The 56,362-nt window shown below is 68.3% G+C and carries 60 protein-coding genes (1 of these 60 cut by a window edge); 19 read left to right on the top strand and 41 right to left on the bottom strand.

Annotated features, from left to right (window positions below; all coding sequences use genetic code 11):
- Positions 1–250: the end of an aa3-type cytochrome oxidase subunit I gene (ctaD, locus tag ON37_RS06135; protein ID WP_083892757.1), read on the top strand. 1,493 nt of this gene lie to the left of the window's left edge; only the last 250 of its 1,743 coding nucleotides appear in the window; its start codon lies beyond the left edge, outside the window; it ends in the stop codon at positions 248–250.
- Positions 251–255: 5 nt separating this feature from the next.
- Here the strand turns inward: ctaD and yidC are convergent, their stop codons facing one another.
- Both yidC and ON37_RS06125 read right to left on the bottom strand, forming a co-directional pair.
- Complete coding sequence (gene yidC, locus ON37_RS06130) at positions 256–1,089, bottom strand: membrane protein insertase YidC (RefSeq protein ID WP_040717710.1); 834 nt, start codon at positions 1,087–1,089, stop codon at positions 256–258.
- 81 nt (positions 1,090–1,170) lie between these two features.
- Complete coding sequence (locus ON37_RS06125; RefSeq protein ID WP_245553076.1) at positions 1,171–1,494, bottom strand: DUF6412 domain-containing protein; 324 nt, start codon at positions 1,492–1,494, stop codon at positions 1,171–1,173.
- 98 nt (positions 1,495–1,592) lie between these two features.
- Here ON37_RS06125 and ON37_RS06120 point away from each other — a divergent pair, with 98 nt between their 5' ends.
- Together ON37_RS06120 and ON37_RS06115 are read left to right on the top strand one after the other, a co-directional pair.
- On the top strand, positions 1,593–2,687 hold the full coding sequence (locus ON37_RS06120) for an NAD(P)H-dependent amine dehydrogenase family protein (RefSeq protein ID WP_040717708.1): 1,095 nt from the start codon (positions 1,593–1,595) through the stop codon (positions 2,685–2,687).
- The gene (locus ON37_RS06115) at positions 2,684–3,163 is read left to right on the top strand and encodes a carboxymuconolactone decarboxylase family protein (protein WP_040717706.1); all 480 of its coding nucleotides are present in this window, start codon (positions 2,684–2,686) and stop codon (positions 3,161–3,163) included. The genes ON37_RS06120 and ON37_RS06115 overlap by 4 nt, the downstream gene beginning before the upstream one ends.
- 7 nt (positions 3,164–3,170) lie before the next feature.
- Here ON37_RS06115 and ON37_RS06110 read toward each other — a convergent pair whose 3' ends face one another.
- The 11 genes from ON37_RS06110 to ON37_RS06060 all read right to left on the bottom strand — a co-directional run bounded on the left by ON37_RS06110 (position 3,171) and on the right by ON37_RS06060 (position 14,101).
- Positions 3,171–3,812 (bottom strand): hypothetical protein, encoded by a 642-nt coding sequence (locus ON37_RS06110; RefSeq protein ID WP_040717761.1) that lies wholly within the window; start codon positions 3,810–3,812, stop codon positions 3,171–3,173.
- Positions 3,813–3,834: 22 nt separating this feature from the next.
- The gene (locus ON37_RS06105; protein ID WP_040717703.1) at positions 3,835–4,791 is read right to left on the bottom strand and encodes an MlaD family protein; all 957 of its coding nucleotides are present in this window, start codon (positions 4,789–4,791) and stop codon (positions 3,835–3,837) included.
- Positions 4,788–5,849, bottom strand: coding sequence for an MlaD family protein (locus ON37_RS06100; protein ID WP_040717700.1), 1,062 nt, complete (start codon positions 5,847–5,849; stop codon positions 4,788–4,790). Before ON37_RS06100 ends, ON37_RS06105 begins: the two co-directional genes overlap by 4 nt.
- Positions 5,846–6,931, bottom strand: a complete 1,086-nt coding sequence (locus ON37_RS06095) for an MlaD family protein (RefSeq protein ID WP_040717697.1) — start codon at positions 6,929–6,931, stop codon at positions 5,846–5,848. Before ON37_RS06095 ends, ON37_RS06100 begins: the two co-directional genes overlap by 4 nt.
- A complete protein-coding gene (locus tag ON37_RS06090; RefSeq protein WP_040717695.1) occupies positions 6,931–7,962 on the bottom strand; it encodes an MlaD family protein in 1,032 nt (343 codons plus the stop codon). Before ON37_RS06090 ends, ON37_RS06095 begins: the two co-directional genes overlap by 1 nt.
- Positions 7,950–8,945, bottom strand: a complete 996-nt coding sequence (locus tag ON37_RS06085; RefSeq protein WP_040717694.1) for an MlaD family protein — start codon at positions 8,943–8,945, stop codon at positions 7,950–7,952. The genes ON37_RS06090 and ON37_RS06085 overlap by 13 nt, the downstream gene beginning before the upstream one ends.
- Positions 8,942–9,967 (bottom strand): MlaD family protein, encoded by a 1,026-nt coding sequence (locus tag ON37_RS06080; protein WP_083892756.1) that lies wholly within the window; start codon positions 9,965–9,967, stop codon positions 8,942–8,944. Before ON37_RS06080 ends, ON37_RS06085 begins: the two co-directional genes overlap by 4 nt.
- 2 nt (positions 9,968–9,969) lie before the next feature.
- On the bottom strand, positions 9,970–10,836 hold the full coding sequence (locus ON37_RS06075) for an ABC transporter permease (RefSeq protein ID WP_040717693.1): 867 nt from the start codon (positions 10,834–10,836) through the stop codon (positions 9,970–9,972).
- 1 nt (position 10,837) lies between these two features.
- Entirely contained in the window at positions 10,838–11,683 is an 846-nt protein-coding gene (locus ON37_RS06070; RefSeq protein ID WP_040717690.1) for an ABC transporter permease, read from the bottom strand.
- Between the two features lie 277 nt (positions 11,684–11,960).
- Complete coding sequence (locus ON37_RS06065) at positions 11,961–13,040, bottom strand: calcium:cation antiporter (protein ID WP_210742453.1); 1,080 nt, start codon at positions 13,038–13,040, stop codon at positions 11,961–11,963.
- A gap of 119 nt (positions 13,041–13,159) precedes the next feature.
- Positions 13,160–14,101, bottom strand: a complete 942-nt coding sequence (locus ON37_RS06060) for a phosphotransferase (RefSeq protein ID WP_040717685.1) — start codon at positions 14,099–14,101, stop codon at positions 13,160–13,162.
- 100 nt (positions 14,102–14,201) lie between these two features.
- Here ON37_RS06060 and ON37_RS06055 point away from each other — a divergent pair, with 100 nt between their 5' ends.
- Together ON37_RS06055 and ON37_RS06050 are read left to right on the top strand one after the other, a co-directional pair.
- The gene (locus tag ON37_RS06055) at positions 14,202–14,672 is read left to right on the top strand and encodes a MarR family winged helix-turn-helix transcriptional regulator (RefSeq protein WP_210742455.1); all 471 of its coding nucleotides are present in this window, start codon (positions 14,202–14,204) and stop codon (positions 14,670–14,672) included.
- Between the two features lie 4 nt (positions 14,673–14,676).
- Positions 14,677–15,621, top strand: a complete 945-nt coding sequence (locus ON37_RS06050) for an MBL fold metallo-hydrolase (RefSeq protein ID WP_083892760.1) — start codon at positions 14,677–14,679, stop codon at positions 15,619–15,621.
- Here ON37_RS06050 and ON37_RS06045 read toward each other — a convergent pair whose 3' ends face one another.
- Complete coding sequence (locus tag ON37_RS06045; RefSeq protein ID WP_040717753.1) at positions 15,622–16,272, bottom strand: class I SAM-dependent methyltransferase; 651 nt, start codon at positions 16,270–16,272, stop codon at positions 15,622–15,624. It abuts the gene before it with no gap.
- A 101-nt stretch (positions 16,273–16,373) separates the two neighbouring features.
- Here ON37_RS06045 and ON37_RS06040 point away from each other — a divergent pair, with 101 nt between their 5' ends.
- Positions 16,374–17,114, top strand: a complete 741-nt coding sequence (locus ON37_RS06040) for a VIT1/CCC1 transporter family protein (RefSeq protein WP_040717683.1) — start codon at positions 16,374–16,376, stop codon at positions 17,112–17,114.
- A gap of 9 nt (positions 17,115–17,123) precedes the next feature.
- Here the strand turns inward: ON37_RS06040 and ON37_RS06035 are convergent, their stop codons facing one another.
- Together ON37_RS06035 and ON37_RS06030 are read right to left on the bottom strand one after the other, a co-directional pair.
- A complete protein-coding gene (locus ON37_RS06035; RefSeq protein WP_040717680.1) occupies positions 17,124–17,771 on the bottom strand; it encodes a pentapeptide repeat-containing protein in 648 nt (215 codons plus the stop codon).
- A gap of 46 nt (positions 17,772–17,817) precedes the next feature.
- On the bottom strand, positions 17,818–18,255 hold the full coding sequence (locus ON37_RS06030) for a hypothetical protein (protein WP_040717677.1): 438 nt from the start codon (positions 18,253–18,255) through the stop codon (positions 17,818–17,820).
- Positions 18,256–18,340: 85 nt separating this feature from the next.
- Between ON37_RS06030 and ON37_RS06025 the strand changes: the two genes are divergently transcribed.
- Positions 18,341–19,189, top strand: coding sequence for an MmyB family transcriptional regulator (locus tag ON37_RS06025; RefSeq protein ID WP_051031257.1), 849 nt, complete (start codon positions 18,341–18,343; stop codon positions 19,187–19,189).
- On the opposite strand, the gene ON37_RS06020 is transcribed toward ON37_RS06025, so the two are convergent.
- Positions 19,149–19,763 carry an NAD-dependent epimerase/dehydratase family protein gene (locus ON37_RS06020; protein ID WP_040717674.1) on the bottom strand — a complete coding sequence of 205 codons (615 nt, stop codon included), beginning with the start codon at positions 19,761–19,763 and terminating at the stop codon, positions 19,149–19,151. The two genes, ON37_RS06025 and ON37_RS06020, sit on opposite strands and share 41 nt — an antisense overlap.
- 366 nt (positions 19,764–20,129) lie before the next feature.
- Here ON37_RS06020 and ON37_RS06015 point away from each other — a divergent pair, with 366 nt between their 5' ends.
- Positions 20,130–20,792 carry a PadR family transcriptional regulator gene (locus ON37_RS06015; RefSeq protein ID WP_040717672.1) on the top strand — a complete coding sequence of 221 codons (663 nt, stop codon included), beginning with the start codon at positions 20,130–20,132 and terminating at the stop codon, positions 20,790–20,792.
- A 175-nt stretch (positions 20,793–20,967) separates the two neighbouring features.
- Complete coding sequence (locus tag ON37_RS06010; RefSeq protein ID WP_040717670.1) at positions 20,968–22,176, top strand: FAD-dependent monooxygenase; 1,209 nt, start codon at positions 20,968–20,970, stop codon at positions 22,174–22,176.
- Positions 22,177–22,216: 40 nt separating this feature from the next.
- Here ON37_RS06010 and ON37_RS06005 read toward each other — a convergent pair whose 3' ends face one another.
- A complete protein-coding gene (locus ON37_RS06005) occupies positions 22,217–24,250 on the bottom strand; it encodes an MDR family MFS transporter (RefSeq protein ID WP_040717668.1) in 2,034 nt (677 codons plus the stop codon).
- A 228-nt stretch (positions 24,251–24,478) separates the two neighbouring features.
- On the opposite strand from ON37_RS06005, the gene ON37_RS06000 reads away from it, so the two are divergent.
- The 3 genes from ON37_RS06000 (at position 24,479) to ON37_RS05990 (ending at position 26,346) form a co-directional block, all read left to right on the top strand.
- Complete coding sequence (locus ON37_RS06000; RefSeq protein WP_040717666.1) at positions 24,479–25,354, top strand: oxidoreductase; 876 nt, start codon at positions 24,479–24,481, stop codon at positions 25,352–25,354.
- 111 nt (positions 25,355–25,465) lie between these two features.
- The gene (locus tag ON37_RS05995) at positions 25,466–25,933 is read left to right on the top strand and encodes a transcriptional regulator (protein WP_083892754.1); all 468 of its coding nucleotides are present in this window, start codon (positions 25,466–25,468) and stop codon (positions 25,931–25,933) included.
- Positions 25,930–26,346: a DUF3817 domain-containing protein gene (locus ON37_RS05990; protein WP_040717664.1), complete on the top strand. Its 417-nt coding sequence runs from the start codon at positions 25,930–25,932 to the stop codon at positions 26,344–26,346. The genes ON37_RS05995 and ON37_RS05990 overlap by 4 nt, the downstream gene beginning before the upstream one ends.
- 10 nt (positions 26,347–26,356) lie before the next feature.
- Here ON37_RS05990 and ON37_RS05985 read toward each other — a convergent pair whose 3' ends face one another.
- The 10 genes from ON37_RS05985 to clpS form a co-directional block, all read right to left on the bottom strand.
- Positions 26,357–26,965: a non-canonical purine NTP pyrophosphatase gene (locus ON37_RS05985; protein WP_040717663.1), complete on the bottom strand. Its 609-nt coding sequence runs from the start codon at positions 26,963–26,965 to the stop codon at positions 26,357–26,359.
- On the bottom strand, positions 26,965–27,729 hold the full coding sequence (gene rph / locus ON37_RS05980; protein ID WP_040717747.1) for a ribonuclease PH: 765 nt from the start codon (positions 27,727–27,729) through the stop codon (positions 26,965–26,967). Before rph ends, ON37_RS05985 begins: the two co-directional genes overlap by 1 nt.
- A gap of 124 nt (positions 27,730–27,853) precedes the next feature.
- Positions 27,854–28,618 carry a cyclic nucleotide-degrading phosphodiesterase gene (locus tag ON37_RS05975; protein WP_083892753.1) on the bottom strand — a complete coding sequence of 255 codons (765 nt, stop codon included), beginning with the start codon at positions 28,616–28,618 and terminating at the stop codon, positions 27,854–27,856.
- 69 nt (positions 28,619–28,687) lie between these two features.
- Positions 28,688–29,470 (bottom strand): rhomboid family intramembrane serine protease, encoded by a 783-nt coding sequence (locus ON37_RS05970; protein ID WP_373281986.1) that lies wholly within the window; start codon positions 29,468–29,470, stop codon positions 28,688–28,690.
- Positions 29,471–29,575: 105 nt separating this feature from the next.
- Positions 29,576–30,538 carry a cysteine synthase gene (locus ON37_RS05965; protein WP_040717660.1) on the bottom strand — a complete coding sequence of 321 codons (963 nt, stop codon included), beginning with the start codon at positions 30,536–30,538 and terminating at the stop codon, positions 29,576–29,578.
- Positions 30,539–30,542: 4 nt separating this feature from the next.
- Complete coding sequence (locus ON37_RS05960) at positions 30,543–30,839, bottom strand: MoaD/ThiS family protein (RefSeq protein ID WP_040717657.1); 297 nt, start codon at positions 30,837–30,839, stop codon at positions 30,543–30,545.
- Positions 30,840–30,891: 52 nt separating this feature from the next.
- Positions 30,892–31,314: a M67 family metallopeptidase gene (locus ON37_RS05955; RefSeq protein ID WP_040717743.1), complete on the bottom strand. Its 423-nt coding sequence runs from the start codon at positions 31,312–31,314 to the stop codon at positions 30,892–30,894.
- Between the two features lie 177 nt (positions 31,315–31,491).
- Positions 31,492–32,571 carry a P1 family peptidase gene (locus tag ON37_RS05950; RefSeq protein WP_040717653.1) on the bottom strand — a complete coding sequence of 360 codons (1,080 nt, stop codon included), beginning with the start codon at positions 32,569–32,571 and terminating at the stop codon, positions 31,492–31,494.
- Positions 32,572–32,629: 58 nt separating this feature from the next.
- Positions 32,630–33,199 (bottom strand): oxidative stress transcriptional regulator AosR, encoded by a 570-nt coding sequence (aosR, locus tag ON37_RS05945; RefSeq protein WP_040717651.1) that lies wholly within the window; start codon positions 33,197–33,199, stop codon positions 32,630–32,632.
- A gap of 22 nt (positions 33,200–33,221) precedes the next feature.
- Entirely contained in the window at positions 33,222–33,641 is a 420-nt protein-coding gene (clpS, locus tag ON37_RS05940) for an ATP-dependent Clp protease adapter ClpS (RefSeq protein ID WP_373281985.1), read from the bottom strand.
- Between the two features lie 126 nt (positions 33,642–33,767).
- On the opposite strand from clpS, the gene ON37_RS05935 reads away from it, so the two are divergent.
- Together ON37_RS05935 and ON37_RS05930 are read left to right on the top strand one after the other, a co-directional pair.
- Complete coding sequence (locus ON37_RS05935) at positions 33,768–35,081, top strand: nicotinate phosphoribosyltransferase (RefSeq protein WP_040717649.1); 1,314 nt, start codon at positions 33,768–33,770, stop codon at positions 35,079–35,081.
- A 27-nt stretch (positions 35,082–35,108) separates the two neighbouring features.
- Positions 35,109–35,687, top strand: coding sequence for an isochorismatase family protein (locus ON37_RS05930; protein WP_040717740.1), 579 nt, complete (start codon positions 35,109–35,111; stop codon positions 35,685–35,687).
- Here ON37_RS05930 and ON37_RS05925 read toward each other — a convergent pair whose 3' ends face one another.
- The gene (locus tag ON37_RS05925; protein ID WP_040717647.1) at positions 35,688–36,554 is read right to left on the bottom strand and encodes an alpha/beta fold hydrolase; all 867 of its coding nucleotides are present in this window, start codon (positions 36,552–36,554) and stop codon (positions 35,688–35,690) included.
- 210 nt (positions 36,555–36,764) lie between these two features.
- Between ON37_RS05925 and ON37_RS05920 the strand changes: the two genes are divergently transcribed.
- Positions 36,765–38,864, top strand: a complete 2,100-nt coding sequence (locus ON37_RS05920) for an ATP-dependent DNA helicase (RefSeq protein ID WP_040717645.1) — start codon at positions 36,765–36,767, stop codon at positions 38,862–38,864.
- 173 nt (positions 38,865–39,037) lie between these two features.
- Here ON37_RS05920 and ON37_RS05915 read toward each other — a convergent pair whose 3' ends face one another.
- The 5 genes from ON37_RS05915 to ON37_RS05895 form a co-directional block, all read right to left on the bottom strand.
- Positions 39,038–39,568: a DoxX family protein gene (locus ON37_RS05915; RefSeq protein WP_083892751.1), complete on the bottom strand. Its 531-nt coding sequence runs from the start codon at positions 39,566–39,568 to the stop codon at positions 39,038–39,040.
- Between the two features lie 123 nt (positions 39,569–39,691).
- Positions 39,692–41,053 carry an NCS2 family permease gene (locus tag ON37_RS05910; RefSeq protein ID WP_040717737.1) on the bottom strand — a complete coding sequence of 454 codons (1,362 nt, stop codon included), beginning with the start codon at positions 41,051–41,053 and terminating at the stop codon, positions 39,692–39,694.
- Between the two features lie 130 nt (positions 41,054–41,183).
- Positions 41,184–41,627, bottom strand: a complete 444-nt coding sequence (locus ON37_RS30815; protein WP_051031249.1) for a hypothetical protein — start codon at positions 41,625–41,627, stop codon at positions 41,184–41,186.
- 74 nt (positions 41,628–41,701) lie between these two features.
- Positions 41,702–44,368: an alpha-glucan family phosphorylase gene (gene glgP, locus ON37_RS05900; protein ID WP_040717643.1), complete on the bottom strand. Its 2,667-nt coding sequence runs from the start codon at positions 44,366–44,368 to the stop codon at positions 41,702–41,704.
- An 85-nt stretch (positions 44,369–44,453) separates the two neighbouring features.
- Complete coding sequence (locus tag ON37_RS05895; protein ID WP_245553073.1) at positions 44,454–45,242, bottom strand: dienelactone hydrolase family protein; 789 nt, start codon at positions 45,240–45,242, stop codon at positions 44,454–44,456.
- A 131-nt stretch (positions 45,243–45,373) separates the two neighbouring features.
- On the opposite strand from ON37_RS05895, the gene ON37_RS05890 reads away from it, so the two are divergent.
- Entirely contained in the window at positions 45,374–47,377 is a 2,004-nt protein-coding gene (locus ON37_RS05890) for an alpha-1,4-glucan--maltose-1-phosphate maltosyltransferase (protein WP_040717639.1), read from the top strand.
- 28 nt (positions 47,378–47,405) lie between these two features.
- Entirely contained in the window at positions 47,406–49,616 is a 2,211-nt protein-coding gene (gene glgB / locus ON37_RS05885; RefSeq protein ID WP_051031248.1) for a 1,4-alpha-glucan branching protein GlgB, read from the top strand.
- On the opposite strand, the gene ON37_RS30810 is transcribed toward glgB, so the two are convergent.
- The 4 genes from ON37_RS30810 to ON37_RS05860 form a co-directional block, all read right to left on the bottom strand.
- Entirely contained in the window at positions 49,571–49,939 is a 369-nt protein-coding gene (locus tag ON37_RS30810; protein ID WP_051031247.1) for an SSI family serine proteinase inhibitor, read from the bottom strand. The genes glgB and ON37_RS30810 overlap by 46 nt on opposite strands.
- Positions 49,940–50,009: 70 nt before the next feature.
- The gene (locus tag ON37_RS05870; RefSeq protein ID WP_040717636.1) at positions 50,010–50,858 is read right to left on the bottom strand and encodes a tetratricopeptide repeat protein; all 849 of its coding nucleotides are present in this window, start codon (positions 50,856–50,858) and stop codon (positions 50,010–50,012) included.
- A 61-nt stretch (positions 50,859–50,919) separates the two neighbouring features.
- Positions 50,920–51,273 (bottom strand): DUF3817 domain-containing protein, encoded by a 354-nt coding sequence (locus ON37_RS05865; protein ID WP_040717633.1) that lies wholly within the window; start codon positions 51,271–51,273, stop codon positions 50,920–50,922.
- 95 nt (positions 51,274–51,368) lie between these two features.
- Positions 51,369–52,550 carry an acetyl-CoA C-acetyltransferase gene (locus tag ON37_RS05860; protein ID WP_040717631.1) on the bottom strand — a complete coding sequence of 394 codons (1,182 nt, stop codon included), beginning with the start codon at positions 52,548–52,550 and terminating at the stop codon, positions 51,369–51,371.
- A 134-nt stretch (positions 52,551–52,684) separates the two neighbouring features.
- On the opposite strand from ON37_RS05860, the gene mce reads away from it, so the two are divergent.
- Both mce and ON37_RS05850 read left to right on the top strand, forming a co-directional pair.
- A complete protein-coding gene (gene mce, locus ON37_RS05855; protein ID WP_040717629.1) occupies positions 52,685–53,155 on the top strand; it encodes a methylmalonyl-CoA epimerase in 471 nt (156 codons plus the stop codon).
- An 86-nt stretch (positions 53,156–53,241) separates the two neighbouring features.
- On the top strand, positions 53,242–54,234 hold the full coding sequence (locus ON37_RS05850) for a coiled-coil domain-containing protein (RefSeq protein ID WP_040717627.1): 993 nt from the start codon (positions 53,242–53,244) through the stop codon (positions 54,232–54,234).
- Between the two features lie 147 nt (positions 54,235–54,381).
- On the opposite strand, the gene ON37_RS34005 is transcribed toward ON37_RS05850, so the two are convergent.
- From ON37_RS34005 to ON37_RS05835, 3 genes are read right to left on the bottom strand one after another with little or no spacing between them, the layout of a single operon-like run.
- On the bottom strand, positions 54,382–54,687 hold the full coding sequence (locus ON37_RS34005; protein WP_040717624.1) for an Rv1322 family protein: 306 nt from the start codon (positions 54,685–54,687) through the stop codon (positions 54,382–54,384).
- A 7-nt stretch (positions 54,688–54,694) separates the two neighbouring features.
- Positions 54,695–55,384, bottom strand: a complete 690-nt coding sequence (nucS, locus tag ON37_RS05840; protein ID WP_040717621.1) for an endonuclease NucS — start codon at positions 55,382–55,384, stop codon at positions 54,695–54,697.
- A gap of 46 nt (positions 55,385–55,430) precedes the next feature.
- Positions 55,431–56,174 carry a rhomboid-like protein gene (locus ON37_RS05835; RefSeq protein ID WP_051031254.1) on the bottom strand — a complete coding sequence of 248 codons (744 nt, stop codon included), beginning with the start codon at positions 56,172–56,174 and terminating at the stop codon, positions 55,431–55,433.
- Positions 56,175–56,362: the final 188 nt, after the last annotated feature.

The following is a 56,362-nucleotide window of genomic DNA, read 5'->3' as shown; positions in this document are numbered from 1 at the left end:
GAGCTACCGCTACGGCGAGGTGGTGACCGTGGACGACCCGTGGGGTTACGGCAATTCCCTGGAGTGGGCGACGACCTGTCCGCCGCCTCGCCACAACTTCTACGAACTTCCCCGAATCCGTTCGGAGCGACCTGCTTTCGAACTGCACTATCCACATATGGTGCGGCGCATGCGCGCCGAATCCCATATCGGCTGGGGCGCCCCGCACGTCGAGCTCGACGAGACCGAGTCCGAGCCCGCCGGGCGGTAACCGGCCTAGGCCGGCGGACGCGCCGGCTGCGCGACCGCGACCGGGGGATCCAGCCGCCGGTGCACCAGATACTGCTGCACGTAGGTCCAGGTGTTGCTGGTCGCGAAGTAGATCAGGATGCCGACCGGCAGCACCAGCCCGGCGGCCAGTGCGCCGAGCGGGAACAGCCACAGCGTCATCGCGTTGATGATCCGGGTCTGCGGTGTGGACTCGAGCTGACGGGCGATCGACGCACGGGCCGTGCAGTGCGTGGTGATCGCGGCGATCAGCAGCAGCGGGAGTGCGACCGCGACCACCGTGGCCACGGACCCGGCCGAACCCGTCACCGTGGCCGACAGCGGCGCACCGAACAGCCTGGCCTGCAGGAACGATCGCACCAGCTCCGGGGAGAACAGATAGTTGGCGGTCGCGGCATTCTGCTCCGGGGTCATGGCGTGCCCGCCGCCGAACAGGGACCCCGAAGCGCCGGTCCGGTCGAACGACCGCAGCACGTGGTAGAGCCCGAGGAACATCAGGGTTTGCCCGAGCAGCGGCAGGCAACCGCCGAGCACGCTGAAGTTGTGCTGCTGCTGCAATTTTCGCGTTTCCGACGCCAGCCGTTCGCGATCGTCGCCGCATTCGGCACGCAACCGGCGGATTTCCGGCTGCAACAGTGCCATCGTTCGGGAGAAGCGGACCTGGGCCAGATACGGCCGGAACAGGGCCAGCCGCAGGGTGACGACCAGCATGACGATGGCCGCCACCCAGGCCGCGCCGCTCGTGGCACCGAACAGTGCCGCGAAGCCGGCGTGCCACAGCCAGAGCACCGCGGATACCGGGTAATACACGAAATCGAGCATGAGAGATCACCTCACTACGAGGCACCCGTACGCGGACGGGCAGGAACAGGGTCACCGAGCGGACCGCGTCCGACGACGCGATCAGCTCCGGCGCCCCGGCGCCCGGGGCCGCACTCGACCCGCGGCATCCGGATTGCTCTGTCGCAGAAAGGATCCCCGGCGGCGCTGCTGCGCGGACACCGGTGGCCCGCTGCGGAGCGCGACGGGCACCAGCCGGATCCGGCCGGAACAAGTGGCCAGCACCGCGAGCGCGAGGGCGGCCGCGGCTCCGACGGCCAGCAGTGAATTCGGTTCGCCCGCAGGCACACCCACCGCGGCGAGCACGGACAACACGAGGGCGCACAGCACCACCGCCGCCGCACGCACCCGCGCCATCATGCCGCCCAGATTACCGAACCACCGCACCGGCGGGCGGTGATCCGGCGAGCCCCGGCCGGCCGCCGGGTCCGAACAATCCGCGCATAACGCCCACGCCAAACCAAGCGCTTGCTAGCCTCTGAGGGATGATCTCGACGATCGTCTGGGGTACGGGCAATGTCGGCCGTGCCGCGATTCGCGCCGTGCACGCGCACCCCGGGCTCGCACTGACCGGCGTGCTGGTTCACGATCCGGACAAGGTAGGCCGGGACGCCGGCCGGCTGGCCGGACTGGATCACGACCTCGGGGTCATCGCCTCGGCCGATACCGAGGCCTTGCTGGCCCGGGCGCCGAGCGCGGTCGTCTACGCCGCCTCCGGCGACAGCCGTCCCGATGACGCGCTGCGCGACATCCTCAGCGCGATCCGCGCCGGCGCCGTCGTCGTCACCCCTGCCCTCTACCCGCTGTACGACCCCCGTAACGCACCCGCCGAACTGCGGGAGCCGGTGCTGGCGGCGATCGCGGCCGGCGGCGGTTCGCTGTTCGTCTCCGGCATCGATCCCGGCTGGGGCAACGATGTGCTGCCACTGCTGATCAGCGGGGTCGCCAATCGCATCGACACCATCCGCTGCCAGGAGATCTTCGACTACTCCAGCTACGACCAGCCGGATTCGGTGCGCTATCTGGTCGGCATGGGACAGCCGATGGACTACGAACCGCCGATGACCGCACCCGGCGTACCGACCATGGTGTGGGGCGGGCAGATTCGGTTGCTCGCGCGCGCCCTCGGCGCCGAACTCGACGGCATTCGCGAGACGCTGGATCGCCGCGCACTCGAAACCACCGTGCGCACCCGCACCATGGGCGACTTCGAGGCGGGCACCCAGGGGGCGGTCCGGTTCGAGGTGCAGGGCGTCGTCGGCGGACGGCCGCGCATCGTGATCGAACACGTCACCCGGATCCACCCCGATTGCGCGCCGGACTGGCCGCAGCCGCCGGGCGGTGCCGGGGCACACCGCATCATCATCGACGGCGACCCGCGCATCGACGTCACGGTCGAGGCCGAAACCGAGGGCGGCAACCGGGCCGCCGGCGGGAATGCCACGGCCGTGGGCAGATTGGTCAACGCCATCGACTGGTTGGTCGACGCCGATCCGGGGCTCTACGACGCCCTCGACGTCCCGCTGCGTCCCGCGGTCGGCAGATTCTCCAGTGACGGAACCGGAAGGACATCGCGATGAACATCGACATCCCCGAGGGCAAGGACCCGATCGGCTACGTCTGGGGTGAAATGGTGCCCGGCATCGGGCCGGCCGCCTCGAAGCTGTCGCTGGCGGTCTATTCGCACAGCACGCTCGGACTGCGGGAATTCGAGGCGGCCCGCCTGCGGATCGCGCAGATCAACGGCTGCCTGTTCTGCCAGGACTGGCGCACCGAACGCGACGGGCACAAGGTCGAGGACGGCTTCGATCAGGCCGTCACCGAGTGGCGCACCACCGATTCCTTCGACGAGCGCACCCGGCTGGCGGCCGAATACGCCGAACGCTACGCGACCGATCACCACAACCTCGACGACGAGTTCTGGGCCCGGATGAGCGCGCACTACAGCCAGGCCGAAATCGTCGAGCTGAGCATGTGCATCGGCTCGTGGCTCGCCTTCGGCCGGCTCAACCACGTCCTCGGTCTCGATACGGTGTGCGTCCTACCGGGCCACTGAACCGGGGCTACTGCTTGGGCAGGGCGCCGGCCATCCCGCCCACATCGGTCACCTTCCACCCGCTGCCCGGATCGATGTCGACGGTATAGGTGACGGTGGTCTGGGCGCCCTGCGGCGTCTGCGCGCTGGTGGAGTTGACGTTCAGGAAGACGTCGACCTTGTAGCTGCCGTTGTCGGTGCTCATCACCTTCGCCGCGATCGGCGTCGCGGAGGAGTTCCACTTCAGCGGGACGAGGATTTCCTGCAGCTTGGGTGCGGTGGCGTCGAATTTGTTCGCCAGCTGCGGCGACGTGTTGGCCTTCAACTTGCCGACCCAGGCGCCCACGTTCTGGTAGTCGATCGTCGACGCACCGACCGCGTAGTCGGTGGCGACCTGTTCGGCACGCTGCTGCGCCGCCGCCCGGTCGTCGCGGTCGCGCAACTCGCCACGCGCGGACAACCACAGTGAGCCGAAGACCGCGGCCAGCGCGAGCACTACCACCCCCGCCGCCACGGCGACGACGGTGGAGAGCCGGATCGACAGGGTGCGAGGCGATTTCGCGCGCTCCTTCGCCGTCGGCTCGGTGCCGGGCGCCGGGTGGGACGCCGAGGAGGACTCGGCCTCCGCGTCGACTGCCCGCTTCGGTTCGGTACCAGTGTCGTTCGACATGGTGTCCTCCTTCTGGGTGGTACTACTTGACATTGATCCGCACCCGCACGGTTCCGTCGGTGCCCACATCGTCGAGGGCCTGCGTGATCAAACTGGAGATGTCGACCTGCGGCGCGGCAGCCGTCACGGCGTCGGTGAGCGGCGCCAGGGCGGGGGTCAGCGACTTCAGTTCCGGCCCCAACTCGGCGAGCCGCTCGGTGAGTTTCGTCAGGAACGGCGCCAAACCGTTGCCCTCGGTGTACTTTTCGGCCGGCTGCGCGTCCACCATCCGGCCCGCCGCCGCGACCAGGTCGTTCAACGCACGCGTGAACCGCACGAATTCCGGTGCGGCGGCGCTGGTCGCCGGTCCGGCCCAGTCGATATCGGCCGCGGCGGCCTGAAAACTGTTGAGCAGATCGGCGATTCGCGGGCTGCGGCTCATGATCGCGGCGGCCAGCAGATCCGCGGAGCGGGTCAGATTCGGAATGGCCGCGTCGGTCCCCGCGAGCGCGGTCCCCGCGGTCGAAACCAGCGACCCGACGACGGCGGGATCGAGTTGGTTCATCGTTCCGGTCACCAACCGCGCGACCTGCGGGATGGACAGCGGCATCCGCACCTTGGCGGTTTCCAGGCGCTGCCCGTCGTGCAGATACGGGCCGTTGCCGGTCTCGGGACGGAATTCGACATACGGCTCGCCCAGTGCCGACAGGTGTTCGATGGTCACCGTGCTGTCGGTCGGCACCCGCTTGTCGGCGGCCAACCGCATCCCCACCTCGACGCCGGCGGCGGTGTGCGTCACGGTCGTGACCCGGCCGACCTCGAGTCCGGTCAGCAGCACCGGCGACCCGACGCCGAGCCCGCCGGAATCGGTCAGCACCATCGTGGTGTGCGTGTAGTCGGCGAACGGGTCCGCTCGCACGACCCCGAAGGTCAGATAGCTCGCCCCGGCGACGGTGATCGCGACGATTCCGCCCAGCGAGGTCAGCGCGCCCCTTCTCATCGCACGACTCCGATCATCCGCAGGGTCGCCAGGATCCGGTCGGTCTGCTGGTCCGGCGGGAGATCGGCGGCCGCATCGGAGCGCACCCCGACGATATTCACCTTCGGGCCGTGTTCGACGAACGGAATCACCTTGTCCCGCAAGAGTTCCACCAGCGCCTGCAGATTCGACGGCCGGCTCAGGTCGACCGCGCCGCCGGTCAGCAGCAGCGGCGCGAACGCGCGGACGGCACCGTCGGCTCCGCTCAGCACCGGCCCGAGCCAGGTGAGCGATGTGCCGACCGGTCCGAGCCCGCCGAAGATCTTCGTCACGCCCACGATGGAATCGGTGATCCCGTTCATCTGCGCCACCGAGGTCGAGCTCAGGATGTCGTCGAGCTCGGGCTGGATGTCGTGCAGCACTTGCGCATTGGCCCCCACACCGTCGAGCAGCGCGTCCACGCGATCGAGATGGTCGGCCAGATCCGCGGCGTCCGCGGCCATCGTGCGCGAGATGCGGGCGGTCTGCGCCGGATCCTTCGGCAACGTGCGATTGAACTGATCGATGACGTCCTGCAGCTGGGTGACCGCGCCGCCCTGCGTGAACGCGGCGATCAGCGCCATCGTGTCCTCCAGTTGCACAGGCGGTTTCGACTGCGACATCGGAATGGAGGAGCCGTCGTGCAGGAGGGTGCCGAAGCCGTTCGGCGGGGTGGTCAGCGCCACGTGGATATCGCCGAGCACGGTGTTCTGCCGCAGTTCGGCGATCGTGCTCGCGGGCAGTTTCACCGACGTCGAGATCTCGGCGTCGACCACCACAAAGCCGCCACGTCCGTCGGCACCGGCCGGATTCACCACCGTCACCCCGGATACCGTGCCCACCTGAGCACCGTTTGCCATGATCTTCGCTCGGGCCGGCAGGTTCAGCACATTCGAGAACTCGATGCGGACGTGATAGGTCGGACCCGACACCGAGGTGCCCGGCACCGGGACCGAGGACGGATCGAAGGCGCAGCCACCGACCGGCAGCGCCGCCGCCAGCCCGATCGCCAGCCCGACCGCCGAACGCCGAAACCTCATCGCGCACCTGCCAATCCGAATACCAGCGCCGCCATGTCCACCCGCACCAGACCGTCGGCCGCCGTGCAGCGGCCCGGTGCCAGCGCGTCGATCGCCGCACACACCTGATCGGCGTGTTCCTGTGGCAGCGCCACCTTCGGCGGCACCAACCCGATCCCGGAGTCACCGACCGTGCGCACCGCCTGAGCCAGCACCGGGGTCAGCGAGATCATCTGGGCCAGCGAACCCACGTTCGCCCGCAGGAACTTCACCAGCGGCACCGTATCGTCGAGGGCCTTCAGGATCGGATCCCCGAAGAGTGTGGTGATGTCGTTGAGCATCGGCAGCACCTGGGCGAGACCGTCGAACAGGGCGGCGCCGGGCTGCAGCAGATCCACCGTGGCCTGGTTCAGCACCGGAGCGAGCCGGGTGAGCATCGTCTTCAGCTCACCCCAGTGCGCCTCCACATCCTTCGACACCGAGGCGAAGGCATCGAAAATGCCTGCGAGATGGGCGATATCGGCGTCCGGAGCGGACAGTGCCGCGCTGAGCTTCTGCACCAGATCGTTGATCTGCGGCCCGGTTCCGGCGGTGGCATTGTTCAACGACGTCAGGCCGCGCGCCAGCGCGTCGGGATGCGCCGGATCGGGCCCCTGGATCTGCGCCGACAGCTGTGCGAGCGCGTTCAACGTCTCGGTGATGCTCTTGGGCGTCAGGGTTTTGGTGAGGCATCGGCCGGCGTCCCAGTGCGCGGTCTCCCGACCGCTGGAGACCACCGCGAGCTCGCGCGCGGCGACGATGCTGTCCGACAGCGTCGTCGCCCCGGAATCCGCGAGCAGCGGATGGTCGGCATCCACGTCGAACTCGACCTTCACCGCGTTGCCCTGGGGCGCGATCGACCTGACCTTGCCGACCGTGATGCCGCGCATCGTCACCTGATTGCCGGGATAGAGCCCGACGCTGTCGGGCATGATCGCGCAGTAGGCGGTGGTCGCCTTCATCGGCTGGAAAGCGATCAGGTAGCCGACCACCGCGACGACCACGACCGCGCCCGCGCCGGCGACGGACATGAAGGCACGCGAACCGAGCAGCTTGTGCAGCATCAGCAGTCCTTCCCCGGCACCGGAATACAGACGCGGGTGGTGGGCGGAACCGTCACGGTCTGCCCCGACGCATCGACGGTCACCGGCGCATCGGTCCCGCCGAGCTGCGCGAATTTCGCCTGCAGACTCTGCACGGTGCCGATCACCGGCTCGAGTTCGCCGCCCAGTTTCTCCAGCCGCGGCAACGCCTCGCTCAGCTGACGCAACTTCGGCTCGAGGGTGGTGCCGTAGACGGGGGCGAGAGCCGCGACGCGCTCGACCACGGCGCGCAGTAAGCGCACGCCTTCGCTCACTTCGGCGCGTTTGTCGATCAGCAAGGTCTCCAACTGGTTCACGTTGACCATCAGCCGACCCAGATCGTGTTTCGCGCCGTCGTACATCGTGACGTACTCGTCGGCGACGGCGATCGCGTTGGTGACCTGGGTGCGCTGGCGGTTGAGCGCGTCGACATAGGTGCCGAGCGTGTTCAACGTGGTGCGCAGCGCGTCGGGCGCGGAATCGATCGACGTGTTCAACGCGGCGAGATTGCGGCGCAACGTATCGCCGTCGATCTGCTGCAGCGGCTGCGCGGCGTCCTGGAAGGTCTGCACCAGGCTGTAGGGCAGGTGCACCCGGTCCATCGGAATCGCCTTGTCGCCCAACGGTTTGCTGCCCGCGGGAAACAGTGCGACATAGTTGCCGCCGACGATGGTGAGCATCCGGATGTCCAGGGTCGATTGGTCACCGACGAAGACCTTCGAATCGACGGTGAACCGCATCCGGACTCGGTCGGGCCGCAGGTCCAGGGCGTCGACCTTGCCGACCGGTATGCCGGCCACGCGAATATCGTCGCCCACCTTCACCGACTGGGCCTCCGACAGTTCGGCGGTATAGGTGTGCTTGCCGAACGGCACCACGTACAGGATGCCGGCCGCGGCCGCGCAGACCACGACCAGTGCGACACCGACGATGCCGAGACGGATCTCGCGACGGCGCTGGGTCGCCGCATCGGCGACTCGGCGTTCCCGCCGGAACGGATTCAGCCGTTGCATATCGCCACCTGCTGTCCCGCGACCAGCACCTGCAGCACCTGCGGGAGTTCGGCATTCCCCTTGGAGCACTGCGGTTTCCAGCCCGCGACCGATTTCGGGGTGGCCGCGTCCAGACCGCCGAGCAGGCCGGGCAGCTTCTCGAAAACCTCCACGGCCTGCTGCGGATCCGGGAACAGCCGCCGGATCAGCGCGTCCACGTCGTTGCCGGACTGCAGCCCCAGCGCGTCGAACAGACTGTCCAAGGGACCCAGCACCGACGGTGCGGCCATGGCGAACTGGGCCAGTCCACCGATGTTGTTCTGCAGCGCCTGGAAGATGTCGGTCAGCCGGGCCAGCAGCGGCACCAGATGGTGCACCCGGCCACCCACCCGATCCGACAGGTCCGACATGTTGTGGATCAGGGTGCCGATCACCTGCTGGCGGTTGTCCACATAGGAGGCGAGCCGGCCGATCGCCGCCATCACCGGTTCGACGTCCCCGTCACCTTCGATCAACGCCACCATACTGGCGCTGAACTGGTTGATGGCCTCCGGTGAGACGGTGGCCAGCACGGGCTTCAATCCGTTGAACATGCTGGTGACATCGAACGACGGCACGGTGTGCTCGACATCGATGGTGTGACCGGCCGGGATCCGGTGGCCCGGGGTCGGCTGCTGTTGGAGATCGATGTAGCGCTGCCCGGTGAGGTTCTGGTAGCGGATCGCCAGCTTCGAGTTGTCGTAGACCGGGGTATCCGTCTTCAGCGACAGCCGAATCCGGGCCAGCGCTCCGTCGAGCGAGATGCCCTCGACCTTGCCGACCTGCACGCCGAACTGGCGCACATCGTCGCCGACCTTGAGCCCGTTGGCATCGGTGAACAGCGCCTCGTGTGCTTCGGTATCTCCCGAAACCGGTCGCTTGATGGCGGTGAACACCACCGACAGGACCACGATCATCACCACGGCGAACAGCCCCAGCCGCCAGGCGGCGGCGCCCACCTTCATCGGACTCCTCCCAGCAGCGGCGCCAGCACCGGCACACCGCGCACATCGATTTCGGTATCGAGCACCGGTCCGTTCGGGGTGTCGCGGAAACCGGCGCGCAGCCGGCGCAGCAGCTCGGCCAGATCCGCACCCGATCGCTGCGGCTGCGGAACCGCCTGCGTCAGCGCGGCGAGCAGGGGAACTACAGCGTCCGTCGTGCCGGACAGTTCGGTTCCGGCACGCATCCCCAGACCGGCCAGGGCGGGCAGCACCGAACCGGTCAGCGCCGCGGTGCCCGCGTCGTAGGACTCCCGATTATCTTGCAGCCGTTGGTTGTTGCGCAGCAGGTCGAGAACCTGGATGGTCGCCCCGGCGAAACGACCGCCGCCGTCGAAGGCCGGTCCGAGGCGCCCCACCAGTTCGGACGCGGGCATCTTCTGGTTGTCGGTGATGGTCTGCGCCACCGAGATCAGGGCCTGCACCAACGGCGTGAAGGCGGAGACGTCGGTGGAGACCTGTGCGATCACGGTGGCCATCTGCGGGGTGAGCAGCGCATCACCGGTCTGGGACAAGCCGCGCAGCAGGCCACCCATCGTCGCGTCGTAGACCCCGTCGGCGCGCTGCCCGGCCAGATCGATCGTGGCTCCGGAACGCAGCGGCGCGCCGCCGGATCCGGGTCGCAACTCGATCTCGCTGATACCGAACAGGTTCGCCGGCGCGTAGTCGACGCGCAGGCTGTCGTCGATACCGTGCAGCTGCGAACGGTCCAATCGCAACGTGATTCGCTGAGTTCCGCGATCGGCCGGCTCGATCGCATCGACCTCGCCGACCCGCACCCCGGCCACCCGCACCGGTGTGCCGGTCAGCACCCCGTCACCGATCTGCTCGGTATGCAGCGCGATGCGCAGGCTGTCGTCGGTCCGCAGCCCGCGGTAGAGCAGCGCGGCGACCACCAGCGCCGCGACGACTCCGATCGCCACACCACCGACCAGCAGGGAGCGCGGCTTGTCCACCGCCACTCCGGGCATTCCGTATTTCGGCACCGTTACCCCGTGAAGTCGATCGTCGCGTTGAAACCCCAGAGCATCAGGGTCAGCACCATGTCGATGGCCACGATCGCCACCGACGAGGCGCGCACCGCCCGGCCCGAGGCGATCCCGACGCCCTCGGGCCCGCCGGTGGCGAAGAACCCGTAGTAGCTGTGGATCAGGATCACCACGGTGGCGAAGATCGCCACCTTGATCACGGCGGCGATCACGTCGAATCCGGAGACGAACTGGAAGAAGTAGTGGTCGTACACACCGGCCGACTGTCCGTGCACCAGGGTGATCAGCCCGCGGCAGGCCAGATACGACAGGATCAGCCCGATCAGGAAGGTCGGCACGATGGAGACGGCCCCCGCGATGACCCGCGTGGTCACCACGAAGGGCACCGATCGCAGGCCCAGGGCCTCGATCGCGTCGATCTCCTCCGAGATGCGCATCGAGCCGATCTCGGCGGTCATCCGGCATCCCGCCTGGGCGGCGAATCCGATCGCCGCCACGATCGGGGCCAACTCCCGGGTGGTCGCGTAGGCGGAGACGATTCCGGTCACCGGCCCCATACCGAGGATGTTCAGCATGGTGAACGACTCCACGGCCACCGAGGCGCCCATCACCAGGCCGAGCACGATCATCATCGGCACGGTGCCGCCGCCGACGATCACCGACCCGCGCCCCCAGGTCATATCGGAGATGATCCGCAACGATTCGTCGCGATACCGCTTGAGCGTCAACGGGATCGACGAGAGCACCTGCCAGATGAACGCCAGGACGAAACCCAATCCCTCGACGCGGGCGAGGATCAGGCCCCGGCGACGGTAGAAGCGAACGACGCGGCCGAGCCCCTTGGGCATATACGTCGAGATCGCCATGTCACACCAGCCTCGTCGGCAGGAACATCTCCACGACCTGGGTGACCCCGAGATTGACCACGGCGATCGACACGACCGACAGCACCACCGCCGCGTTCACCGCATCCGCGACGCCGCGCGGGCCACCCTTGGCCTCGAGGCCGCGCTGACAGGCGATGATCACGACGAGGAAGCCGAACATCACCGCCTTGAGCAGCGATACCCACACATCGGCGACGGTGGTGAACGATCCGAAGGTCGCCCAGTAGCTACCCGGCGTGACGTTCTGGCCGCCGACCGCCACCGCGTATCCGGCGACGATGCCGACGAAGATGATCAGGATGTTCAGCAGCGGCGCGACGACGATCATCGCCGCGAGCCGCGGAATCACCAACCGATGGATCGGCGAGATGCCCATGGTGTTGAGCGCGTCGATCTCCTCGCGAATGGTCCGGGCGCCCAGATCCGCGGCGATCGCCGCCGCGCCCGCGCCGCCCAGCAGGAAGCCGGTCGCCAGCGGGGCGCCCTGTTTGATCACACCGAGCCCGCCGGTCGCGCCCAGCAGCGAGTCCGCGCCGAGGGTGTGGATGAGGTTGCCGACCTGTACGGAGACGATCACACCGAACGGGATCGCGATGAGGACGGCCGGGATCGCGGTGACCGTCACCAGCCGCCAGGCCTGCAGAACCGCTTCCCGCCACTGGAATTCGCGACGAACCACGTCGCTCGCGGTGCCGATGACGGATTCCCGGGCGATGTCGACAGCCCTGCCGAAGGTTCGCAGGGCGGACACGACGGTGTCCGAGAAATTCTTGCGAACGATACGAACAGCGGACGCGCCCGAGGAGGCCCGGGTCACCGGCGCCATGGGACGTGGGCTCGGTCCGGGCGGTGTGGCTCGAAATTCACAATCGTTCTCTCCGTGATCGGCAACACTGCCAACACGAAGCTAACGGTTACGACTGGTTACAGTAAAGCCGGTCACGGTGTGAGGGTCGCCGCTCGAACGCATCTCCGCCCGGCGAGATACATCCAGCTCAGTTGCATGTTTTATTAAGTGATCACCGATTCTGAAACCTGTTATCAGCACTGATCGGCTATCGCTATGAGCCACATCACTGTGGCCGCGCACAATCGAGCAACCGTCACGGACTCACCGCGAGAACACCGAATCCGGCCAACAACACCAGGTGAACGCCGCCTTGCAGCAAGGTGGCGCGGCCCGGGACAACAGTCAGCACACCCGCCACCACGGTCAGAGCGAGCAGCACCATCTGCGTGGCGCCCAATCCCAGGGTCAGCGGACCGTCCAACCAGATCGACGCCACCGCGATCACCGGAATGGTGAGGCCGATACTCGCCATCGCCGAACCCAGGGCCAGATTCAGGCTGACCTGCACTCGGTCGCGCCGCGCCGCGCGCACCGCCGCGATGGTCTCGGGCAGCAGCACCAGCGCGGCGATCACCACTCCGACCGCCGAGCGCGGCAGCCCGGCCACCGCGATCCCGTGCTCGATCGACGGTGACACCATCTTGGCGAGCCCGACCACGCCGACCAGCGCGACAACCATCAGCACCAGCGACAGCAGCGCCGCGCGAGCGGTCGGGGGCGCCTCGTGTTCATCGGCCTCGGCCGCCTCGACCGGCAGGAAATCGTCGCGGTGCCGCACGGTCTGCACCATCACGAACAGGCCGTACAGCAACAGGGACGCCACCGCCGCGAAGGCGAGCTGCGATCCGGAGAACTGCGGTCCGGGCGTGCTCGTGGTGAAGGTCGGCAGCACCAGACTCAGCGTGGCCAGCGTGGCGACGGTGGCCAAGGCGGCGCCCGCACCTTCCGCGCTGAATACCGCGACGCGCCGGCGCAGGGCCCCGACCAGCAGCGACAACCCGAAGATGCCGTTACAGGTGATCATCACGGCGGCGAATACCGTGTCGCGTGCCAGGGTCGACGCGTCGGGTCCCGCGGAGATCATCAGGGTCACGATCAAACCGACCTCGATCACCGTGACCGCGACGGCCAGCACCAGCGACCCGAACGGCTCCCCCACGCGATGCGCCACCACCTCCGCATGCTGGACGGCCGCGAGCACCGCGCCGGCGAGCGCGAGGACCACGATCGCCACCGCCGGTCCGGCCGGATGGGTGAACCAGGCGATCACCAGCACGGTGGCGGCCAAGAGCGGAACTACGGTCGTCCAGTGTCGGGTGAGCGCATACGTCATGATCACCATTGTCCGGACAAAACGGACAAACATCCCGCGATGGAGAGATGTCCCTCCTTTTCGCCGTCAGGTGAGGAAGCCGGTTCCGCTCTTCGCCCCCTCGGGTACGAGGGATCCCGTCACTCGCCACGGGCGTAGCGCCCCAACGCGTCTCGCAACACCACCAACCGCTGCTCGCGAAAGTCCGTCCGGCCGTTCTCGATCGCGTCCAGGACATCGAGGGTGGGATCCGAGCATGCCCAGAACCGCAACTTTTCCTCGAGGTGCGGATCGAGATCCCGTGCGCGGCCCCGCTGGATCGCGCGGACGAAGTCGCGACCCGCCTCCGGGTAGAGGTAACAGAGGTCGTAATCCGGGTCGCTGATCTCGATATCGCCGAAGTCGATGAGCCCGCTGATCCGCTCGCCGTCCACCAGCAGATGATCGAGACTGAGGTCGGCGTGGATCAGCGTCGGCTCGAAATCGAAGTTCGCATCGCGATCCAGATATCGCCGCCACATGCGCAGCAGGGCCGCCGCGTCGTCCGGTGGCAGCAACGGAAGCACCTCGGCCCGTACGTCGTTCAGTACCTCGTCGAATTCGGCGCGCAGATCCGTCACTTCGATACCGAAGCTCCGGGCACACTCCACCGGGAAGGCGTGGATTCGCTCGATCAACTCGGCGATCGTGCGGGCGGTATCGGGTCGCAGCAATCCGCGCCGCACCCATTCCTGCTCGTCCAGCGAGAGCCCGGGCACGAGCGGATACACGCAGAATTCGCCCGGCCCCAGCGGGTTCGGCGCGGTGAACAGGAATTGCGGAACCGGCACCGGTAGGTCGGCTGCCAGTGCGGGCAGCAGACCCGCCTCGCGCGCAATCCCTTCCGCGCCGTGCGAACCCTGCGGCAGGCGCAGGACATGACTGCCGACGTCCGAATCGACTTGCAGCGCAACGCTGTCCAGGCCGGCGCCGAGCAGACGCAGCCTCCCGGACGCGAGGTCGGGCCGCGGTGAGCGCCGCAGGGCGGACCGTACCCGGCTCTGCCAGTCCGCCGGCAATCGCACGCTGTCGCGCATGTCCATGTCCGCATCGTAGGGCGGCTGTCCAGCGGTTATTTCCGAGCCGGGTGCCCGCGACGATGCCGGTGCGCAGGGTCGGGCGGGCATGTCTATGATCGGCGGCGTGCCGGAATCCGGGAGCCCCGCCCCCGCCTCGGTTCAGGTCTGGCAGGCGCTGCAGCGGGTCTATGCCGACCTGCGCCCGGACCTGGATACCGAATTGCGGCGCCGCACCGGCCTGCCCGCGAGCTGGTACGACATGCTCGTCGAACTCGATGCGGCACAACGGCTTCGAATGAGCGATCTCGGAGCGCGCATGGTGCTCAGCCGCACCCGGGTGAGCCGGCTGGTCACCGAACTGGAGGCCCGCGGCCTGGTCAGCCGCGAATCCAACCCCGACGACGGACGCTCCGCCTATGTCGCCGTGACCGCCGCCGGGCGGCAACGATTGCGGGAGGCCGCATCGCATCACCACGCGGCGGTCGACGAGCGCTTCGCCGCCCTCGAACCCGCCGAACTGGACCATCTCGCCGTCGCCCTGCGGAAGGTGCTCGGGACGGAGTCCGGTGGCGGTGCCGGTCCCGGCGCAGAATGAACCGATGCGCACCCTTTCGCCAGTGCTCGACCCGCTTCGGCACACCGCCGGCTACGCCCGCTACTTCCTGCACAAGAGCGCCCGCGACCGCGAGGACGCGCAGGCGCTGAGCGAGCTCGAGTCGCGCACCCTCGACCTGCCCGCGGGCCTGGCCGTGCAGTGGCTGGGGACCGCCGGATATCGGCTGACGTATCAGGGCGAAACCCTACTGATCGATCCCTTCCTGAGCCGGGTGCCGCTGTCCACAGTGGTGCGCCGACGCACCGCACTACCCGATCCGGCGGCCGTCGACCGGTATCTGCCGGACCTCGACCGCGTGGCGGGAGTGGTTGTGGGCCACGGCCATTGGGATCACGCCCTGGACGCGCCGGAGATCGCGCGTCGCTTCGGCGCCACGGTCTACGGTTCCCGATCGGTGCGCAATCTGATGGCTCTGCACGGGCTCGCCGACCGCGGGGTCGAGGTGGAACCGTATCGGCACTACGAGCTCGGCCCGTTCACGGTGACCTTCGTGCCGAGCGTGCATTCGAAGATTCCGTTCGGGGTGCGCGTCCCGTCCCCCGGCGACACCAGCTGCGACTCCCTGGCCGGGCTCGCGCCGATGGCCTACGGCTGCGGGCAGACCTGGGGAATCCACATCGCGGTGGCCGGGATCGAGATCTACCACCAGGGCAGCGCGGATCTCGTCGACGAGGCGATCCGCCACCGCGACGTCGACATCTTCCTCGCCGGTATCGCCGGACGGGCGGTGACACCGGACTACTGGCGCCGGATTCTGACGCGGCTGCGCCCGGCGACCGTCGTCCCGATGCACTACGACGACTTTCTCCGGCCGCTGGACGCGCCCATGGGATTCACCGTCGATATCGCCCTGGCCGCCGTGCCCGAGGAGATCGCCGCGGTCGGCCGCGAGTTCGACGTGGTCGCGCTGCCGCCGGTCCGCGGCTGATCAGCGGGCCGGACGCCCGATGAGCAGATGCGCCGGAATGGGCCGGCGGTCGATGCGCCGGTGTTCGACGGTCAACCCGGCCCGCTCCAGGGCGGCGGCGACCTCGGCCACCGGTCGTAACCGAAAGCCATAGGCGGTGAACGGCATCCCGGCCATGGCTTCGGGGTCGCCGATGCAGACCACCACCCGACCGGTGGGCCGCAGAATTCGAGCCAGTTCCGCACAGGCCCGATCGAGTTCCGCCACGAAGTAGACGGTGTTCACCGTGACGACGGCGTCCAGCGCGCCGTCCGCGAGCGGCAGGTCGGTCAACGAGCCCTCGACGACCCGCAACCGCCCGGCGCCGATGTCGGCGGTGAACCGGGATCGGACTCGGGAAAGCATGTCCGGCGAGATCTCCACCCCGTGCACGGTGCCGTCGGGCCCGACGCGGCGCAGCAGGACCGACAGCCCGACACCGCCGCCGAATCCGATATCGGCCGCCGACGAGCCGGGCGTCACCTCCGCGGCCTCGATCGCGGCGTCGACGGCGAAGCGGTTGGCGCGGTTGAGAATTCGCGCCACGATCTTGCCCAGCGGGCCGTGCGGATTGCCCAATTGCGCGGCAACCGTGGTCAGGGCGCGGGCGCGGATCGACGTCACCTCGCACATGCTACCGACCGGAGACGATGCGGCCGTGGTGTGCGCGGCTCGGCCGAGTGTGGCCGCGCTGATCCCCCACATCCGTGCGTCGGCGGCCTACGCTGCACCACGTGGACGACACCGAGCCCGGGCGTGGCTTAGGCCCCGGGGCGCACCCGCACGAACCGCACGGCGAAGGGCTGGCCTCGCGCCTGAACTGGTTGCGTGCCGGGGTGCTGGGCGCCAACGACGGCATCGTGTCGACCGCCGGTCTGGTCGTCGGTGTCGCCTCGGCGACCACCGCGACCACGCCGATTCTCACCGCCGGTGTCGCCGGCCTGGTCGCCGGGGCACTGTCGATGGCGGTCGGCGAGTACGTATCGGTCAGCACCCAGCGCGACAGCGAGCGCGCGCTGCTGTCGCAGGAGAAGCGGGAGCTGGCCGAGGATCCCGATTACGAACTCGCCGAATTGACCCAGATCTATCGCCGCAAGGGCCTGTCGGCCGCCACCGCGCGACAGGTGGCCCGTGAGTTGACCGCGCACGACGCCTTCGCCGCACACGCCGAGGCCGAACTGGGCTTGGACCCGGACGAGCTGACCAATCCGTGGCACGCCGCCTTCTCCTCCGCGGTGGCCTTCACCTGCGGTGCGCTGCTGCCACTGCTGGCGATTCTGCTGCCGCCGGTGACCTGGCGAATCCCGGTGACCTTCGGCGCCGTGCTGCTGGCGCTGGCCGCGACCGGCTCGGTCAGCGCGCGGCTGGGCGGCAGCAACCCGCGCCGGGCCGTCCTCCGGGTGGTGCTCGGCGGCGCACTGGCGATGGGCGTCACCTATGCGATCGGGCAGATACCGGGCGTTTCCAGCGGTTGAGCCGCGATTTCAGTTGTCGCGCACGATAATTCCCGCCGCCCGCGCGAAGGCCGGGGCCAGCTCCAGCAGCTGAGTGGTGGTGACGATCGCGCCCTTCAGGGTGCCGATATCGGCAACGAGATCCAGGCTCGCGGCCGCGCGCAGGTCGACGCTGTCCAGCGTGGCGCGGTGCAACACCACACCTTCCAGCCGGCAACCGGAGAAGTCGACGTGACGCAGGGTGGCGGAGGAGAAGTCGGTATCCCGCAGCACGCAGTCGACGAAATCGACCTGATGCAGCCGCGCCGCCCGGAAATTGACCGATTCGAATTTGCAGCCCTCGAAGCGGATGCGACGCAGCCGCGCGTCGACGGCGATCACGCCCGACCACGCCGAGTCCACGAATTCGGCGTCCAGCCAGCGGGTTTCACACGCATCCAGCCCGATCCAGCGCACGCCGCGCAGCCAGACATCGTCGAACCGTCCCTGCTGCACACTGCCGCCGGTGAGGTTCACCGCCGTGAACGCCGATTCGGTGAACCAGGACCCCGCCGCCGACACCTCCTCGAGCGCGGTGCCGTCGAGGTGGACCCGCTCGTATTCGCCATCGGGCGCGAGCGGTTCCGCCAGCGGCGTCAGATTCCGGGCATACGGCAGATCGGCGAGGTCGCGCGGCATTCCTGCACCTTAGCCACGCCCACCGACACGACTACCGGCCGCCGGATCAGGACACGTATTCGTGGTCGGTGCGCACGCGCCCGTCCGGGTCGAAGGTCAGCACCTCGAGGCCGGTGCCGGCCACCGTGCCGTCCGCCCGGTTTCGCATCACCCAGGTCAGCGCTACGGCGGAACCGGCGTGCCGGATCGGCTCGCCCGAGGCCTCGAAGACATGCTCTCCGTCGGCGATGAACATCTCGTAGGCGCGGGTCACGCGGGCGAACATCGCGTCGTAGCCGCGAATTTCGACCGCCGGGGCGGAAACCCCGTAGTGCCGCGCGGTATCCCGGATCCCCTCCGGCGGGTTGACCAGAACCTGATAGCCGTCCTCGGCCCACACCTCCCGGATCAGTCCGCGACGGCGTTCGGCGTCGGGTTCGTTCCACTGCGCGACCCAACGGCCGAGCAGTTCCTTCAGTTCGATTTCGGTGGGTTCGTAACTCATGGCGGCAAGTCTGTGCGTCACGCCGCGGTGAGGCGATTCCCCGCAGGGTATGGCGCGGCGGCACGAACCGGCCGACGATGAGCCCATGACGACAGTCGCGTCTCCGAGTCCGTTCGCCCGGGAACTGCGCCGCTGGCGCGCGCTGCGCCGGTGGAGTCAGCTCGATCTGGCCATCCGCGCCGACACCACCCAGCGCTATCTCAGCTATCTCGAACAGGGCCGTTCGCAGCCGGGCCGGGCGATGGTGCTGCGCCTGGCCGAATCACTGGAACTGTCGCTGCGCGAACGCAACCAGCTGCTGAACTCGGCCGGTTACGCGCCCGCCTACGACGAATCGGGTTACGACGCACCGCAATTGGCCGCGGTCCGGGAGGCGTTGCGATCGGTGCTGGCCGGACATATGCCCTACCCCGCCCTGATCGCGGACCGCTACGGCGACCTGATCGAGTCGAACGCCGCCTTCGACCTGTTCACCGCGGGCTGCGCCCCGGAGCTGCTCACGCCGCCGGTCAATGTGCGCCGGCTGGCATTACATCCGGACGGGCTGGCGCCGCGAGTGATCAATTTCGCCGACTGGGGGCGCCACGTCACCGAGTCCATGCGCGCTCGCAATCGGACCTCGCCCGATCCCCTGGCCGAGGAACTTGTCGCCGAATTCGAGACCTATCTGCCGGCCGTCGAGCCGGGACCGGGCTATCTCGGCTTCGCGGTGCCGCTGCGGCTGCGCTGGGGCACCGGCGAGCTCCGGCTGATCACGACGCTGACCTCGTTCGCCACCGCGACCGACGTCTCGCTGGCGGACCTTCATCTCGAGGCCTTCCTGCCCGCCGACGACGCCACCGCCGACCTGCTCCGCCGCCGGGCGGCGGAATCGGACGGGCCGCTGCCGGAAGCTATTGCACCGGTACGAAATCCGTCCGCCCGTCCTCGGTGACGGCGTAGATTCCGGAGGCCAGGTCCAGCGCCACCACGGTCCGCGCGGCCGCCTCGTCGATGTGGATGCGGGGCGGATCGGGCCGGGTCGCCGGATCGGGATAGTAGGTGTCGGGGCCGTAGAACTGCCCGTAGCGCAGGACCACTCCGCCGATGCCGAGCACCGAGTCCTCCAGGAATTGCTGGGCCGCAAGTCCCTCACCCGTCATCTCCCACGCCACGCTCTGCGCGAGAAAACGCTTCGCGCCGGCTGCCCGGGCCGCGGCCAGGAGATTGGCGGTGCCCTCCCGGCGCATTCTGGAGTTGGCGGCCCGCCCGGTCGGCAGGTCGGCCGGATCGTCCGGCAGGTCGGTCAACTGATGCATCACCAGATCGGGGGCGAAGGCGCGGACGGCACGTTCCAACGCCGCCGCGTCGTACACATCGCAGACGACGGCTTCGGCCCCGATATCGGTCAGCATCGCCGACTTCTCGGGCGAACGAGTCAGGCCGGCGACCTGGAATCCCGCCGAGACCAGCAGAGGGGTCAGTCTGGCGCCCAGCACACCGGTGGCGCCCGCGACAAAGATTCGCACGACATTCCACGATATCGGTCTCGCGCCGGGGGCCGGGCGCGACGCTCTTGACCGAGTCCGGCGAGTTGACCTACTGTCTACGTACGCAAATAGTAGATGTGGCCGCTTCGCGGCCATCCCTCGTCACGCCGCATCGCGCCGGGTTTCGACGGCCGGGACGACCCTCATCGGTCCCGCCCGCGAGCCCACCGGCTGGACGCCTCGCGCGTCGAGCGCGTGCTCGTGACGATCCACCCCCGGAACGACGGCGCCGGCACGCCCGAATTCCGGGGGTGGTCGTCGTTCACCTCTGATTCGCACCGATCGAATACTTGTGCACGGATACTCGTAGACGTATATTCGTCTACGAGTAAGGAGGTGTGAGCAATGGCCAAGAAGCGCAAGGTCGGCAACCTGCTGGCCCTGGCGGTCCTGGCGACGTTGATCGAACGTCCGATGCACCGCTACGAGATCGCGGCGCAGATGCGTGAGCGCGGCAAGGACCGCGATATGGACGTCAAATGGGGTTCGCTCTACACCGTGGTCCAGAACCTGGAGAAGCACAGGTTCGTCGAGGTCGTCGGCAGCGAACGCGACGGGTCACGGCCCGAACGGACCATCTACCGACTCACCGACGCCGGGCGGGCGGAGGCCGAGGACTGGCTGCGCGAGCTGTTGTCCACACCGGAGCCCGAACATCACCGCTTCGTCGCGGGCCTGTCCATCGTGGCCATGCTGCCGCCCGACGAGGTGATCACCCTGCTCGACGAACGGACCCGCCTGCTGGCCGCCGAGATCGACGCCCGGCGCCGCGAGATCGAGGAACAGTCCCGATTCCTGCCGCGGCTGTTCCTGATCGAGGCCGAATTCGGCGTCGCGATGCTCGAGGCCGAAGCCGAATGGGTCGCCGCGCTGCGGTCCGAACTCGCCGCCGGCACCTTCCCCGATATCGATTTCTGGCGTCGCACCCACGCGGAGAACATTCCGCCCGCCGAGGTCGCCGCACTGGTGGAAGGAGGGGCGTTCACGCAGCCGACCGACAACAGCTAGCGACAAACAGAGAACCGGGCCCGGCGAAGTGCTCGCAACACCGCGCCGAGCCCGATCCGATCACCTCTCGAACCGCATTCGCGCAGGCGAACCCGGCCCAAGTGTGGCAACTTCAGGATAACGGGGCAGTACCTGCGGGGAGCGGCTCGGGTACCGACCCATCAGGAGAATCCCCATGTCCGCAGTACGTTCCGCTCTCGTCATCGGCGGCGGTGTCGCCGGTCCGGTCGCCGCCACCGCCTTGCGGATGGCCGGTATCGAGGCCACGGTGTACGAGGCCTATCCCGGCCCCGCCTACAACATCGGCAGCGCCCTCGGTTTCGCGGCCAACGGGCTCGCCGCCCTCGACGTCATCGGCGCCGGCGATGCGGTGCGCGCCGTCGCCCTTCCCATGACGCGAACAGTGATGTCGTTGGGGCACAAGGAAATCGAACTCCCGGCCGCCGCCGGACTGGAGCCACTGCATTCCGTCGACCGCAGTGATCTGCATCAGGTGCTGCACGACCACGCCGTGGCCGCGGGCGTCACGATCGAATATTCCAAACGCCTGGTCGGCGTCGACGAACACCGCGACGGGGTGACCGCGCGCTTCGCCGACGGAACCACCGCGACGGCCGATATCCTGATCGGCGCCGACGGGATCAAGTCCCGGGTGCGCACCCTCATCGATCCGAACGCGCCGAGCGCGAACTACACCGGAATGCTCGGATTCGGCGCCTACGCCGAATGTTCGTATCCGGTCACGCCGCAGACGATGGTCTTCGCCTACGGCCGTCATGCCTACTACCTGTACTGGTCGATGCCCGACGGCCGCATCGCCTGGGGCGCGAATCTGCCGCACAAGGAATATCTGACCCTGACGCAGGCCCGCGAGGTGCCCGCCGAACAGTGGCTGCGGACCCTGCAGGAGGTCTACGGCGAGGACACTCCCGGGGCCGAGCTGGTCCGCGGCACCCGGCCCGAGGATCTGGTGTCGACCGGCGGATTGCACATCATGCCCCCGGTGCCGCACTGGCACCGCGACCGGATGGTGCTCGTCGGCGACGCCGTGCACGCACCGTCCAACAGCACCGGGCAGGGCGCCTCGCTGGCCATCGAGAGTGCCATCCAGCTGGCGCGATGCCTGCGCGACCACGATTCCGCGACGGCCGCTTTCGAGGCCTACGAACGGATTCGGCGCCCGCGGGTGGAGAAGATCACCGCCCGGGGCGCGAAGATCAACCAATCCAAGACCGTCGGGCCGGTGATGCGCCGGCTGATGCCGGTGATGATGCCGCTGGCGACCAAGCTCTTCAAGATGAACGAGGTGCTGGCCCGCGAACAGAGCTACACCATCGACTGGGATGCGAAGGTCGACGAGCGATCCGAACTCGCGGCGGCCTGAACGAATCCGCCGCAACGATCCGGGGCGCTGCGGCCGGCGGTCACACCGTCAGCCGCAGCGCCTGCGGGCGTTCGACCTCGTCGAGCAGTTTCGCCGCGATGTTGTCCAGAGCTCGGTCGAACAGTTGCCGGTCGTGCGGATCGGCACAATCCCAGTCGTCCAGATAGCGGCACAACCATTTTCGCCAGGCGGCGAGGATGCGGTCGTATTCGGCCTGACCACTGTCGGTCAAGGTCATCCGGTCACCGGTGAATTCGATGTAGCCGGAGCGAACGGCCTTGTCGTACACCGGTTCCAGCACCTCCGGCGGCATCCAGTGCGCGCGCGCCACCGCCGCCAGATCGGCGGAGCCGCGGGCCCGCTGCAACATCTTCACCTGACCGATGGCCCAGGCCTGGTCACGACTCAACGGGCTGTCGGCGGCGGCGAGAATCCGCGGATCGGGTAGTTCGTCGTCGCGCAATTTGCGCAACACACTGGCGAGCGAATGTTCCAGCCGCACCGCGCGGTCGGCCGAATCCGGCACCGAGAATCCGCCGCCCACATCGGCGGCCTCCGCACGAACGCTGTCGCGCAGCGGCACCTGCCGGAGGAACCAGGCCACCAGGAATCCGACCACCGCCACCGGCACCACCCAGCGAAAGACGTGGTCGATGGTGTCGGCGTAGGCGTCGATGATCGGAATCGCCTCGGCGTACGGAAGTCTGTGCAGCAGTTGCGGATTCTCCGCGACCGCCGGCGGTACCCCGGACACCTCGGTGAACGCGTGGCGCAGGTTCGGCTCCAGTTGATTGCTGTAGAGCGTGCCGAAGATCGCCGTGCCGAAGGTCGAGCCGACGGTCCGGAAGAAGGTCACGCCCGAGGTCGCGGTGCCGAGATCCTGATAGGGCACGGTGTTCTGCACGACGATGGTGAGCACCTGCATCGCCAGGCCGATCCCGAGGCCGAGGATCAGCATGTACAGCGACTGCAACCAGAACCCGGTGGTCCGGCCCATGGTCGACATCAGATACAACCCGAGGGCCATCACGGCCGTGCCGGCCACCGGGAAGTACTTGTATTTCCCGGTCCGTCCGACCACCTGCCCGGAGATGATCGAGGTGGTGAACAGGCCGACCACCAGCGGCAGGGTGCGCAGCCCGGACGCGGTGGCCGAGACGCCGTCGACGTATTGCAGATAGGCCGGCAGGTAGGTCATCGCGCCGAGCATCGCGAATCCCACGATGAAGCTGAGGATGGAGCAGACGGTGAAGACGTTGCTGCGGAACAGGTGCATCGGCAGCATCGGCTCGGCCGCGCGTGTTTCGACGAAGACGAAGGCGGCCAGCAGCACCACCGCCGCGGCGAACAGGCCGATGATGGTGGCCGAGCCCCACGGATACTCCTGCCCGCCCCATTCCAGCCCCAGAATCAGACAGCTCACGCCGATCGCGACCAGAGCGATACCGGCATAGTCCACCACCGGGCGCACCGCGGCGCGGATCGACGGGATCGCCCGGGCCGCAACGGCGATCATCACGATCGCCAGGGGAACGTTGACGTAGAAACACCAGCGCCAGCTGGCGTGGTCGGTGAACAATCCGCCCAGGGTGGGCCCGACGACCGTGGTGATGCCGAAAACCGCGCCGAGCGCACCCTGATACTTGCCGCGATCGCGCAGTGGGATCACGTCGGCGATCAGTGCCATCGAGGTCACCATCAGCCCGCCCGCGCCCACGCCCTGAATGCCACGGGCCACGATCAGCAAGGTCATGCCGTGGGCGAGCCCAGCCACCATGGAGCCGACGATGAATATCAATCCGCTGAGCTGGAAGATCAGCTTGCGGCCGAACAGATCGCCGAATTTGCCGGCCAGCGCCGTCGCCACCGCCTCGGCCAACAGATAGGCCGTCACCACCCAGGCCATATGGCCGGCGCCGCCGAGGTCGGCGACGATGGTGGGCAGCGCGGTCGAGACGATGGTCTGATCCAGCGCGGCCATCAACATGCCGAGCACGACGGTGATGAACACGACGTTGGCCCGGGTGTGACTCACGGGCGCGGGCGATTCGGTGACCTCGGCAACACCGGACATCAGCCCAGTATGTGCCCTGGGTCCGATTTGTTCGGCGCAACACGGCAATACACCGAGTGACATCCGGATATCGCAAATCTCCGGAATTCGAAACGCGCGAGTTCGGACCCCGATCGATACGCTGTGCACACTGTGATCTACCCCTACCGCCGGAACTTACTCTGAAGTAAGGTTGGCGGCGAGGACGCGACGAGGCTCCTTTCCGACGGTCGACAGTGAGGTCTCACCATGGCGTGGAATCCCAGCGATATCCCGGCGCAGCACGGACGGACGTACGTGATCACCGGGGCCAACGGCGGTATCGGCAAACACACCACCCGAGCGCTGGCCGCCAAGGGCGCGACCGTGATCATGGCCTGCCGCAACACCACGACCGCGCAGCAGGTCGCCGACGATATCGACGGGGATGTCCGGGTGTCCGCCCTGGATCTGGCCGATCTCGCCTCGATCCGTGAATTCGCCGATCGCACCGGCGAATTCGATGTCCTGATCAACAATGCCGGGCTGATGAACATCCCGTTCTCGCGAACCGAGGACGGCTTCGAAACTCAATGGGGAGTCAACCATCTCGGCCACTTCGCACTGACCGGGCTCCTGCTCGACCGCATTCGCGATCGAGTGGTCAGTCTCGCCAGTATCGCGCACCGGCAGACACCGAAATTGTGGATCGACGATCTCAACTACGAGAACCGGCGTTACCAGCGCAATCTGGCCTACGCCCAGTCCAAACTGTCGAATTTGATGTTCGCCCGCGAACTGCAGCGGCGGCTGCGCGAAGCGGGTTCCGAGAAGCGGTCCTACGCGGTGCACCCGGGAGTCTCCGCGACCGATCTGTTCACCCGCACCGAGACACCGATCGACAAGATCGCCAAACCGTTCATCGCCTTGGTCGGTCACTCCCCGCGCAAGGCCGCGGAGTCGAGTCTGTTCGCGGCCACGACCCCCGACGCCGATCCGGACACCTATTGGGGGCCGACCCTGCTGTTCGGCTCGCGCGGTCCGGTCCGGCCCTCGCCGTCGAGCGCGCTGTCGAAGAACCGGGATCTGCAGCGGCGGCTCTGGGAGGAATCCGAGCGGCTGACGGGCGTGACCTACAAGTTCTGATCGCCGGCCCACGCTGGGCTTCTGACCTGGCGGATCGTCGTTGCGCCGGCCCGTCTCGACCGGGGGTACCTCACACTACGGCCGGTGTAGTAGACGGGTACCGTGGTAGGCGTGTCCGCTCCACATCGTCGCCCGGCTCTGATCATCTTGGTGGTCGTGGCCTCGCTGGCCTGCCTCGGGCTGGGCTGGTGGCAGTGGGGCCGTTTCGAATCGGCGACCGGCACCGCGCAGAACCTCGGCTACGCCCTGCAATGGCCACTGTTCGCCGGATTCGTGGTCTTCGCCTACTTCCGGTTCGTCCGGCTGGAACGGGAGACCGCCGCCGAGCACACCGAGACTGCTCCGACCGCCGAGGGGGCCGACAGCGCGCCCACCAGCGGCCGGCGTAAGGCCGGAACGGCCGCGCCGCGGGAGATTCCGCCCGGCATCCTGCCCGAACGGCCCACGGCCCCCCGCGACGACGATCCGGTCCTGGCCGAATACAACAAATACCTTGCCGACCTGCACGCACAGGATGTGCGCGAGCAGATGCACGCCGTCGGACTCGACGGCCCCGATACCGAGAGGAGAGCCGGTTGAGCGCCGACCGTCCCACCACCCCGGCCGCCACCAGTACACCGGCCTCCGCCCCTGCGCCCGCAGCGCGCGACACCGGCCGAATCCGCTCGGCACTGACCCGCTACCGAGTCTTCGCCTACATCACCGGTGTCTGGCTGCTGCTGCTGTGCGCGGAGATGGTGTACAAGTACCTGCTGCTCGACGACAGCAGCACGGCGCCGCACTGGCTGTTCTACGTCGGCCAGATCCACGGCATCTTCTACATGCTGTACCTGGTGTTCACCATCGACCTCGGCATCAAGACCCGGTGGAAGCCGCTGACCCTGGTGATCACCGCACTCGCCGGCACCATCCCGTTCCTGTCCTTCGTCTGCGAGCACTACCGCACCCGGCAGGTCAGGGCCGAGTGGCTGAGCTCGGAGACGTCGGTGTGAGGATCCGGCTTCAGGAGACGGCGAGCTCGGCCAGTGCGGGGAGCAGGGCGCGCAGCGCTCGGCCCCGGTGCGAGGCGGCGTCCTTGTCCGCCGGGCTGAGCTGGGCCGCCGAGACCGAACCACCCGCCGGAACGAAGAGCGGGTCGTAGCCGAAACCGCCGTCGCCGACCGGCTTTCGGGCGATCGTACCCGGCCATTCGCCAACGGTGACGACCTCGCGGCCGTCGGCGACGAGCGCACACGCCGAGACGAAGCGGGCGCCGCGACGTTCGTCGGGGACGTCGCCGAGCTGAGCCAGCAACAGTTCGTTGTTGGCGGCATCGTCGCCGTGGCGACCGGACCAGCGCGCCGACAGCACGCCGGGCATACCGTTGAGCGCATCGACCGCCAGGCCGGAATCGTCTGCGACACAAGCCAATCCGGTCGCGGCCGCGCCGTCCCGGGCCTTGGCGAGAGCGTTCTCCTCGAAGGTCGCGCCGGTTTCGGGTGCCTCCGGGAACGGCGGCACCTCGTCCAGGCCGACGATCTCCAGCCCCACCACACCCGCCTCAGCGAGGATGCGGCGCAATTCGCCGAGCTTCTTCGCGTTGCGGCTCGCGACCAGTACCCGGCGAGCCATCACTTCTTCCGCTCCGGCTCGGGCAGCTCTCCCGGGTACGGCAACGCCAACGCCTGCTTCTGCACCTCGAACAGCTGCTCACAGCCGGCCAGCGCCGAATCCAGCAGCTTGTCCAGGGTGGACCGGGGGAAGGTCGCGCCCTCGCCGGTGCCCTGGATCTCGACCAGGGTGCCGGTATCGGTGGCGACGACGTTCATGTCGACCTCGGCGCGCGAATCCTCCTCGTAGGGCAGATCCAGGCGGACCCGGCCGTCCACCACGCCCACGCTCACCGCGGCGATCATGCACGAGATCGGCTGCGGGTCGGCCAGCCGGCCGGCCGCGCCCAGATAGGTGATCGCATCCGCGAGTGCGACATAGGCGCCCGTGATGGCGGCTGTACGGGTGCCGCCGTCGGCCTGCAGCACATCGCAGTCGATGGCGATCGTGTTCTCCCCGATGGCCGCCAGGTCGATGCAGGCGCGCAACGACCGGCCGACCAGGCGGCTGATCTCCTGGGTCCGCCCGCCCACCTTGCCCTTCACCGATTCCCGCCCGCTGCGGGTGTGGGTGGCGGCCGGCAACATCGCGTATTCGGCTGTGAGCCAGCCCAATCCGGAGTCGCGGCGCCACGGGGGCACGCCCTCGGTCACGCTCGCGGTGCACATCACCCGCGTCTGACCGAATTCGACCAGTACCGAACCCGCCGGATGCGTGGTGAATCCCCGGGTGATCCTTACCTCGCGGAGTTCGTCGTCCGCCCTGCCATCGGCTCGTCTAGACACCACGCCAGCCTAAGGGATGGGCCCGACGCCGCTGCCCCGGCGGGGCCGGGCGGCCTCCGCCCCACGGGTCCGGCAACCGCCACCGCGACCGCGGCGCGGACACCCCGTGACCCGACAGGCGGGCTCAGATATCGATGACCTCGCCCGGCGACACCGCATGCACCGGACCACTGAACTGTTCCTTGGCCTCGGCGATCACATCCTCGCGCGAGGTCCACGGCGGAATGTGGGTGAGCAGCAGTTCACCGACCCCCGCACGCGCGGCGATCATTCCGGCCTCCGTGCCCGAAAGATGAATGCCGGGTGGACGATTGGCCGGATCATGGGTCCACGACGCCTCCGACAACAGAATGTCGGCGCCTTCCGCGAGTTCGAAGACGGCAGGGCACAACGCCGTATCCCCGGTGTAGACCAGGGTGCGACCGGAGGCGGTGGTGATGCGCAGGCCGTAGGACTCCGGCGGGTGATACATCCGCCGCGCGACCACCCGGTGGCCGGGGCCGAAGCTCACCTCACGCCCCTCCTCCCACGGCCGCAGATCGATCACATCCGACCAGTCGTCGCATTCGCCGCCGATCTCGGCGGACGCGTTGCCGATCCGCAGCGCCGAATCCGACGGACCCCGCACGATGGCGTGCCCGCTCGGCGGGTTCGGGTGATAGCGCCGCCACACCAGCAATCCGGGCAGGTCCAGGCAGTGATCGGCGTGCAGGTGGGTCAGGAAGATGTCGACCTCACCGGGATCCAGATAGCGCTGCAGCGCACCGAGGACTCCCGGACCGAAATCGATCACGGTGGGGGTCATATCCGGACCGGTCAGCAAATAGCCCGACGCAGGGGAATCCGGGCCGGACACACTGCCCGAACACCCGAGGACGGTGAGTCGCATTCCCCCATGCTGCCACGCTGCATTCTCACTCAACTGGGGATCCCCCAAATCGCCGGCCGAGTTCCGCAGTCACCCCGACGATGCGAGGCGGCCGGCACTCTCCCCGCGACGATGACGACGTTCATTCGATGAGAGTACCCAGCCGGCCAGCAGTCCACCCAACGCACCGAAAACATGGCCTTGCCAAGAGATTCCGGGTTGTCCGGGCAGCACACCCCACAGAATCGAGCCGTACAGCAGACCCACTACCACCCCCACCAGGATCTGCCACAGGTTGCGGGTGAACAGCCCGCGCGAAATCAGATACGTCAGCCAGCCGAACACCAGCACCGAGGCGCCGACGTGCACCGACCCCGTCGCGCCGGTGAGCCAGGTGCCGATCCCCGCCACGATCCAGACGATCGCGGTGGCGGCCAGGCCGCGCCCGATGCCGGTCAGCAGCGTGAGCAGGCCCAATACGATCACCGGCAGGGTGTTGCCGATCAGATGCGCCCAGTTGGCATGCAGTACCGGCGCGAAGACGATGCCCTCCAGGCCGGCGGCGGTGCGCGGCCGTACGCCGGCGCTGTCCAGGTCGTGATGGGTCACGGTGTCGACGCCCTCGACCGCGTACAGCAGCGCGACGAAGGCCAGTGTCATCGCAATCGCGCGCTGCCACAACACTTTCAGCGCCGCGGTGCGGCCGGACTGCGGGCTGGGCGGCGCGGCCGGAGCCGTCGGCGCGGGACGCGGAGCGGAGAATTGCGGACCGGACGGTACGGAGCCGGCGGGCGCCCCCGCGGACTTCTGCAGCTCGGCCCGCAGCGCGGCAATCCGATCCGGATCGAAGGACGGGCCCATCTGCTCGGCCATCGCCGTCACCTCCTCGCGAGACCGGCGGTCCGGTCGCTCGCCCTCAACGGTACCGCTGCGACGAGGACCGGCATCCGGTCCCACGGCGGCCACGGCACCGGCGACCTAGGCCCAGAGCTGGCCTTCCAGCCGTTCCTCCGCCTCTTCCAGCGTGCCGTCGTAAGCCCCGGTGGACAGGTACTTCCAGCCGCCGTCGGCGACCACGAAGGCGATATCGGCCCGCGCGCCCGCCCGCACCGCCTTGTTGGCCACGCCCAGGGCGGCGTGCAGGATGGCGCCGGTCGAGATGCCGGCGAAGATGCCCTCCTCCAGCACCAGCTCCCGGGTGCGGCGCACCGCGTCGTACGGTCCGACCGAGAAGCGCGAGGTCAGTACGGTCTCGTCGTAGAGCTCGGGAATGAAGCCCTCGTCGATGTTGCGCAGCCCGTAGACCAGCTCCCCGTACCGCGGCTCGGCCGCCACGATCTGGATGTCGGCGACCTTTTCCCGCAGGTAGCGGCCGGTACCCATCAGGGTGCCCGTGGTGCCCAGCCCGGCGACGAAGTGCGTGATCTCGGGCAGATCGGCCAGGATCTCGGGCCCGGTGCCCAGATAGTGCGCATCGGCATTGGCCGGATTCCCGTACTGGTACAGCATCACCCAGTCCGGGTTCTCGGCCGCGATCTCCTTGGCCCGGGCGACGGCCTGGTTGGAACCGCCCGCGGCCGGGGAATCGATGATCTCGGCGCCGAACATGGTCAGCAGCTGCCGCCGCTCGACCGAGGTGTTCTCCGGCATCACACAGACCAGGCGGTAGCCCTTCAGTTTGGCCGCCATGGCCAGCGAGATCCCGGTATTGCCGCTGGTCGGCTCGAGAATCGTGCAGCCGGGGCGCAGGGTGCCGTCGGACTCGGCCTGCTCGATCATGCGCAGGGCCGGGCGGTCCTTGATCGAACCGGTCGGATTGCGGTCCTCCAGTTTGGCCCACAGCCGAACGTGGTCGTCACCGTCCCATTTCGGCGACAGCGTGCGCAGACCCACCAGCGGCGTATTGCCGAGGGTCTCGATCAGCGATTCGTAGCGTGCCACGAGATCAGCGGCCGGCAGCGCCGTCGCGGCTGCCTCCGGCGACGGCAGGCAGGATGGTCACCGACCCGTTGGCGGGCACCTCGGCCTCGAGGCCGCCGGCGAAACGCACATCTTCGTCGTCGACGTAGATGTTGACGTAGCGGTTCAACTTGCCGTCGGACAGCAGGCGCTGCTCGAGACCGGGGTAATTGGCCTCGAGGTCGCCGATCACCTCGGCGAGGGTGGAACCGGTCGCCTGGACCCGCTTCTCACCTCCGGTGAGGGTGCGCATGATGGTCGGGATGGACACGGTTACCGACATGGGTGCTCCTGTTTCTTCTGGTCGGCTGCGCCGGAGATCCGGCGGGTCGGGTTCAGGCCTGGGGATACTCGGTCACGATCTGTACCGGCTCCTCGGTGACCACACCGTCGAGGATCCGATAGCTGCGTAGTTCGTGCTGCTCCGGGTCGCGGGTGGACACCAGCACGTAGTGGGCATTCGGTTCCGAGGCGTAGGAGATGTCGGTGCGACTGGGGTAGGCCTCGGTGGCGGTGTGCGAGTGGTAGATCACCACCGGCTCCTCGTCGCGGTCGTCCATCTCCCGCCACACCTTCAGCTGTTCGCCGGAGTCGAAGCGGTAGAAGGTGGGCGAACGCTCGGCGTTGGTCATCGCCACGAACCGTTCCGGGCGATCGGAACCCTCGGCGCCGGCGATCACACCGCAGGCCTCGTCGGGATGATCGGCACGGGCGTGCGCGACCATCGCGTCCACGAGATCGGCCCTGATCACCAGCACAGTTCGCATCCTTCCACTCACCACACGACCCGACCGGCCCGTGCGGGTCGTATCGCTGCCGTCAACGGCCGAGGATATTCGGCTATTCCCCACCCGCGGGCGGGTGGTCCCTGATATGGGGCCCGTCCACATCGCGCGGCCCGCGGTTCCGCCGGCAGCACGACCGCTTGCGCTCGTTCAACGCTGCGGGGCCGAACCGGGGCCGAACAGTTCGCGATAGGTCGGGATCCCCGCGACGGGTCCCGCATGCAGCACCGCGTCCACGATCGCCCGCTCCACGCAGACCGCCGCCGCGGTGCACAACTCGTCGAGCAGCAACAGATCGGCCGGAAAGGCCGGTGGCAGTGGGATATTCGAATCCGTCGCGACCGTTCCGGTGGCCAGCGCGAACAGCGTGTCGCCGTCGAGCGGTGAATGTGCCGGGCGGACCGCGCGGGCCAGTCCGTCGTGGGCGGTAACGGCCAACCGGCGGCAGGCCGCCGGATCCAGGGCGGCATCGGTGGCGACCACCCCGATCGTGGTATTGAGCACGGTGCCCTTCACCGGCAGAGCATTGGCACGGGACAGCTGCTCGGCGGACGCGGGAGCCAGACCGAACCACTCCGGCCCATCGGTTCCGGCGCCCCACGGCAGCCCGGTCCGCGGATCGAATACGGACCCGACCGGGTTGGCCACCACCAGCGCGCCCACCGTGTGCCCCGCCGCCGGACCATCGGTGAAATACACACTGGCCGTGCCGATCCCGCCCTTGACGGCGCCGGCGCGGGCGCCCACCCCGGCCCCGACGCTGCCCCGCTCGAAGGTCGGCGCCGCCACATGTGCTGCGCGATAACCGAATTCGGCCGTGGGCCGGATGTCCCAGGCTCCGACCGGTAGATCGAAGATCACCGCTCCTGGCACGATCGGCACCACCCGGGAGGGATCGGACGGATCCATCGGAATGCCTTCACCGTGTTCCTCGAGCCAGCGCATCACCCCGTCGGCCGCGGCCAGGCCGTAGGCGCTGCCACCGGTGAGCAGCACGGCGTTCACCTGGCGAACGGTATGTCCGGGGTCGAGCAGATCGGTTTCCCGGGTTCCCGGACCGCCGCCACGCACGTCCACCGCGGCGGTCGCCCCGCCCGGAACGCGCACCACGGTGCATCCGGTCGCCGCCCCGGATCCGAGGGTGGCATCGGCATCGAGTTCCTGATGGTGGCCGACCAGGACACCGGCGACGTCGGTGATCGCATTGCGCGGGCCCACGGTCGAGCTCACATGTCCTCCCGGGACGGGTCGGGTTTCGGCGGCGGAATGCCCGGCTCGCGGCACGGAATCAGGGGGCGAGGGCGTGCAGCAGGGAATCCTGCATCCAGGTGAGCCAGTGGTAGACGTCCAGATGCGGTGCGCGCGGATCGTCCGGATCGAGTTGGTCGGGGGTGTCGGCATCGATGCCCAGCGCGGTACCCAGCGCCAACCGCACGTCGTTGAGGGCGTTGAGCCAGGCATCGGCCTGTTCCGGGGTGAGCACGATCTTACCGCCGCGTTCCGGCAAGGTTTCCAGCACCACCGTGCCGGCCGCGACCTTGGCGTCGATGATCTCCGGCTCGTGCAGGCTGCGCAGCGCACTGTTGAGATCGGCGCGGTCGGCGTCCGGGGAGCCGGGTTCCTTGCGATGGAAATCGGGCAGCAGCCGGGCCAGCCGCGGATCGTCCGGCGGGGTGCTGTTGCCGGTGCGAAGGCCGGTCAATTCCGCGAGGTCGTCTTCCGGACCCGATCGGGCCCGGTCGGTGAGCAGTCCGGTGACCGCCCCCACCAGCGAACGCAGGACGTCCGCCTCCCGGGGGTCCATCTCCGACCGCAGCTTGAGCCCGCTCAGCGAGTTCTTCCTGCTCCACTTGCGCACGGGGCTACCGTAGCTGTCGCGGTCACTGGTCACGCTGCATGGTCGCCCAGAGCCCGGCGGCGTGCAGACGCTGAACGTCGTGCTCCATCCGATCCCGCGACCCCGACGACACCACCGCCTTGCCCTCGTTGTGCACCTGCAGCATCAGTTCGGTTGCCTTGGCTTTGCTGTAGCCGAACAGCTTCTGGAAGATGTATGTGACGTAGTGCATCAGGTTCACCGGATCGTCCCAGACCACCGTCACCCACGGCCGATCCTCGGCCTCCAGGATCTCGGTGACCTCGACCGCTTCCGGCGTCGCCTGCGCCGCCGACAACTGTCCGGTCGCGAGGTGTACGCGCTCGCTCGGCCCGGCCCACGCCGTGTCCTGCGGGCCCGTCACTCGCGCCGCTGCCTGGTTCGCGCCGACCGGACCGGCGGCGATCCGGACGGCGTCTCTCATGCACAGACCCATAACTCTCAGAGTACGACTCGACTCCGAATAAACAACACCCGCGCCGACCGGGACCGCACGTGATTCGGCCGCCGCGACACGCGCGCGGCGCACCGCGGTGTCTACAGTGGCCGGGTGGACACATCGGCCGCCGCCGCAAGTACCGCCCTGCTGACCGACCAGTACGAGCTCACCATGCTCGCGGCCGCCCTGGCCGACGGTTCGGCTCAGCGGCAGTGCACGTTCGAGGTATTCGCTCGCCGGTTGCCGCACGGTCGACGATACGGCGTCGTCGCGGGTACCGAACGGTTGCTCACCGCCCTGCGCGAATTCCGGTTCGGTGCGCCGGAACTCGCCGTGGCGGCTCGATTCCTCGACGACCGGACGCTCGCCTGGCTGCGCGAATTCCGCTTCACCGGCGATATCGACGGCTATCTCGAAGGCGATCTCTACTTTCCCGGCTCGCCGATCCTGTCGGTACGCGGCAGTTTCGCCGAATGTGTCGTTCTGGAGACGCTGATCCTGTCGATCCTCAACCACGACAGCGCGATCGCCGCCGCGGCCGCGCGCATGGTCAGCGCCGCGGCGGGACGCCGGTTGATCGAGATGGGTTCGCGGCGGACCCATGAACTGGCCGCGCCCGCCAGCGCCCGCGCCGCCTATCTGGCCGGGTTCGACGCCACCTCCAATCTGGAGGCGGTGCGCCGCTACGGAATTCCGGGTGCCGGGACGAGTGCGCACGCGTTCACCCTGCTGCACAGCGGCCCCGACGGGCAGCACGAGGCAGCCGCCTTCCGCAGCCAGGTGGAGACCCTGGGTATCGGCACCACCCTCCTGGTCGACACCTTCGACATCACCGACGGAGTTGCCCGCGCGATCGAAGTGGCCGGCACCGAATTGGGCGGCGTGCGAATCGATTCGGGCGATCTAGGGGTGCTGGCCCGGCAGGTCCGCGACCAGCTGGACGGTCTCGGCGCGACTCGCACCCGGATCGTCGTCTCCGGCGACCTGGACGAGTACGCCATCGCCGCACTGCGCGCCGAACCGGTGGACGCCTACGGTGTCGGTACCTCACTGGTCACCGGCTCCGGCGCCCCGACCGCCGGGATGGTCTACAAACTCGTCGAGGTCGACGGCGTGCCCGTCGCCAAACGCAGCAGCCACAAGCAGTCGCGCGGCGGCACCAAGCGCGCCGTCCGGCTGTCCCGGGACACCGGGACGATCGTCGAGGAGATCGTGTATCCGGCCGCCGCGCCGCGTCCGTCGGGCAATGGGTACGAAGTGCGGGACCTTCTGGTTCCGCTCGTTCGCAAGGGCGAACCGGCCGCCGATCTCCCGGGGCTGACCGCGGCCCGGGAGCTGGTGGCCCGCGGATTGGTCAGTCTGCCGTGGGAGGGGCTGAAATTGTCGGCGGGCGAACCGGCCATTCCGACCACCTTCCTACAATGAGGACGGACGCGAAACGAGGTGCGGGAGATGCCTAGAGCGCTCATAGTCGTCGATGTCCAGAACGACTTCTGCGAGGGCGGGTCCCTCGCGGTGACCGGCGGCGCGTCCGTCGCGCGGCGGATCAGCGAGTACGTGGCCGCGCACCGCGACGACTACGCGACCGTCGCCGCCACTCGCGATTTCCATATCGATCCGGGCGCGCATTTCTCCGAGCATCCCGATTTCGTCAACAGCTGGCCGCCGCACTGTCGGGCCGGGACACCGGGTGCGGATTTTCACCCCGACCTGGACACCTCCAGCTTCGAGGCGGTGTTCTCCAAGGGCGCCTACAGCGCCGCCTACTCCGGATTCGAGGGCTCGACCGATGACGCGGTCGGCCTGGCGGATTGGTTGCGCGACAAGGGTATCGACGCCGTCGACGTCTGTGGCATCGCCACCGACCACTGTGTCCGCGCCACCGCCGCCGACGCCCGCGCGGCAGGTCTGACCACCCGCGTCCTCCTCGATCTGACCGCCGCCGTGGCTCCCGACACCACCACCGCGGCATTGGCGGAGCTACGCACCGCCGGCGTCGAACTGGCGGGCGAGGTACCGACCGGCGGGTAGCTAGCGCTCGGCGACCAGGAATTCCGCCAACGCCGTGGCAACCGGCTCTGGATTCTCGACCTGCGGGTAGTGCCCGGTGACCGGTTCGGCGTCCAGCACCGCGAACCGGGCCTGCGGGAATCGTTCCCGCAACCGCGCGAGCACATGGCCGCCGCTGATCGGATCGGCCGGACCCCACACGAAAAGCATGGGACCGCCGTAACTTTCGAGGGCTCGCCGCCACCGTTCGGCATGAGCACGGCGCTCCTCGTGGTAGCGATTGATTGCCCATTGCACGCGGCGACCGTCGTGATCGGTCAGGGCGAGCCACATCTCGTGCAGGTCCGCGTCCGACACCGGGCGGCCGAGGATACGGCGCAGTGTCAGCCGGAAAGTAGCCTCCGACATCATCGGATTCAGCGCCTTGCCGATCCGGGTGGTCATCAGACGCTGAATCGGCAAGGGGCGGTACAGGTCCGGATACAGTCCGCCGTTCAGCCAGGCGGTCCGGGAGAGCCGCGCGCTGTCGCGCGCCAGCAGTTCCTGCGCCACACTGACCCCGTAATCGTGTGCGACCAACGCGGTTTCGGTGATGCCGAGCCGTTCCCACAGCCGCTCGACCAGCCCGGCCTGTTCGGTCATCCGGTACTCGTGGCGGCGCGGTTTGTCGCTGGCCCCGAAACCCAGGAAGTCCAGGGTCGTCACGCGCAGGCCCGCGGCGGTCAGGGCGGGCAGAATCGAGACCCAGTCGTGCGAGGACGTCGGATATCCGTGCAGCAGCGTCACCGGCCGCCCGTCCACGGGTCCGTCCTGACGATGGAAAATTCGATGGCCGTCCAGTTCGAGGTGCGAGCCCCCGGCGACCCAGGTGCGGTAGTCCGGCTCCATGCGAATCTCCTTCCCCGATCCGCACCCCCTGATGCGGCGTCCCGCTCACCCTATCGGCCCGCCGGTCCGTCGGTCGGCTTCGGAATGCCGGCTGTGGACAACTGCGTAGCTGTGGACAACCAGTATTCGGTCCGGCGCCGACCCGGAACTCGGACGAGGCTGCCGCCGCCGGCCGGACCGCTTGTCGGCCGGGGGCGCTAGTCTGCCTGCGTGCCCGAACTCCCGCCCGTACCGACCCTGTTGGCGACCGCCGTGGAAGCGCTCGGCGGTACGGCGCGTACCGGTCAGCAGACCATGGCGGCCGCGGTTGCCCATTCGATCGACACCAAGGAGCATCTGGCGGTGCAGGCCGGCACCGGCACCGGCAAGTCCCTCGCCTATCTGGTGCCGAGTCTGCGGCATGCGGTGCAGACCGGGCGCACGGTGGTGGTGTCGACCGCCACCATCGCACTGCAGCGTCAGCTGGTCGATCGCGATCTGCCGCGGCTGGCGCAGGCGCTGGAAAAGCCGCTCGGCCGGCTGGCGCGGTTCGCGATTCTCAAGGGCCGCAACAACTATCTGTGCCTGCACAAGATCAACAGCGCGATCCCGGACGAACCGCCGGAGACCGAACTCTTCGACGCTTTCGCGATCTCCCGACTCGGCCGCGAGGTGCAGCGGCTCAACGAATGGGCCTCCGATACCGAGACCGGCGACCGCGACGAGCTGGTTCCCGGTGTCAGCGACCGGGCCTGGCGTCAGGTCAGCGTGTCGGCCCGCGAATGTCTCGGCAAGTCACGCTGCCCGTTCGGCACCGACTGTTTCGCCGAGCGCGCGCGGGCCGAATCCGGACAGGCCGATGTGGTGGTGACCAACCACGCCCTGCTGGCCATCGACGCCATCAGCGGAATCCAGGTCCTGCCCGAACACGATGTGGTGGTCATCGACGAGGCACACGAACTGGTGGACCGGGTCACCGGCGTCGCGACGGCGGAACTGTCCACCGCGACCATCACCGCCGCCGCCAAACGCTGCGCAAAACTCGTCGACGAGGCCGATCTCGACCGGCTCGAGAGCGCCGCCGAGGCCTGGCACGAACTGCTGGAGGATCTGCCGCCGGGGCGATGGGACGAGCTGCCGGCGGGCGGCGACCAGGTACTGGCCCTGCTGCGGGATGCGGCGTGGACGGTGCGCACGGCGCTCGCTCCCCCGGGTTCCGCTGCGCCGCAGGGTGATCCGGAGGCTGCCGCCGCGCGCAATATGGCCGTCGCGGCGGTCGAGGAGGTGCACGATACGGCGGTGCGCGCCCTGACCGCCTTCGAGGAGCCCGATCCGGCCGCCCGCCGCGACGTGCTGTGGTTGGCCGTCGACGAGCTGCGCGGGGTCGCGCGCCGCACCCTGCACATGGCCCCGCTCTCGGTCGGCGGATTGTTGCGCAGCCGATTGTTCGGCACCGCCACGGTGGTCCTGACCTCGGCGACGCTGCAGGTCGGCGGATCGTTCGACGGGCTGGCCGTCACCTGGGGCCTGCCGCCGCAGATACCGGAGCGCGCCGGAGCCGACACTCCCGACGCCGGAGCCCGCACCGACGGGCCCCGGCGCATCGACCCCGGCCTGGCCAACGGCGGCGAGGCGCCCTCGGACAACTCGCTGCTGCGCTGGAACTCACTCGATGTGGGTTCGCCGTTCGACCATGCCAAATCCGGCATCCTCTACGTCGCCAAACATCTGCCGGCCCCCGGCCGGGACGGCCTGGCCCCGGCGTACCTGGACGAGATCGAGCGGCTGATCGAGGCGGCCGGCGGCCGCACGCTAGGACTGTTCTCCTCGATGCGCGCGGCCAAGGCGGCCACCGAGATCCTGCGCGAGCGACTGGATACGCCGATCCTGTGCCAGGGCGAGGATGCCACCGGAACCCTGGTCCGCCGCTTCGCCGAAGATCCCGCGACCTCGCTGTTCGGCACGCTGTCGCTGTGGCAGGGAGTCGACGTCCCGGGTCCGTCGCTGAGTCTGGTGATCCTCGACCGCATCCCGTTCCCGCGCCCCGACGATCCGCTGCTGGTGGCGCGGCAGCAGGCGGTACAGGCGCGCGGCGGCAACGGATTCCTCACCATCGCCGCCAATCACGCTGCCCTGCTCCTGGCGCAGGGCACCGGCCGGCTGTTGCGCAGTGTGCACGATCGCGGCGTGGTGGCGATTCTGGACCCACGCCTGGTGACCGCGCGGTACGGAGGCTATCTGCGGGCCTCGCTGCCGCCGTACTGGGAGACTTCCGACCCGGAGGTCGTCACCAAGGCGCTGCGCCGGCTCACCGCGGCGGCGGAGAACTGAAGCGAACCGTGATGTGACACCAGCCACAATCACAGTGAAAGATCTTCTATTCGGAAGTAAATTGGCGGTCGATACCTCCGGTGACCCCCAATTCCCACATCGGAAGTATCCGAGGTCCCCGCGTCGCGACCCCTGCACGCGACGTGGGGACCCTCCTTTCCGCCGACCCCGGCCTATTTGGTCAGCAGGGTCACCACCGCGGCGACGACGCCGAGCACGAAGGCTCCGGTCCCCCACACGATGCCCTTGCGCTGCCAGGCCCGCCCGTGGTCGAGGGAGAAGCGCCCCGGTCCGGTGAAGCCCAGCGCCACCGCGACCACCGCGAACAGCAGCGCGCTCTCGTAGCCGGCCAGCCCGCCGGACCACGTCACGTTCATCGCGTTGATCATCGTGCCGAGCACGATCGCGGCGGCCAGCGGCGTCAACAGACCGAGGAACAGCAGGCCGCCGCCCACCGCCTCGCACAGCCCGGCCAGCACGGCGAAGAACTTGCCCGGGTTGTAGCCCATCTGCCCGAATCCGTCCGCGGTCGCGGTGAGGCCGTAGCCGTTGAACCAGCCGAACAGCTTCTGCGTGCCGTGGACGAACAGCAGCCCGCCGAAGAACAGGCGCAGCAACAGGAGGCCGGTATCGGCGGCGACCGGATCGGCCCCGGTCCGGAACTCCAGCGGTCGGGCAGTCCGGGTTTCGGTATTGGCGGTCATGATCGTCGTGATCCTCACTCGTTAGTTGGTCGAAGCAAATCGGACCGCGGTCCGGTTAGTAATACGGAGACTAACCGACCTCGGTTCAACGCTTATTCCGTAGGACGAGGAATCGGATCCGGACTAATCGGCGAGGAAGAAGAAATATGCCAGGAAGATCGCCATCAGCACCCACATCACCGGGTGAACCTCGCGGCCACGCCGACGGGCCAGCATGACCACCGGATAGAAGGTCAGTCCCATCGCGATCCCGTTCGCGATGGAGTACGTCAACGGCATCATGATCACGGTGATGAACGCCGGAATGGCGTATTCCAGCTTGCCCCAATCGATGTCGCCCAGCGCGCGGGACATCAGCACGCCCACCACGATCAGGGCCGGCGCGGTCACCGCGGGCACATCCGCGACCACCGCGAAGATCGGGAAGAAGAACATCGCGGCCAGGAACCAGCCGGCCGTGGAGACCGCCGTCAGCCCGGTCCGCCCGCCGGCACTGACACCCGCGGTCGATTCGACGTAGGCGGTGGTGGTCGAGGTACCGATCACCGCACCGGCGGCCGTGCCGATGGAATCGGCGGCCAGCGCCTGCGCGGCCCGCGGCAGCTTGCCGTCGGCCCCCAACAGGCCGGCCTGGTTGGCGATACCGATCAGGGTCCCCGAGGCATCGAAGAAGTCGACGAACAGCATGGTCAGCACGACGATCGCCATCTGTCCGGTGAACGCGTCCGGCAGGTGGACGATCGCCTGGCCGAAGGTCTGGTCGAGTCCGTGCGGCAGCGCCACCACCTGATGCGGCAGATGCACCAGCCCGCTGACGATACCGACCACGGTCGTGCACACGATGCCGTACAGCACCGCACCGTGCCAGCCGAGGACGAGGAAGACCACGGTCAGCAGCAGCCCGAACAGTGCGAGCAGCGTGGTGCCCTTGGTGAAATCCCCCAGGTGGACGAAGGTCGCCGGATCGGAGACCACGATGCCGGCGTTCTTGAGTCCGAGAAATGCGACGAACATCCCGATGCCGGCGCCGACGGACAGTTTGAGCTGGAGCGGAATCGCATCGATGATCTTCTCGCGCACCTTGGTCACCGCGAGGACGAAGAAGATGATGCCCGACAACAACGTCCCGGACAGCGCGACCTGCCAGTCGATACCCATGCCGAGCACGACCGAATAGGCGAAGAAGGCGTTGAGCCCCATCCCCGGCGCGAGCGCGATCGGATACCGGGCCCACACCCCCATCACCAACGTGCCGACCACCGCCGCCACCGCGGTCGCGGTGAACACCGCCTGGGTGGGGATGCCGCGGGCACCGAGCTGACCGTGATCACCGAGCACCGACGGATTGACCGCGAGGACATAGGACATCGCGAGAAAGGTCACCGTGCCGGCCATGAGTTCGCGCTTCATGGTCGACCCGTGCCGCGCGACGCCGAAGTAGGCGTCGATGCGCCCGCGCGACCGCGACAGGACGTCGATGCTCATCAGTTGTTCTCCACCCTTGCGCGGACGATCGGACTGTGCCGAGGGAACCGTAACGGGCCGGGCCTGCCGGATGCCATTCAGACCGGCGAACATGCGGCAAATCACGGTGCTCGATCGGCGGTCCTACCTGCTACGCGAGCAACAGGGCCAGCACCGCCGCGACCGTGACGAGGATCGGCACCAGCAGCACCGGAACCAGCAGCACGGCCACCAGGCGCCCGCCACCGCGGGCACGCTGCGGTGTGGTGCCGATCGACGCGGAGGCGAAACCGCTCGCCGGCATGCGGTAGTGGATCGGTACGCGTTCCCCCGGATCGACCGTCACCACCAACTGCGCCGGATGCAGCAGTACCCCGAAGCGATCGATGTGAATCCGGACCTGATGCCGCCCCGCCGACACCGGAATCAGCCAATTCCCCCAGCCGCGCGCCCGCACCACCCCGTCGACCACGACCTCGGGAACCAGGGCCATCAGCGTCGCGGCAGCGACCCGCAGCGGCGCGGCGACATCGACAGCGAGCACCGGATGCGACCCGGATTCGCTCGTGAGGCCGTGTTCGTGATCGTCCGGCATATCGGCATTCCTCCCGTTCGTTCCTGAACGAGGATGCGCTCGCGGACTTACAGATCGCTCGAGAAAGACCAGTACTACGGAGCGGCGGCGGCGACCAACCCCAGTTCCGCCGGTCCGGACAGCAAGCGGTGCCGCGGCAGGATCCGCACGGTGTATCCGACGGCGCCCGAGCGCGGCAGCGGCGTGCTCACCGCATACAGCTCGGTGCCGGAATCGCTTGCGACGTGGTCCATCTCGACGATGACCGGATCGGTGAGCTCGTCGTCGGGTGATACCCGGCCCAGTACCGCCTGCACCGCCACATCGCTGGGCGCCAGACCGGCCAGGTCGATCCGCGCCCGCAAGGACAACTCGGCGCCGATCACCGGAATGTCGGCCAGCCCCGAACTGTCGACCTGGACCACCTTCACCTGCGGCCAGACCGAATCGAGGCGGCGGCGGAACTCGGCCAGTTCTCGCGCACCGGCGTAGTCGTCGCGGGCCACCGCCGCGTACGAGGTGGCGGCCGGAACGTAGTAGCCGGTCGTGTAGTCGCACACCATGCGTGTAGCCTGCACCTTCGGCCCGAGGCTGCGCAGGGTGTGGCGCACCATTTCCATCCAGCGCACCGGCAGATCGGCGGCGTCCCGCTCGTAGAACCGCGGCAGGACCGACCGTTCCAGCATCTCGTACAGGGCGGCGGCCTCCAGATCGTCGCGCCGGTGCTCGTCGCGCACGCCGTCGGCGGTCGGGATGGCCCAGCCGTTGTCGCCGTCGTACATCTCGTCCCACCAGCCGTCGCGGATGGACAGGTTGAGCCCGCCGTTGAGCGCCGCCTTCATTCCCGAGGTGCCGCACGCCTCGAGCGGGCGCAACGGATTGTTCAGCCACACATCGCAACCCCAGTACAGATAGCGGGCCATCGACATGTCGTAGTCGGGCAGGAAGACGATGCGGTGGCGTACCGCGGGGTCGTCGGCGAACCGCACGATCTGCTGGATGAGCGCTTTCCCGCCGTCGTCGGCCGGATGACTCTTGCCGGCGACCACCAGTTGTACGGGGCGTTCGCGGTCGAGCAACAGGGCCCGCAGCCGGTCGGGGTCGCGCAGCATCAGCGTGAGCCGCTTGTACGTCGGCACCCGGCGCGCGAACCCGACGGTCAGTACCGTCGGATCGAAAACGTCGTCCACCCAAGCCAATTCGGCCGGCGCCGCGCCGCGTTCGAGCCACGAGGCGCGCAGCCGCCGACGCACTTCTTCGACCAGGACCGCCCGCAGGGTGTTGCGGGTGTCCCACAGGTCACGCAGATCCACCTCGCTCAGCCGCGCCCACCCGTACGCCTGCGCGACCGGTTCGGTGCCGGCCGCCGCGCGGGCGGTTTCCGCTGGGAGGTCCGCCGCGGCCGGGTCCGCTACTGCCGCCGCGGTATCCGTCGCTCGCGCCGCGGTCTCGAGCCATTCCCGCGCCGCCCACGTGGGGGCGTGCACGCCGTTGGTCACCGATCCGATCGGCACCTCCGCGGCATCGAATCCGGGCCACAGCGGCGCGAACATCTGCCGGCTGACCTCGCCGTGCAGCTTCGACACGCCGTTGGCGCGCTGGGCGAGTCGCAGCCCGAGGTGGGCCATGTTGAACACCGCCGGATCCGCTTCCCGGCCCAGCGCCAGGATCCGGTCCACGGAAACCCCTGGCAGCAGCGGAGATTCGCGGTCCCCGTGCGCACCGCCGAAGTATCGCCGCACCAGTCCGGCCGCGAACCGATCGATACCGGCGGGCACCGGCGTATGGGTGGTGAACACCGTCGCCGCCCGCACCGCCACCAGCGCCGACTCGAAATCCATACCGGCGGACATGTATTCGCGAATGCGCTCGATCCCCAGAAAGCCCGCGTGGCCCTCGTTCATATGCCAGACGTCCGGATCGGGCAGGCCGCGCGCGTGCGTGTAGGCGCGCACCGCCCGTACGCCGCCGATTCCCGCCAAAATCTCCTGTTTGATGCGATGGTCCTGGTCACCGCCGTAGAGCCGGTCGGTCACCGCGCGCAGTTCCGGATCGTTGTCGGCGATATCGGAATCCAGCAGCAGCAACGGAATTCGGCCCACCTGCGCGATCCACACCCGCGCGCGCAGCACCCGCCCCTCGGGCATCGGCACATGGATGAGTACCGGCGCCCCCTCCTCGGTGAGCAGGCGGAGCGGCAACCCCTGAGGGTCCAGGTCGGGGTAGCGTTCGGCCTGCCACCCGTCGGCGGTCAGCGACTGCCGGAAATAGCCCGACCGATAGAGCAGGCCGACCCCGATCAACGGCAAGCCGAGGTCCGACGCCGCTTTCAAATGGTCGCCCGCCAGGATCCCCAGCCCGCCGGAGTAGTTCGGCAGCACTTCGGAGACACCGAATTCCATCGAGAAATAGGCGATCCCGCGCGGCACCGACGCCGGCTCGTCGCGCACCTGGTCACCCGCGAGGGAGTCGCCGAACCAGCGCGGCCGGGTCAGGTAGTCCCGCAGGTCGGCCGCGGCGGCGTCGACGACGCGCTGATAGTCCGGGTCGGCGGCCAATTCGTCGAGGCGGTGCGCCGCCACCTCGCCGAGCATCCGTACCGGGTCACGGCCCACCCGCACCCAGAGTTCTGGATCCAGCTGTGCGAACACGTCCTGGGTCGGCCCGTGCCAGGACCACCGGAGATTGGCGGCCAGCTCACCGAGGGCGGCCAACCGCTGCGGCAGATGGGCACGGACGGTGAAACGACGCAAAGCCTTCACCGGGTAGACCCTACACGGCGACGGCCGCCCACCTACCGCACGACGATCCGGAACCAGCGTGCTGACCAGGCCCGGAGGACCCGGGTCAGCCGCGGAGGGTGCGGTCGAGCAGACCCAGTAGTTCGCGACGGTGCCGCTCGTCTGCCGCCCGGTCGTAGGCCGACGTATCGGACTGGGTGTAGCCGTGGTGGGCACCGGGATAGACCTCGGTGCGATAGCGAAGTCCGGCCGCGGCCAGTGCCTGGTCGAATTGCTCGATCTGCTCCGGCGGCAGGGAAGGATCCGCGTCCGCATGGCCGAAGTACAGTTCGGCCGTGACGGTGCCGAGGACGCGATGCGGACTGTCGGGCCCGTCGACGACCAATCCCCCGGTGTGGAATCCGGCCGCGGCCGCGATCCGGTCACCGAAGGCGGCGGCGGTATAGAGCGCCAGGCGGCCACCCATGCAATAGCCGGCAGTTCCGATCGGCCCGGGTGCCGTGTACTCGCAACGCGTCAGCCGATCCAGGTAGGCGCCGGCGTCCCGGACGGCGACCTCGCGAGTGAGCTCGTGGATCATCGGGCCGAGGGCGCGAAACAGTTCGGGCCGCTCGTCCGGGTCGATGTATTCGGGCAACTCCACGACGGGCGCGGGGCCGTGTCGATAGAAGACGTTGGGTACCAGGACCGTACAGCCCGCGGCGGCGATGTCGTCGGCGAGCGCCCGCAGGCTCGAACGCAGGCCGAAGGCGTCCATGTACAGCAGCACCCCGGGGTGACGCCCACCGTCGTCGGGATGCGTCAGGTAGGCATCGGCCACGCCGTCGGGCGTGCTGATCTCCACCGTGGCGCCCTGCACTGCCGTCATGCGCGATTCCTCTCGTTCGGTGCTCATCTCGAATCCGCGGCGCCAAAAACGGAACCAGCGCCCCGGAAAGTCTGCCACGGCCGACCGCGGGCCCGCAATCGCCGCACCCCGGACCGCATGCGCAGGACAGCCGGCGGACTACCGGTACGGTTGGTGCCGTGACCGGTCGCATCGCCATCGATGACACCGCCCCTGCCATCGCGGGCGGATATCCGGCCAAAGCCGTGGTCGGCGAGGTCTTCCCGGTCCGTGCCGTGGTGTGGCGCGAAGGCCACGACGCGGTGGCGGCCACGCTGGCCGTGCGCGGACCCGGCGGCGGGCGCACCCAGCGCATCCGGATGGCGCCGGAGTTCGAACCGGACGTGTTCAACGCCGTCTTCACCCCGAACACCCCGGGCCTGTGGACGTTTCGCATCGAAGGCTGGAGCGATCCGATCACCGGCTGGCGGGCCGCGGTGGAGGCGAAACTCGCCGTCGGCCAGAGTGCGGCCGATCTGGCCAACGACCTCGAAATCGGCGCCCGGTTGTTCGAACGGGCCGCGCAGGCGGTACCCAAGCGGCAGTGGGAGATCCTGCGCGCCGCCGCGGCCGCGCTGCGCAGCGACGCCCAACTACCGGCACGCGTCGCCCCCGCCTTCGGCGCCGAGGTCGCCGACATCCTGCGGGAAACACCGCTGCGCGAACTGGTCACCCGCGGTCCGGCCCACACCGTACTGGTCGAACGCCGCCGCGCACTGGTCGGCGCCTGGTACGAATTCTTTCCCCGCTCCACCGGCGGCTGGGACGACGACGGCAATCCGGTCCACGGAACCTTCGCCACCGCGATCGAGGAGCTGCCCCGCATCGCGGCGATGGGATTCGACGTGGTCTATCTGCCCCCGATCCATCCCATCGGCACGGTGAACCGCAAGGGCCCCAACAACTCTCTCACCTGCGGCCCGGACGACGTCGGCTCCCCGTGGGCGATCGGCTCGGCCGACGGCGGCCACGATGCGATCCATCCCCGGCTCGGCACCGAGGCCGACTTCGTCGCATTCGTCTCCGCCGCAACAGAACTCGGACTCGAGGTAGCGCTGGATCTGGCTCTGCAGTGCGCGCCGGACCATCCGTGGGTGCGCAGCCACCCCGAATGGTTCACCACCCTGCCCGACGGCACGATCGCCTTCGCCGAGAATCCACCGAAGAAGTATCAGGACATCTACCCACTGGACTTCGACAACGATCCCGACGGGCTCTACGCCGCCGTGCTCGGCGTCGTCCGGCACTGGATCGCCCTGGGCGTCAAGATCTTCCGCGTCGACAATCCGCACACCAAGCCCGCGGACTTCTGGGAGTGGCTGCTCGCGCAGGTCCGCCGGACCGATCCGGACGTGATCTTCCTGTCCGAGGCGTTCACCCGTCCGGCCCGCCTCTACGGCCTGGCTCGGCGCGGATTCTCGCAGTCCTACACATATTTCACCTGGCGCACCACCGCACACGAATTGGCCGAATTCGGCCGCGAACTCGCCGCCAAGGCCGACGAGGCCCGGCCCAACTTGTTCGTCAACACCCCGGACATCCTGCACGAGAGTCTGCAGCACGGCGGCCCCGGCATGTTCGCGATCCGCGCGGTGCTGGCGGCGACGCTGGGACCGAGCTGGGGGATGTACTCCGGATTCGAACTGTTCGAACACCAGGCGGTGCGGCCCGGTAGCGAGGAATACCTCGACTCGGAGAAGTATCAACTGCGACCACGGCGCTTCGCCGAGGCCGCGGAGCGGGGTGAATCACTGGCCCCGTTCGTCACCCGGCTGAACGAGATCCGCCGCGCCCATCCCGCGCTACAGCAGTTGCGCTGCATCGCCTTTCACCACGTCGACAACCCGGCCGTGCTGGCGTATTCGAAGGTGGATCCCGCCTCCGGCGACGCGGTGCTGATCGTGGTGAACCTCAACCCGTTCGGTGCCGAAGACGGGATGATCTCGCTCGACCTGCCGGCCATCGGGCGCGAATGGCACGATCGCCCGACCGTCCGCGACGAACTCACCGGCGAGGAATACCACTGGGGCCAGACCAATTACGTGCGACTGGATCCGGTGCGCGCACCCGCCCACATTCTGGTCCTGCCGCCGGTATCCGCCGCCGCGCGCACGGAACTGGCCTATCGCAGGACCTTCCGATGAGCAACGACACACCCCGGCGGCCGCGCCGATGAATCGGCGCGATCTCATGCTGCTGGCGGCGGGGACCCATACCGATCCGCACACCGTACTCGGCGCTCATCCGCACCCGGACGGCACCGTCATCAGAACGCTGCGGCCCCACGCCGATTCGGTTGCCGCCCGGATCGGCGGCGTCGACCATCCGCTGCTCCCGGTCGGGCACGGCGTCTTCGAGGGTGTGGTCGGATACCACGACCTGTGGGACTACCGGTTGCTCGTGTCCTATCCCGGCAGCCGCACCGTGCTCACGGCCGACGGATACCGCTTCCTCCCCACCGTCGGCGAGCTCGATCTGCATCTGCTCGGCGAGGGCCGTCACCAGCGCTTGTGGGAGGTGCTGGGCGCTCATCCCCGGGAATACACCACCCTCGACGGTCCGGTGTCGGGGACCTCGTTCGCGGTGTGGGCGCCGAATGCCCGCGGTGTCACCGTTTTCGGCGATTTCGACCACTGGGACGGTACGAGTACGCCGCTGCGCCGGCTGGGTTCCTCCGGCGTGTGGGAGGTGTTCGTCCCCGGCGTGGCCCCCGGTACCCGGTACAAATACCGCATCCACGGCGCGGACGGACGCATCGTCGACCATGCCGACCCCGTCGCCTTCGCCACGGAGGTTCCCCCCGCCACCGCCTCGGTGGTTACCAGCAACACCCACCGGTGGAGCGACGACCGGTGGTGCGCCGACCGGTCTCGCCGCGACCCGACCCGGGAACCGATGAGTGTCTACGAGGTCCATCTCGGCTCCTGGCGGCCGGGCCTCGACTATCGCGGCGCCGCCGAGCAACTCGCCGATTACGTCTGCGAACGCGGATTCACCCATGTCGAACTGCTCCCGGTCGCCGAACACCCGTTCGGTGGTTCCTGGGGCTACCAGGTCGGCTCCTACTACGCGCCGACGGCACGCTTCGGATCTCCGGACGATTTCCGTGCCTTCGTCGATCATCTGCACGGACGCGGAATCGGTGTGATCCTGGACTGGGTGCCCGGACATTTCCCCCGGGACGAATGGGCCCTGGCCCGCTTCGACGGCACCGCCCTCTACGAACACCCCGATCCCCGCCGCGGCGAGCAGTTGGAGTGGGGCACTTACATTTTCGACTTCGGCCGGCACGAGGTGCGCAACTTCCTGGTCGCCAACGCGCGGTTCTGGATCGAGGAGTTCCACATCGACGGCCTGCGCGTCGACGCCGTCGCCTCGATGCTCTACCTCGACTACTCGCGCCCGCCGGGCGGATGGGAACCCAATGTGCACGGCGGCCGGGAGAATCTGGAGGCCGTCGCCTTCCTACAGGAGCTGAACGCCGCGGTGCACACCGGATATCCGGGAGTGGTCACGATCGCCGAGGAATCGACCACCTGGCCCGGGGTCACCCGCTCCACCGAGGTCGGCGGCCTGGGATTCACCCTGAAATGGAATATGGGCTGGATGCACGACACCCTCGGCTATCTCGGCCGGGACCAGGTGCATCGCAGCTGGCACCACAACGAGATCACCTTCTCCACGGTCTACGCCTGGAGCGAGAACTACCTTCTCCCCATCAGCCATGACGAGGTGGTGCACGGTAAGGGCACGCTGTGGACGCGAATGCCGGGCGACGATTTCGCCAAGGCCTGCGGGGTCCGGGCTCTGCTGGCATACATGTGGGCCCATCCCGGTAAGAAGTTGCTGTTCATGGGCCAGGAGTTCGGCCAGTTCCGGGAGTGGTCGCACGACCGCGGCCTGGACTGGGACGAATTGGCCAATCCGCTGCACGACGGCATCCGCGTTCTGGTGACCGATCTGAACGGCGTGTACCGGGCGCACCCGGCGCTGTGGAGCCAGGACACCTCACCCGGCGGCCATTCCTGGATCGAGGCCGACGACCACGAGCACAACGTGCTGGCCTTCCTGCGCTACGGCAACGACGGGTCCGTGGTGGCCTGTGTGTTCAATTTCTCCGGCCTCGAACATCGCGACTATCGCATCGGCCTACCGGCGACGGGTACCTGGCGCGAAATCCTCAACACCGACGCGAGCGCGTACGGCGGCGGCGGCACCGGCAACCTCGGCGCGGTCACGGCGACCGACCGACCATGGCACGGCCGGCCCTGTTCGGCGGAGGTCACCATCGCACCCAACAGCGCGATCTGGCTGGCTCCCGACCATCGTGAGCCGGTTCAGAACTGCCAGGGCGCCGGCAGCTCCGGGACAACACACTCGTAGGTGTGTTCCACCGACACCGGCATGCCGCGTATCGTGCCGTGCGCACGCAACTCCACCGGGTAGTACCGGAAACAGCGAACGCCGGAATCGGAATCGGGCAACACCAATTCGGTGTCGGCCAGATACGCGCAGGCCGCCGCCGCGTCGGGATGTGAGCCGCCGACCGGATCGCAGGTCAGAGTCACCGAGCGAGGTGAGCGATCGGGTTCGGTACGGGTGAAGACCAACTGGGTGGCGGCTTCGTGCGCGCCCGCACTACCGGCCGGCACCAGCACGGCCGCCGCGCACGCCGCGCCGATCAGCACCCGTAGGACCACGTTCACAGCAGCCTCCCGTCGCCGGACCCTCGTGCGAGCGTCGCGGCCGATGGGCGACCGCGACGATCGACGTCACTCAGTACAGCGCCGTCGCCAGCTTCCGACGGGCCGCGACCACCACCGGATCGGCGGTGTCGAACAGCTCGAACAGCTCCACCAGGCGGGTCCGCACCCGGTTCCGGTCGTCGCCGGACGTGCGCTTGATCAGCCCGATCAATCGGTCGAAAGCCGCCTCCGGCTGCTGGTTGAACAGTTCGGCGTCGGCCGCGGTGAAGGCGGCGTCGATATCGGTGGGATCGGCGTCGGCTACTGCCACCGCATCCGCGGGCAGTTCGCGGGCGCGGGCGAAGAACCGCACCTGGCGCAGGGCCGCCTTGGCTTCCTCGTTGGCGGGCTCGGCGGCCAGGATCGCCTCGTAGGCAGCCTCGGCACCGGCGATATCACCGCGGTCGAGCGCTTCCTCGGCGGCGACGAATCGCGGGTCCTCCGGCGCGGGCGCCTCACCCTGATCCGCGCCGACCCCGGGCAACTTGCCCCGGACGGCGTCGACGACCGCGTCGAGCCACTGTTTGATCTGAGCTTCCGGCTGCGTGCCCTGGAAGTCGGCCAGCGGCTGCCCGGCAGCCACCGCGATCACGGTCGGGATGCCCTGCACCCCGAAGGCCTGCGCGATGCGCATATTCGGCTCGGCTTCGACCGTGGCCAGCTCCCAGCTGCCACGCGCCTCGGCGACCAGGCGCTCGAACAGTTTGACCAGGTCGACGCTGCCGGGGCTGCGCTGGGAGTACAGGACGACGACAACCGGCACCTCGAGCGATCGCCGCAACACCTTGGTCTCGAAATCGGCCTCGGTGACGGCGTGATCGCCCGGGACGTCCGTGGCGGCCGGCTGTTTGAGAGCGGACAGATCCACCGCGCCGGACATGGCAGCGGCGACGGCGGGCGAGGGACGACGTGCAGCAGGTCGAGTCACGACATCCAGTTTGTCACGACACCGCGGGTGCCGGAGCCGCGGCCGCGCTCAGTTCTCCCAATTGTCCGGAACGAATCGCCCAGCGCTCGAACCACACCGAACTGAACGGCACCACCGAGGACAGCAGTCCGAGCAGGATGGTCTTACCGGGCCACTCGTACTCGCGCCAGGCCAGCAGCAGGCTCACCGCGTACAACAGGAAGATGATCCCGTGCAGCATGCCGAACACCATCACCGGCCAGGTGATGGGTTCGGGCAGCCGCTTGAGCACCGAACCGAGTAGCAGCAGCGCCCACGACGGCGCCTCCAGCAGTCCGAACAGACGCACCCGCTTGGCCACGGTGCTCACGTCGAAGAATTCGCCCATGGACTCCATTGTGCCCAACGACTACGCAGTGTCGTAGTAGGTGTGGGTCACACCACACGACACACCGCGCGGCCGCGGGAAAACGCCCGAGTGGATCAGACCCGCACGATCAGCGCGTCGCCCTGGCCGCCGCCACCGCACAGGGCCGCCGCGCCGATACCGCCGCCGCGCCGCTTCAACTCCAGCGCCAGGTGCAGCAGAATGCGCGCACCCGACATGCCCAGCGGATGACCGATCGCGATCGCGCCGCCGTTGACGTTCACCTTCTCCGGATCGATCCCGAGCTTGCGAGTCGAGGCGATACCCACCGCCGCGAACGCCTCGTTGATCTCCACCAGATCCAGATCCGCGGGCGAAATGCCCTCTTTCGCACAGGCTTTCGCGATCGCGTTGGCCGGCTGCTCCTGCAGCGTGGAATCGGGACCGGCCACCACACCCGCGGCGCCGATCTCGGCGATCCAGCTCAGCCCCAGCTGCTGGGCCTTCTCCTTGCTCATCACGACCACCGCGGCCGCGCCGTCGGAGATCTGCGACGCCGACCCGGCGGTGATGGTGCCGTCCTTGGCGAAGGCCGGACGCAGCTTGCCCAGCGATTCGACCGTGGTGTCGGCCCGGATGCCCTCGTCCTCGCGGACGACGATCGGGTCGCCCTTGCGCTGCGGCACCGATACCGGCACCACCTCGTCTTCGAACACACCGTTCTTCCACGCCGCGGCCGCCTTCTGATGGGACGCGGCGGCGAAGGCGTCCTGCTCGGCCCGGCCGATGCCGTCCCCGGCGTTGCGCGATTCGGTCAGCGCGCCCATCGCCTGATCGGTGAAGATGTCGTGCAGACCGTCGTAGGCCATGTGGTCGCGCAGCGTCACATCGCCGTATTTGAAGCCCTCACGGCTCTTCTCCAGCATGTGCGGGGCCCGGCTCATCGACTCCTGGCCACCGGCCACCACGATCTCGTACTCGCCCGCGCGAATCAGCTGATCGGCCAACGCGATCGCGTTGATACCGGACAAACACACCTTGTTCACCGTCAGCGCCGGCACATCCATCGGAATCCCACCGGCCACCGCGGCCTGCCGCGCCGGAATCTGCCCGGCCCCGGCGGTCAGCACCTGACCCATGATCACGTAGTCGACCTGTTCGGGCGCCACCCCGGCCTTCTCCAGCGCCGCCTTGATGGCGAAACCACCCAGATCCGACCCGCTGAACCCGGACAGCCCACCGAGCAGCCGACCGACCGGGGTACGGGCGCCGGAGACGATGACAGAGGTGGTAGCCACGGTGAACCTCGCTTCTCGAATGCGTGCACAGCGGCGGCGGGCCGCTTCTGTGCTCAGCGACGCGCCGCTCTCGTACCCAACGGTAACCCGTGCCGTCCCGGCAGCTCCAGGTAGGTGCGCGCTACCTTCGTAGAGTGAGCACTACCGATACGTCCGCTTTCATCCCCGCCGACTATGTCATCGCCGTCGACCACGTCGGCGTCGCAGTACCGGATCTGGACACCGCCGTCGCGTGGTATTCCGACAATCTCGGCATGGTCGAAACCCATCGCGAGGTCAACGAGGCCCAAGGCGTGCACGAGGCGATGCTGTCGCTGCCCGGTTCCGGCGACGACGCCACTGCTCTGCAGTTGCTGGCGCCGCTGAACGAGGACTCGACGATCGCCAAGTTCATCGACCGCAACGGCCCGGGTTTGCAGCAACTGGCCTACCGCGTGACCGATATCGAGGCGGTAGCTACTTTTCTGCGAGGCCGCGGCATCCGTTTGCTGTACGACGCCCCGCGCGCCGGGACGGCGAACTCGCGGATCAATTTCGTACACCCGAAGGATGCTGGCGGTGTGCTCGTGGAACTGGTCGAACCGGCGGCGAATCCTACTCACTAGTACCGCAATCCGGCCGCAGAAACAGTTCGTAACGACATTCGCAGTCGACTCACCATGGTGGGTCGACAGGCTGTAGTTTGTGGGGCATGTCGTCCACTGAGCCCGATCGCAATCGCTTCGTCGCGTTGCCCTTCACGGTAGTCCGTAAGGGCTATGACCGTGACGAAGTACGCAATTACTTCGACCGCTTCGATGCCGAGCTGAGGGTTACCGCAACAGATCGCGATGCCGCCGCCGCTCAGGCCCGCAACCTGGCCGCCCAGCTGGAGGACGCCCGCGACGAAATCGACGAGCTCCGTAAGGAAGTCGATCGTCTGTCGGTGCCGCCCACCACCGCGGAAGGTATGAGCGACCGGATCTCCCGGATGCTGCGTCTGGCATCCGACGAGGCATCCGAGGTCCGCGCCCAGGCGCAGGCCGAGGCCGCCGAGATGATCTCGATCGCCGAACAGCAGGCCACCGAGATGCGCGGCAAGTACGAGTCGCTGCTGGCCGAGACCAAAGAGAAGCGCGAAGCGCTCGAGGTCGAATTCGAGCAGACGCTGTCGAACGCCCGCGCCGAATCGGCCAAGATCGTCGAGGCCGCCCAGGCCGAGGCCAACCGCATCACCAAGGAAGCCGAGGCCAAGCGCAAGGCCGCCCAGCAGGACTTCGAGGCCACCATGGCCGAGAAGCGCACCAAGCTGACCAAGGCCATGGAAGAGCTGGAGGCCTCCAGCCGCGCCGATGCCGCCCAGCGCATCAAGGAGGCGACCGACGAGGCCAACCGCCTGGTCACCTCCGCCACCCAGACGGCCGAGCGCAAGATCGCGCACGCCAAGGAACTGGCCGAGGAGATGCGCGTCCTGCGCGGCCGAGTTCTGGCCCAGCTGTTGGGAATTCGCGGCCAGCTCGATTCCGTCCCGGCCATGCTGGCGGCGGTCAACCGCGAGAGCGAACTGCTCGACGGTGCGCCCGAACAGCGCTCACTGTCCGGTAAGCAGTCCGGTTCCGGCCGGCAGAAGGCCATCCCCGAGGTCAAGGCGGAAGACGAAGAGTCCGTCGACGAAGAGCGCGAAAGCGCCGAAGTTTCGAGCTGACACCCGCGCCACCCCCTCAGGGCGACAACTTTCACCACCCGTTTCGAGGCCGCTCCCGCACTGCGGGGGCGGCCTTCCCTATGTGCAGCCGGCCGTCCGGTATGTAGTGGTCGCCCGGTTCCGCCCCATCGATGGATCGAGCGCCGCCTACGACCAGCGCCGCGTAATCGTCCGGGTATGCCGACCGCGCCAGCAGCCGGAATGCCAATGGCGTCGGTCGTGCTCACCGCCGTCCGCCGGCCAAGCCACGATATGCGCTGTGCCGGGCGGGATTTCGTGATCACAGCCGGGACAGCGGTAGGTCTTCACCGCGCGCGAACCCGGAACGGTGCGCACCACATAGGTTTCCGCACCCCCCGGGCCGGCCTCGGTCCGGCCGAAGACGTCACCGATCGGCCGCGGTTCCCGGGGGAACCGCGACGACGACTGCGGGCGTGGCTTCCGGCGGGGCACGAACGCCTCAGAACAACCGGAATTCGGAACTGTCGGTGCCGCGGAGGGCGTCGTAATCGAGTGTGACGCAGCGGATTCCGCGGTCGGTCGCCAACGTGCGGGCCTGCGGCTTGATCTGCTGCGCGGCGAAGACACCGGTCACCGGCGCCAGCAGCGGATCGCGATTGAGCAGTTCGAGATAGCGAGTGAGCTGTTCGACGCCGTCGATCTCACCCCGTCGCTTGATCTCCACCGCCACGGTGGCCCCGGCGGCGTCCCGGCACAGGATGTCCACCGGCCCGATAGCGGTCATGTACTCCCGGCGGATCAAGGTATAGCCGTCGCCGAGGGTGCCGATGTGTTCGGCGAGCAACTCCTGCAGGTGTGCCTCCACCCCGTCCTTGACGAGGCCGGGATCGACACCCAGTTCGTGGGCGGAATCGTGTTCGATGTCCTCGACGGTGATCCGTAGTTCCTCGCCGGCCTTGTTGGTCACCACCCAGAGCCGGGTGTTCTCGGGCACGGCATCGGATCCGGCGTCGCGTTCCTCCATCCAGCAGGGCGGGCTCATCCAGTTCAGCGGTTTGTACGAGCCGCCGTCGGAATGCACCAGCACCGAACCGTCCGCCTTCATCATCAGCAGCCGACGAGCCATCGGGAGGTGTGCGGTGAGCCGACCCACGTAATCGACCTGGCAACGAGCAATCACAAGGCGCACCGGTCGAGTCTAGGCCCTCCCCGAGTCCGCCTGCGGCGCGGGGCGATCAGCCTACGAGCAGGATGTAACCGAGGGCCGCGGCGATGATCAGCAGCGCGGTCTCGAACCGGTTCAGCCGTGGCGCATGCGCGTGACCGCTACGCAGCAGCAGCCATCCGGTCAGCAGTCCGATCGACAGCGCGATCAGATGGCCCACGTTGGTGAAGGTATGTCCCATCACCACGCCGGCGACGGCCACCGCGGTCAGCGAGACGGCCCAGGTGGGCCGCCACTTGCTCGGCAGCACGACGATCAGCGATCCGATCACCGCCAGGGCGCCGTAACTGACCCCGACGTCCTCGGCGAGCGAAATACTCGTCGGCAACCATTTGACGCTCACCGCGACCCACAGGCCGCCCGCGACGAGCAACGTCGCCCCGATGTGACCGGCGATGAATATGCGCAGTAGTGACAGCGCTCCGAATCGCCATTCCGCGAGCACCAGCAGACACACGAGCAGCGGGATCAGGAGGGCTCCGGCGGTACCGTCGCCGATCACGAACGCGCTGGAGAACAGGGTGCCGAAACGTCCGGCCAGCAGGTTGTTCAGATTGGTGCTGGCATGTTGAATCACGCGGGTCTGCTGGGCATCGCTGAGCACCGAGACCAGCACGGTCACCGCGATCAACAGCGCACCGTAGCTGTAGGTCATGGGCAGCTTGAGACGATCCCGCAGCGTGAGGGAACGGCCGACCGTGCCGAGGTCGGACTCCAGTGCTGACTGAGTGGCCGGCTCCTGGAGTAGAACCATTCGGATCACCTTCCGCTACCACGCCGGCGCCCACTGCACCGGATCGACACTTCCATGATCCCGATCGATCACCCAGATGGTGTCAAGCTCGGTTAGGAAAGTCCTGTGAAACGGGAGTACCCAACCGAATCGATCCCATTCGCCCGAAAATCGGCCCGACCAGGGCCGTTCGTTCGATACGGAGAGCG

This window comes from Nocardia veterana NBRC 100344, assembly GCF_000308855.1.
GTDB lineage: Bacteria > Actinomycetota > Actinomycetes > Mycobacteriales > Mycobacteriaceae > Nocardia > Nocardia veterana.
This window is presented reverse-complemented; position numbering and strand designations above follow the sequence as displayed.

What these genes read in the sequence shown, in the direction of transcription:
- yidC (WP_040717710.1), bottom strand. Translation starts at nt 1,089, where the DNA reads ATGCTCGATTTCGTGTATTACCCGGTATCCGCGGTGCTCTGGCTGTGG.
- ON37_RS06120 (WP_040717708.1), top strand. Translation starts at nt 1,593, where the DNA reads ATGATCTCGACGATCGTCTGGGGTACGGGCAATGTCGGCCGTGCCGCG.
- ON37_RS06115 (WP_040717706.1), top strand. Translation starts at nt 2,684, where the DNA reads ATGAACATCGACATCCCCGAGGGCAAGGACCCGATCGGCTACGTCTGG.
- ON37_RS06110 (WP_040717761.1), bottom strand. Translation starts at nt 3,812, where the DNA reads ATGTCGAACGACACTGGTACCGAACCGAAGCGGGCAGTCGACGCGGAG.
- ON37_RS06105 (WP_040717703.1), bottom strand. Translation starts at nt 4,791, where the DNA reads ATGAGAAGGGGCGCGCTGACCTCGCTGGGCGGAATCGTCGCGATCACC.
- ON37_RS06100 (WP_040717700.1), bottom strand. Translation starts at nt 5,849, where the DNA reads ATGAGGTTTCGGCGTTCGGCGGTCGGGCTGGCGATCGGGCTGGCGGCG.
- ON37_RS06095 (WP_040717697.1), bottom strand. Translation starts at nt 6,931, where the DNA reads ATGCTGCACAAGCTGCTCGGTTCGCGTGCCTTCATGTCCGTCGCCGGC.
- ON37_RS06090 (WP_040717695.1), bottom strand. Translation starts at nt 7,962, where the DNA reads ATGCAACGGCTGAATCCGTTCCGGCGGGAACGCCGAGTCGCCGATGCG.
- ON37_RS06085 (WP_040717694.1), bottom strand. Translation starts at nt 8,945, where the DNA reads ATGAAGGTGGGCGCCGCCGCCTGGCGGCTGGGGCTGTTCGCCGTGGTG.
- ON37_RS06075 (WP_040717693.1), bottom strand. Translation starts at nt 10,836, where the DNA reads ATGGCGATCTCGACGTATATGCCCAAGGGGCTCGGCCGCGTCGTTCGC.
- ON37_RS06070 (WP_040717690.1), bottom strand. Translation starts at nt 11,683, where the DNA reads ATGGCGCCGGTGACCCGGGCCTCCTCGGGCGCGTCCGCTGTTCGTATC.
- ON37_RS06065 (WP_210742453.1), bottom strand. Translation starts at nt 13,040, where the DNA reads ATGACGTATGCGCTCACCCGACACTGGACGACCGTAGTTCCGCTCTTG.
- ON37_RS06060 (WP_040717685.1), bottom strand. Translation starts at nt 14,101, where the DNA reads ATGGACATGCGCGACAGCGTGCGATTGCCGGCGGACTGGCAGAGCCGG.
- ON37_RS06050 (WP_083892760.1), top strand. Translation starts at nt 14,677, where the DNA reads ATGCGCACCCTTTCGCCAGTGCTCGACCCGCTTCGGCACACCGCCGGC.
- ON37_RS06045 (WP_040717753.1), bottom strand. Translation starts at nt 16,272, where the DNA reads ATGTGCGAGGTGACGTCGATCCGCGCCCGCGCCCTGACCACGGTTGCC.
- ON37_RS06035 (WP_040717680.1), bottom strand. Translation starts at nt 17,771, where the DNA reads ATGCCGCGCGACCTCGCCGATCTGCCGTATGCCCGGAATCTGACGCCG.
- ON37_RS06030 (WP_040717677.1), bottom strand. Translation starts at nt 18,255, where the DNA reads ATGAGTTACGAACCCACCGAAATCGAACTGAAGGAACTGCTCGGCCGT.
- ON37_RS06025 (WP_051031257.1), top strand. Translation starts at nt 18,341, where the DNA reads ATGACGACAGTCGCGTCTCCGAGTCCGTTCGCCCGGGAACTGCGCCGC.
- ON37_RS06015 (WP_040717672.1), top strand. Translation starts at nt 20,130, where the DNA reads ATGGCCAAGAAGCGCAAGGTCGGCAACCTGCTGGCCCTGGCGGTCCTG.
- ON37_RS06010 (WP_040717670.1), top strand. Translation starts at nt 20,968, where the DNA reads ATGTCCGCAGTACGTTCCGCTCTCGTCATCGGCGGCGGTGTCGCCGGT.
- ON37_RS06005 (WP_040717668.1), bottom strand. Translation starts at nt 24,250, where the DNA reads ATGTCCGGTGTTGCCGAGGTCACCGAATCGCCCGCGCCCGTGAGTCAC.
- ON37_RS06000 (WP_040717666.1), top strand. Translation starts at nt 24,479, where the DNA reads ATGGCGTGGAATCCCAGCGATATCCCGGCGCAGCACGGACGGACGTAC.
- ON37_RS05985 (WP_040717663.1), bottom strand. Translation starts at nt 26,965, where the DNA reads ATGGCTCGCCGGGTACTGGTCGCGAGCCGCAACGCGAAGAAGCTCGGC.
- ON37_RS05975 (WP_083892753.1), bottom strand. Translation starts at nt 28,618, where the DNA reads ATGCGACTCACCGTCCTCGGGTGTTCGGGCAGTGTGTCCGGCCCGGAT.
- ON37_RS05970 (WP_373281986.1), bottom strand. Translation starts at nt 29,470, where the DNA reads ATGGCCGAGCAGATGGGCCCGTCCTTCGATCCGGATCGGATTGCCGCG.
- ON37_RS05960 (WP_040717657.1), bottom strand. Translation starts at nt 30,839, where the DNA reads ATGTCGGTAACCGTGTCCATCCCGACCATCATGCGCACCCTCACCGGA.
- clpS (WP_373281985.1), bottom strand. Translation starts at nt 33,641, where the DNA reads ATGAGAGACGCCGTCCGGATCGCCGCCGGTCCGGTCGGCGCGAACCAG.
- ON37_RS05930 (WP_040717740.1), top strand. Translation starts at nt 35,109, where the DNA reads ATGCCTAGAGCGCTCATAGTCGTCGATGTCCAGAACGACTTCTGCGAG.
- ON37_RS05925 (WP_040717647.1), bottom strand. Translation starts at nt 36,554, where the DNA reads ATGGAGCCGGACTACCGCACCTGGGTCGCCGGGGGCTCGCACCTCGAA.
- ON37_RS05915 (WP_083892751.1), bottom strand. Translation starts at nt 39,568, where the DNA reads ATGACCGCCAATACCGAAACCCGGACTGCCCGACCGCTGGAGTTCCGG.
- ON37_RS05910 (WP_040717737.1), bottom strand. Translation starts at nt 41,053, where the DNA reads ATGAGCATCGACGTCCTGTCGCGGTCGCGCGGGCGCATCGACGCCTAC.
- ON37_RS30815 (WP_051031249.1), bottom strand. Translation starts at nt 41,627, where the DNA reads ATGCCGGACGATCACGAACACGGCCTCACGAGCGAATCCGGGTCGCAT.
- ON37_RS05895 (WP_245553073.1), bottom strand. Translation starts at nt 45,242, where the DNA reads ATGAGCACCGAACGAGAGGAATCGCGCATGACGGCAGTGCAGGGCGCC.
- glgB (WP_051031248.1), top strand. Translation starts at nt 47,406, where the DNA reads ATGAATCGGCGCGATCTCATGCTGCTGGCGGCGGGGACCCATACCGAT.
- ON37_RS05870 (WP_040717636.1), bottom strand. Translation starts at nt 50,858, where the DNA reads ATGTCCGGCGCGGTGGATCTGTCCGCTCTCAAACAGCCGGCCGCCACG.
- ON37_RS05865 (WP_040717633.1), bottom strand. Translation starts at nt 51,273, where the DNA reads ATGGGCGAATTCTTCGACGTGAGCACCGTGGCCAAGCGGGTGCGTCTG.
- ON37_RS05850 (WP_040717627.1), top strand. Translation starts at nt 53,242, where the DNA reads ATGTCGTCCACTGAGCCCGATCGCAATCGCTTCGTCGCGTTGCCCTTC.
- ON37_RS05835 (WP_051031254.1), bottom strand. Translation starts at nt 56,174, where the DNA reads ATGGTTCTACTCCAGGAGCCGGCCACTCAGTCAGCACTGGAGTCCGAC.